Raw genomic sequence first — 44,846 nt, forward strand, 5'->3', positions numbered from 1 at the left:
GCCAACCAGGTCCGTAAGCAGCGGCATAGGTAAGCGGCGCATAGAAAAGTACAAATCCGACAAAGCTCCATGTAAGCCATTGCAGGGGGGCCTGCTTCATTTCAGAAAACACTTGTAGGAGATTTCTTCTACCGAGTACAATAAAGAATAAGAACGGAATCATGAACAGGAATCGGAGGGAAGCACTCCACATCCAGCTGCCCCCGTCCAGTTCCATCGAACGGTTCAAAATGAACGTGACAGCGAAAAACATCGAGGAAATGATGCCAAGTAACAGCTCTTTCATAACAATAGGACTCCCTTTTGGTATATTATAGTTTTGTTTAGGTTTATTATAATATACTTAATGCGTGGTGTTTCGGCAACATAAAAATAGGAGAAGAATGCTATGGACTATAATCAACATTGGGAAAACCCGGAAACATTCGCCAAACATGTCGGAAAGAAACTGCGGAATATCCGCAAAGAGAAGGAAATGTCGTTGAACGACCTGGCGGAAAAGACGCAGGTCAGCAAACTGACCCTCGGCAAGATCGAACGCGGGGAGGCGAACCCTTCTCTCACGATCATTTGGAAAATCGCAAACGGACTCGCCATCCCGATCACGGCGCTGGTCGCTGACAGTAAAGAGGTCGTCATTTCGAGAAGGCAGGAGGGCCGTAAAGTATTGAGCGCAGATGAATCGCTGACGCTCGAACCCATGTTTACGAACTCCGGCTACGGTTCGTTGGAGACGCATCGTGCTTTTCTGAAACCGGACAGCTTTTACACTGCGGAAGCCCATCAACCTGGTGTGATCGAGTTCGTGACGGTCATGGAAGGGGTGGCGGAAGTCGTGGTAGGAGAGGAAGTCTATCCGCTTAACGTCCACGACTCGATCAAGTTTCACGCTGACCAGCCGCACGGATATCGGAACAGGGGAAAAGAAGAAGCGGTGCTTCATTTTGTCATGATTTATACGAAAGCATGAAGGGAGATGGCTCCAGTCGAACTTTGGGATATCTATGATCAAAAGCGCCGGAAGACAGGGCAAACGGTGGAACGCGGCCGGCCGATGGCTGCCGGGGAGTATCACATAGTTGTGCATGTCTGGATTAAAAACAGCAGGGGAGAAGTGTTCGTGACGAAGCGTGCCCCGGAGAAGCATTTCGGCGGGTACTGGGAAGGAACGGGTGGATCGGTGACTGCAGGGGAAGACAGTTATACAGGAGCGCTTCGGGAAGTAAAGGAAGAAATCGGTATCGATCTGCAGGATGCATCCGGTTCGTTGGAGAAATCTGTATGCAGACCGGAGTTTCAAGATTTCATGGATGTCTGGGTTTTTCAGCACGATTTTAAGGAAGAAGCGGTTGTCTTGCAGCAAGGCGAAGTTAGGGAGGGCAGGTGGGTGACACGGCAGGAGCTGGAAGCGATGGTCGGGGAGAACAGGCTTGTGCCCACGCTTTCTTACGTACAGGAATTATTTTAGGTGGAAGGAGGAGAAGGTATGAAGAAGCTTTATCGTTCGACGAAAGATTCCCAAGTATCAGGAGTGCTCGGAGGGGTCAGTGAGATGTACGGCATTGATGTCAGTCTCTTGCGGATCCTGCTCGTTGTCTCCGGTTTTTTCACCGGGGGGATGACGTGGCTGATCTACATCATCGCAGCGATCGTCATGCCGACAGACAAACAAATATGACCGCCGGAGATAGACTCCAGGCGGTCTTTATTTATGTTTGGCTTCTTTGCGTTGGAGATGATTGGTTCCCCATGAATGCATGGCATCAAGAATAGGGTGAAGCGTACGGCCGTACTCCGTTATCGAATACTCGACTTTCGGTGGCACGACAGGGTAGACGACCCGTTCGATGATGTCCTCCTCTTCCAGATCCCGGAGCTGATTGGTCAACATCTTCTGTGTAATACCTGGAATGAGGCGTTTCAATTCACTGAAACGGAGGGTATCTTCTTCAAGTAAGTGCAGCAGGATAATCGGCTTCCATTTCCCGACAAGGATTTGGAGCGCGTCATCCACGCGGCATAATTGTGGATTCAAAAGGGTTCCTCCTTCCACAGTTTCTTTAAGTATACTATACCACTTTGAAGTGCGTTCTTCACACGTTCCACATCGAGGCGCATAATGAAAGGGAACGATCATTCAACCAGGAGGTATGACGATGCAGTCCTATCGAATTAATCCGGAGCAGGGATTGGAGTTCGGGCTATACACGCTCGGCGATCACCTTCCGGACCCGAATACAGGCGAACGTATTTCAGCAAAACAAAGGATACAGGAAATTATAGAGGTGGCTGAACTGGCAGATGAAGCCGGCATCGACTTTTTCAGTGTCGGAGAAAGCCATCAGGATTATTTTGCGACCCAGGCCCATGCCGTGGTTCTTTCTGCTGTTGCTCAGGCGACGAAGAACATTAAAATTGGAAGCTCCTCGACCATCATCAGCACCTCGGACCCGGTCCGGGTGTATGAAGATTTTGCGACCATCGATCTTATATCGGACGGCCGGGCGGAAATCATTGCCGGCCGTGCATCGAGAGTCGGACTGTTTGAACTGCTCGGTTATGATGTACGGGATTATGAGGCATTATACGAAGAGAAGTTCGACCTTCTTCTTCAATTGAACAGGGAAGAAGTAGTCAACTGGAGCGGGGAATTCCGCAAGCCGCTCAGAAACGCAGAAGTGCTGCCGCGGCCGAAGAACGGCTCTCTTCCGATTTGGCGGGCGGTCGGAGGAACGCCTGCAAGCGCCCGGAAAGCGGGAGAAGCGGGCGTTCCGATGATGCTTGCCGCCCTTGGAGGTCCGGCAGGTGTGTTTCAAAGCAGGGTGGAGGCGTACCGTCGATCCGCGGAGGAGCATGGATTTGATCCTGCCCAACTGCCTGTGGGAACGACCGGATTCTTCTTTGCCGCAGATACGACACAGGAGGCACTGCGTACGATGTATCCGTATATAAACGAAGGGATAAAGAAGACGAACGGACAGGGTTTTCCGAAGCAGGTCTTTGCTCAGGCGAGAGACAAGCGGAACGTCATCAATGTCGGCAGTCCGCAGGAGATCATCGAGAAGATTCTCTATCAGAAGGAAGTGTTCGGACATCAGCGTTACCTGGCTCAAATCGACTTCGGCGGCATGCCCTTGAAGCACTTGAAGCGGAACATCGATCTGATTGGAACAGAAATCCTGCCCGCTGTCCGTAAATACACCAAAGGAAAATAAAGAAGAAACAAGGAGGAATACAGGGATGAAAACGGTAGCGATCTCCGGTTCCGTCGTCGGTTCGAAAACAAGAACCGCGCTGGGACAGGTAGAGCAAGAGTGGAAACAAAAATATCCGGATACCAGCTTTGAGCTGCTTGATCTGGCTGAGTATGACATTCCATACAGCGATGGACGCAACTACTTGGAATACGAAGGGGATGCCGGATACGTGACAAAAACGATCATGGAAGCCGATGCTGTGATCATCGGCACGCCGATATTCCAAGCATCCATTCCCGGTGCGCTGAAGAACGTCTTCGACATGCTTCCGGTCAATGCTTTCCTTGATAAAGTCGTAAGCATTGTCGTCACGGCAGGCTCATCCAAGCACTATTTGATTGCAGAGCAGCAGCTGAAACCGATCCTGTCCTATATGAAAGCACAGATCGTCCAGACGTTCGTTTTTCTCGTCGAAGAGGACTTCCGAGGGAAAGAGATCGTGAATGATGACGTTCTATTTCGGATCGAGCGTCTCGTCGAAGATACGAAACTGCTTGCCGATACGTACAAGCAGATGCTGGAGAAGAGGGAAGAGGACTATGACTTCTAAAAGGCCGGAGCTTTAATGAAGAGGGGATGGGGGCAAGAGCGGACTCCGGGAAATGGCACGACTCACGGAAAGTGCTCTATTCTCCGGATCCCGATCTCTTCCGTGCACTTCTTCTTGTTTCCCGCCGTGCTGGATAGGAAGCAGTTATTTTTCGATTTTTGTTGACGGGTTTCGACATCCTTCGTATAATAAAATTACAGAATAATCAGAAAACTTTTTTTTACATCCTATGCTCTTATTATGGAAGAAGGAGTGGTCGAAATGGCTCCAGGGCCGAAGGAAATGAGTCCGCGGCGGTCATCCACAGGGTTGCAGGAGAATGTCGGCAGTCTGTTAGCTTATCTGCTTGGTTTTATCACAGGCACTGTCCTATTGCTCATCGAGAAAGAGAACGAGACGATCCGCTTCCACGCTGTCCAGTCGATTTTCGTCTTCGGAGGGATTTTCCTTCTGACCATCGTGCTGAATTTCGTTCCCGTCCTCGGCCTGCTTGTAAGCATCCTGATCGCGCCGGTTTCCTTCATCCTTTGGCTGTTTCTTATGTACAAGGCTTATCAGGGAGGGCGCTATCATCTGCCCGTCCTCGGCAGGATGGCGGAAGACCAGCTCCGAAAAGTGCATAAATAAACAAAAAAGAACTTCCATTTGGAAGTTCTTTTTTGTTTTTACTGCCTATGTTGCGCCGATTGGTTTTAGTGGGGAGAGCCGGTGTCGAAGTTGGACCCGCGTACGTCTGTCGTGTTTTCAATGGCGACGAGGGCGTTCGGATCGATTTCATCGACGACCGAGCGGACAGTGGACAGTTCGATCCGCGATACGATCGTGTAGATAATTTTCTTCGGCTGTTTAGAGAAGACCCCTTCCCCTTGAATATACGTCATTCCACGGCCGAGCTGGTCGAGAAGGGAGTCGGCGATCTCTTCCGGTTTCTCGGAAATGATGGTGACCGATTTCCATTCTTCCAGCCCTTCCACGACAATGTCGATCATCTTATAAGCAATATAATACGTAATGATCGAGTACATGGCGGTTTCCCAGCTGAATACGAGCAGCGCGGCCAGTATGAAGATGAATACGTTGACGACCATGATGAACTGGCCGACGGAAACCGGCCGTTTTTTACTGACGAGGATGGCGATGATTTCTGTACCATCGAGTGCTCCTCCTGTTCGGATGACGAGCCCGACCCCTGTGCCGAGAATGACGGCCCCGATCACCGTTGCCAGGAACAGGTCATCTGTCACCGGTTCAAAATGGTGAAGGTAAGCAGTGCTTAACGAGAGTACGACGACTCCGTAGAGGGTATGCATCGTGAACTTCATCCCGATTTTCCTGTAGCCTATGTATAGGAATGGCAGGTTCAAGAGAATGAGGAAGATACTCATCGTCCAGCCGGTAAGTTCCGAAGCGATGATGGAAAGGCCGATGACCCCTCCGTCGAGAATGTCGTTCGGGACGAGGAAGAATTCAAGACCCGCGGCTGCGATCATCGCACCGATCGTGATCATAACGAGGAATCTTACTTCTCGAAGTATTCTTTTTTTCTTTATAGTAGCCAACAACGATCAACCTTTCTTTCCAGTACCATGACTTTTGTTTATCCTAAACTCGGATACTTCTTTTCTATTATACCATTTTTATGAAAGAAAACATTGACCTAACGACCTAATTTAATTATCATCTAATTAGATACACATTAAATTAGTTGAGGAGGAAAAGGGATGCAGCTGGATAAAATGGTTCATTTCCACAAGGCGGTCGGTGACCCGACAAGGCTCAGGATTATCGCTATGCTAAGGCAGGGGCCGCTGCACGGGCAGGCGATCGCAGGAAAGCTCGGTTTAAAGCCGCCGACGATCACCCATCATTTGAAGAAGCTGAAGGATACGGGGATGGTGTATGCCAGGCGCGATAAAAATACGGTGTACTTCCATTTGGATGAGGAGCGGCTGAAGATGATGTCGACAGCGATTCTTCGGATTGGGGACGACAGCGGATGGAAGGCGCAGGAACTTCATGTCGATGACTCCGACCAAAGAAAGATTATCCGCAGTTTCATCACGATAGATGGAAAGCTGAAGCACCTGCCTAGTCAGTTGAAGAAGAAAAATGTCGTTCTCAGCTATTTCGTAAAGGGATTAAAACAAGGCGAAGTGTATGAGGAGAAGGACATCAATGCGTATATCCGCACCTTCTTCGATGATCCCGCAACGCTGAGAAGAGAATGGGTCATGCAGCAGTTCGTGTACAGGGAAAACGGGAAGTATGAACGCAACCCGGAAGCTATGTGGCCGGTGGTCGTTCCCGATCATATTGGCTGAGACCGGATGCAGCCGCTCCTGGAAGGGCGGTTTTCTTTTGAATATCTAATTAGATATTCGTCTAATAAGGGGGAGGGAAATGAAAAATCATCCATATCGATATTTATTTTACGCTGGAATTGTAAACGGCGTCGGGGATCGTTTCAGCCAGGTGGCTGTACTGACGCTTCTCTTGCAGCTGACGGGATCGGGAATGGCGGTGGGGGCAGCCTTGGGGCTTCGCGTCCTCCCTTATCTGCTTCTTTCGCCGTTTGCGGGACGGCTGGCGGATAGATGGAGCAAGAAGCGTCTGTTGATTCTTACCGATTTGTGCCGTCTCCCGTTTGCTCTATCCTTTCTGTTTGTCCGATCAGAAGCGGACGTATGGATCCTGTTTGTCGGAATGGTCGTCCTGGCAAGCGGAGAGGCGTTTTATCAGCCGGTGCGAAAAAGTATGATTGCACAAATCGTGGAGAAGAAGGATATCCTTGATGTCAACGGTCGGGAGCAGGCGCTTCTTGGTATCGTTTTGATCGGCGGTTCGATCACCGGTGGGATCGTCAGCTACTTATTCGGCGGCTCGCTCGCCTTCCTTCTTAATGCGGCATCGTTTCTTGGCGCTGCATTATTCCTGCTGCCGCTGAAGGATAAGCGCAAGGTCTCTGTCACAAAAGCTTCTCCTCCGAAGTTCCGTTGGAAAGGCGGAATCGGTTTCGCGGTGGCGTTCCTTTTGATAGGAGCAGCGATGGACGGTGTGTTCAATCTTATGATTACCGTTTATGGCGAGCGGCTATTCAGCCTTGGAGAACTGGGGGTCGGTCTGCTGTACGGCTCACTCGGAGCCGGGATGATGATCAGCTTTTATGTGACCAGGAGGTTGAAGGGAGAGCATTTATTGACCTATGCGTTCTTGCTGCTTTTTATGGAAGGAGCCGGACAGTCAGCCGCCAGTCAAATGACATCATTCCCGCTGCTCGCAGCTGCATTTTTCTTTGTTTCCTTTATTGGTGGAGCAGCCGGTGCGGTGGTGGACAGTTACATTATGAAATCGACACCTGCCGGAGAAGAAGGCCGGGTGTTCGGCCGCATTGAATCCTGGACGAATGTCCAAATCGGCCTCGTCATGTTCATTTCGGGTGTGCTTATCGATCATTTCCATGAGAGGCTGGTTGGCTTCAGCGGCGGTTTGATCGGTATGATTGGAGCAGTCGTGCTTTATTTGCTTTTCCAGTATAAAAAAAAGAGTGCCGGCGAAGCAGGAAATGGGAAGGGAATCAGCGAAGTAACGGGATAGTAGAATGCAGTCAGCACGCCTGTCACCAGAACGGTGGCGGGCGTTTGTTTTGTCGAAATAATGGGAATATATAGAGGTAGACTTTGGTAATTGGAGGAATCCGAATGGAGACGACACCGTGGACGATCGACCGTTATGAAGGAGAAGAAGCAGATAGAAAGTCAGATATCGTGGCGGTGGAATATCCATTGACCATCTTTATTAACGGCAACGAATTTGCGACGATGGTGTGTACACCGATCGATTTGGAAGTCCTTGTCACCGGTTTTCTCGCATCGGAAGGGCTCATCCGGAAAGCAGACGAGATCAAAAAGCTTACGATCGACATGGACCGCGGTATCGCCTACGCAGAAACACATCGACCGATTGCCGTCAGCGGGGAAGGCCAGAAAAGGTGGATCGGTTCCTGCTGCGGCAAGAGCCGGGCGTTCTATTTCAAGAATGATGCTGCTACGGCGAGGACGGCGGTCGATGATACCGCTTATACGCCGGACACCTGTTTTCGCATGATGGATGCTTTCCATAGGGAAGCAGAGACGTTCCGCGAGACCGGCGGCGTGCATCAGGCAGCCATTGCGAAAGACGGGAAGCTCGTGAAGGCGTACACGGACATCGGACGGCATAACGCCCTCGACAAACTTTACGGGTACCTCCTGATGGAGCGAATGGAACACAGGGGACTCGCCGTCCTGTTCAGCGGGCGGATATCTTCGGAAGTGTTATTGAAGGTGTCGAAGATGAGGATTGGTTTCCTTTTGTCCAAATCGGCACCGACGGACCTCGCTCTCCAGCTGGCCGAGGACCTCCATATAACGGCCGTCGGCTTCGTCCGTGGAAGGCGGATGAACGTTTATACACACCCGAGTCGAATCAAGGAATCATCGAAAGGAGGCGTTTCGGTTGAATGAGCACACAGTGGTGACCATCAACGGAACAGAATATTTAGCAGACCCGGAACAAAATTTACTGGATTTGATCAATACGACAGGGGAACAGGTGCCGCAGATCTGCTACAACGAATCCCTCGGACCTATCCAGACGTGTGATACGTGTATCGTCCAGGTGAACGGCGAGCTTACGCGTGCCTGCGGTACAGAAGTCAAGGCAGGTATGAAAGTCCAGACGAAACTACCTCACGTACATAAAGCCCAGAAGGAATCGCTGGACCGGATTCTTGAGAAGCATGAGCTTTACTGCACGGTGTGTGACTATAATAACGGCTCTTGTGAGATTCACAACACGATGGCGGATTTCGGACTGGAGCACCAGTCGCGGCCGTTTCAGCCGACGAGCTATGAGAAGGATGAATCTGGTTCCTTTTACCGGTATGATCCGGATCAGTGTATCTTGTGCGGACGATGTGTAGAAGTCTGCCAGGATGTCCAGGTCAATGAAACCCTTACCATCGATTGGGACAGGAAAGAACCACGCGTCATCTGGGATAATGATGTTCCGATCGATCAGTCTTCCTGCGTCAACTGTGGACAGTGTTCGACTGTTTGTCCTTGTAACGCAATGATGGAGAAGGGCATGGAGGGCGAAGCCGGTTTTCTTACGGATACCGAGCCCGGCATACTGAAGTCGATGATCCAGCTTACGAAGAAAGTGGAGACGGGGTATGGTCCGCTCTTTGCCGTATCCGATTCGGAAGCAGCGATGCGTGAGGACCGGATCGACAAGACGAAGACCGTCTGTACGTACTGCGGGGTAGGCTGCTCGTTTGACGTATGGACGAAGGGCCGCCAGATTCTTAAAGTGGAACCGAACGCCCAGTCTCCGGCAAACGGAATTTCCTCCTGTGTCAAAGGGAAGTTCGGCTGGGACTATGTCAACAGTGATGAGCGTCTGACCAAGCCGCTGGTCCGTCGCGGCGATCAATTCGAGGAAGTGGAATGGGAAGAAGCGATCGACTTCATCGGGGACCGGATGGAGAAGATCAAAGCGGAAAGAGGAGCCGATCACCTCGCATTCATTTCCTCGTCCAAAGCGACCAATGAAGAATCGTACTTGATGCAGAAACTGGCACGCCAGGTCATCGGGACGAATAACGTCGATAACTGTTCCCGCTACTGTCAGGCACCGGCGACGAAAGGCTTGTTCCGTACGGTCGGCTACGGCGGCGATTCAGGATCCATCGATGATATAGCGAAGAGTAAGCTCGTCATTACTATCGGTTCGAACACGGCAGAATCCCACCCGGTGCTCGCTTCCCGTATCAAGCGTTCCCAGAAGCTTTTTGACCAGAAGCTTTTCGTCTTCGATCTCCGTAAGCATGAAATGGCGAAGCGGGCGGACCGCTTTTACCGTCCGAAAGCAGGAACGGATCTTGTCTGGCTTTCCGCCGTGACGAAGTATATTCTCGATCAGGGCTGGCAGGACGAAAAGTTTCTGGATCAGTGGGTGAACGGGTTTGAGGAGTATCGGGAGAGCCTGGAGCCGTTTACGCTTGCATATGCCAGTGACTTGACCGGTATTCCAGTATCCGAGCTTAAAGATGTCGCTAAGGAGATCGCTGAATCAGAATCTGTCGTCATATGCTGGGCAATGGGTGTGACGCAGCATATGCTCGGAAGTGACACGAGTACGGCAATCAGTAACCTGCTTCTTATTACAGGGAACTATGGACGTCCCGGCGTTGGCGCTTATCCGCTGCGCGGGCATAACAATGTCCAAGGATGCAGTGATTTCGGCAGTATGCCTGACTTCTTCCCGGGGTATGAGAAGACAACAGACGACGAAGCACGTGCCAGATATGAGAAAGCATGGGGCGTCTCTATTCCGAAGGACCCGGGGATGGACAACCATGAAATGATCGAGTCGATCCATGCAGGGGACTTATCTGCCATGTATGTCATGGGAGAAGATACCGGCGTCGTTGATGCGAACATCAATTATGTCACAAGCGCCTTTGAGAAGCTTGACCTCTTCATCGTACAGGACCTATTCCTGACGAAGACGGCAGAATATGCCGATGTTGTTCTTCCTGCTTCCCCGAGTCTGGAGAAGGAAGGGACGTTTACGAATACCGAACGGAGAATCCAGAGGCTCTACAACAGCTTTGATCCGCTGGAAGGAACGAAGCCGGACTGGCAGATCATCCAGCTGATTGCCAAGCGGCTCGGCTATGACTGGAATTATAGTCACCCGGGAGAAATCATGGCAGAAGCGGCAGGACTTGCCCCGTTGTTTGCGGGCGTAAGCTATGATCGCCTCGAAGGGTATCAGTCGCTGCAGTGGCCGGTAGCCGAAGACGGAAGTGATCAGCCTGTCTTGTTCCTCGACGGTTTTCCATTCGACGATAAGAAGGCGAAGCTGTATCCTCTCTCGTATGAATTGATGTACGACACGGATGAGGAGTACGACCTTCACGTCAACAACGGCCGCCTGCTGGAACATTTCCACGAAGGGAATATGACCTATAAGTCAGAGGGTATCCGGCGCAAGACGCCGAACGCCTTCATCGAAATCTCGCCGGAACTTGCAAAAGAGCGTGGTATCGAAGAAGGAGCGGAAGTGAAGCTGATATCGGAGGCGGGGGAAGCGACCGGGGTCGTCACCGTTACCGACCGCGTCCGCGGCAAGGAAATCTTCCTGCCTTTGAATGATAACGGAAAATCAGCGGTCAATTATTTGACAGACAACCGTGTTGACAAGGACAGCAATACCCCGGCATATAAGGAGATAGCGGTCAAAATGAAAGTGCTGAAGAAGAAAGGGAAATCACCGATTCCTTCCAACAACCACCGAAGAGGCGATCCAGTACCACAGATCAGTGTACAGGTGAAGAAAAAATGGCAGCGGGAAGATTATGTATTCCCGGGCAGTCAGGGGGAACGATGAATGGCGAAGGCGATCACGAATATTAAGCGGATGGAAATATCCCGGGATACGCAGATCGAAAAAGATGTTCAGGAAGTCAGGGAAGCGGTCGCTGACAATAAGGATGCCATCCTGAAAGGCATCCGCCTGCTCCGGACGCTTGATGAGGAAGGGACACTGGATACAGCGACGGCCTTCTTGAAGGCGAAAGACGAGGCGCTTGCCAATGTGGTGAAGGAAATTGATAAAGACCAGTATGAACCCTTACTGAACAACATCCCAGAGCTCATCTTTCTGCTTGGAGATTTGAACGTATCCGGCCTGCGCGACCTTTCTTCCCGATTAAATAACGGGATTGAACAGATGGAGGGGGAAGGATACAAAGAAAAAACGTCGATCCTCGACCTTGCCAAAGTGCTGAAAGATCCGGAAATCAACCGCAGCATCACGATGCTCCTAGCCTTCCTGAAAGGGATGGGGAAATAAATAAGAAGAATTAGAAAAGAAACGGGTCTGCGCAGACCCGTTTCTTTTATGGTTATATTTAAATGGAAGCCCGGCCTTAATTAAATTTCCAGGAAGAACCATACAATCATGATGACTTGAATTACGATTTTCGCCACGGTGCCGCCTAGGAACCCGAATAGAGAGCCGACGGCCGCCTTGAATGCCTCCTCTGCAGCTCTTTTCTGGATGAGCTCTACGACAATGACGGCCAGGAACGGCACAATCAGGATGCCGAACGGGGGGATGATGAAAGAACCGACAATGACACCGACAGCTGCCGCCCGTTCTCCCCATTTGCTGCCTCCGTATTTCTTGACGAAGTAGCTGTTGGCAATGATATCAGAAACAATTAACAGAACGGTCAAGATGACCATGCCGATCCAGAAGAAGATCGATAAGGCTCCTCCGTTCAAAAAGAAATAGTAAGCGAGAAATCCGATCCACAAGACGAGCGGTCCGGGAATGATCGGAAAAATAATGCTTGCAAAGCTCGCGATGAAACACGCGATGATAATTACCCAAATCAATACATCCATCGTTCATTTCCTCCTAAATTTTCTTTCGTACATCTACTTTACGATAAACAAACGGTTCGGTTTCAGCAACGGTTCATTTAAAAAAGCCGGGTCTCAGAGGAGCCCGACTTTCTGTCCTTTATTTCATACCAAGTTCCTGACGATCAGGTGGGGCCATAAACTCCGGTCCGACGGGGTCTTTGACATGTTTCAGCAGAATCTCATCGATGTCCTGCAGCGTCTCCTGATCGATTTCAAAATGGCTCACTTCCTGAACAGGGTCCAGTTGGTCCGGTCTCCGTCCTCCCATGAGGGCGATGCCGGATCCAGGCTGATCGAGTACCCAGCGGAGAGCGAGATGAAGGACGTTCTTGCCGAAACGATCCTTCGCCAATTGATCCAGTTCGTGCACGGCATCCAGATATTGTTTGAAGCGCGGCTGCTGGAATTTCGGATCGTTGTTACGAAGGTCATCGCCTTTGAACTCCCTGTCAGCGGTCATTTTACCGGAGAGAAGTCCGCGGCACAGTGATCCGTAGGTTATGGATGTCAGGTCATGTTCCTGAACGTAAGGGAGCGTTTTTGATTCAATGTCCCTCTCGAACAGGTTGTACGGCGGCTGCAGGGTATGCAGAGGAGCCGCTTCCCGGAACGTATCCATCTGCTCTGGAGAAAAGTTGCTTACCCCGATGGCGCGGATTTTCCCTTGTTTATATAAATAATTAAGCGCTTCGGCCGTCTCGTGGATCGGTGTCATAGGATCCGGCCAGTGCACTTGGTAAACATCGATATAATCGGTTTGCAGACGGCGGAGGGAATCCTCCACTTCCTGATGGATCCGTTCTTTGCTGGCGTTACGGAACGCCTGGTCCTCTTTCCATTCGATGCCGACTTTCGTAGCGAGGAGAATATCCTCCCTGTTTCCATATTCTTTGACGGCTTTTCCTACGAGTTCCTCGGAATGACCGAAGCCGTATGCAGGAGCTGTATCAATGAAGTTAATCCCATGATCCAGCGCTTTATGGATGGTATCAATAGACTGCTTCTCGTCGGTACCACCCCACATCCAGCCGCCGATCGCCCATGTTCCAAGACCGATTCGGCTTGCTTCCATAGAAGTATTGCTGATATTTATTTTTTCCATAATCATAAGCACCTCCAAGTCGAGCATATGGGTGTAGTTTACCCGAATGGTCAATCTAGTAATCATAAGTTCTCGCATTCTTCCGGAACAAGTAAGGTATAATAGGAGAAAAGGGGGATGAGTGCAGTGGAGACGGTAAGGAAATGGGACGACCATCAACCACGCAGGAAAAGATGGAAGAAGGTGACGCTGTGGACCGCGGGGGTTATCGTTTTATTAGTCGTTTCGGCGCTTATTTTTGTAAACGTTTACATAAACCGCAGCCTGCCGCAGGTCAGCGGGGAAAAGCAGCTGGACGGTTTGGAGGGACAAGTGACTATCACAAGGGATGCGGACGGGGTTCCTCATATAAAAGCGGAGAATACAGCGGATCTATTCCGGGCCCAAGGGTACGTGCAGGCTCAGGACCGCCTGTTTCAAATGGAGCTTGCTCGCAGGCAGGCATCGGGAAGGTTGAGCGAAATCGTCGGGGAAGCGACGGTGGATCAGGATCGTTATTTCCGGACACTGGGTCTGCGCCGGGCGGCAGAAAAGTCGCTGGAGGTCTATTCAGAGGAGACGATCCGTGATCTGCAGGCTTTTGCAGATGGGGTCAATACGTTTATGGAAGAAGAGCCGCTCCCGCCGGAATTTGCAATGATGGGCATAGAACCGGAGCCTTGGACACCGCTTGATTCCATCACGATCGGCAAGTATATGGCCTTTGACTTAGGCGGGCACTGGGAGCGGCAGGCGTTCCATGCGTACCTTCTGCAGAACTTCGATGAAGAAGAGGCGTACGAGCTGTTTTCATCATACCCGGAAGATGCGCCGACCGTCCTGTCAGCAGTGGATATGGAAGAGAGCTTTGCACAGGCAGTCATTCCGGAGCCGTTCAATGGCAGCAACAACTGGGTCGTGAGCGGGGAGCGGACAGAATCGGGCGCACCGATGCTTGCGGACGATCCGCATCTTGGAATCGCCACACCATCGATTTGGTACCAGATGCAGCTGGAGGCTCCTGATTACCAGGTTTCGGGCGTTATTTTCGCGGGAGTGCCGGGGGTCATCCTCGGTCATAATGCAGATATCGCATGGGGGGTAACCAACGTCGGTCCGGACGTGCAGCAGCTTTACGCAGAAAAGCGTAATCCGGACGATCCTACGCAGTTCGAATTCGAAGGGGAGTGGGAGCAGGCGGAGGTGATCGCCGAACCGATTGAGGTCAAAGATGGAGACACGGTCGAATTAGAGGTGCTGGAAACGCGTCACGGACCGGTCATCAGCGAATTTGCCGAAGAGACGGGCAAGGATGAGGTGCTTTCCCTAAGGTGGACGGCGCTCGATCCGACAACGGAGCTGGAAGCGGTCATGGAGATCAACCGGGCGGATGATTGGTCTTCTTTTGAAAAAGGGTTGGAGAAGTTCCTCGCTCCTGCTCAAAATTTCGTGTTTGCCGATAAAGATGGAACGATCGCCTATAAAGCGAACGGCCGCATTCCCATCTATGAAAATCCGGATGACGCGCTGCTGCCGCTCCCGGGTTGGAAGAAGGAAACGGAGTGGAAAGGATTCATTCCTTTCGACGAGCTGCCGACGTCTGTCAATCCGGAAGAGGGCTTTATCGCGACAGCCAATAACAAAATTACAAACGACGATTATCCCTATCATATCAGTCACAACTGGGCACAGCCTTATCGATATGAGCGGATCGCTGAAATGATTCAGGCGGAGGATGACATGACGCCGGAGGACTTTCAGGCGATGCAGATGGATGTGAAGAACCTGCAGGCGGAAGAATTCCTCGGCTATATGACGGAAACGATGAATGGGGATTGGAACGACATCGAACAAGAGAGCCTCGCCCTCATGAAGGACTGGAATTTGGAAGACGATGCCGGACTTGCTCAGCCGCTCATTTTCCACCATTGGATGTTGACGATGCAGGACGTGTTGTATAAGGATATTTCAAAAGACATGCGCGGTCTGTTCGGCGGATCTGCGCAGACAACGGACGAACTGCTTCGCATGGTCCAGGATGGGGAAGAGTCCCGCTGGATGGAAAAGGCCGGCGGGGTGGAAGAAGTATTGGAGTCGTCGTTCCGAAAGACGATCACGGAACTGACGGAAATGTATGGGGAGGATCCTTCCGCCTGGACGTGGGGGGACGGGCACGCGGTTGAATTCACGCATCCGCTTTCCAGCATCGGCTTTCTCGAACGCTTCCTGAACCCCGGCGACCCGGAGCCTGTCAGCGGCAGCCGTGTGACGGTCAGGGCAGCAGGGTTCAACGATGACGGGATCGTCAATCATGGTGCCTCGTGGCGGTTTGTCATCGATATGGAAGATCCAACAGAAGCCTACCACATCGTTGGTCCCGGCCAGTCGGGTCACTTTCGGAGCGACTGGTACCACGACCAGATGATGGATTGGGTGGAAGGCGGATACCATAAGACGAGTATGACCGATTACGAAGGGGAAACGTTGACTCTGACTCCATAAACAAATCTTTTGATTTCCTGTGGGCAGGAGGCGTATAGTTTTCTATAAATCCTTCCTTCGTGGAGGAGTCTTGATAGTTGTGAAAAGGAGGAGATCCCATGTACATCATTCATGCAACCCTTGAGGTGGATCCACAGAAAAAGCCGGAATTCCTGGAGGCGACAAGAGCGCTTATGGAAGGTTCCCGTGAAGAAGAAGGCAACGTGTTCTATAATCTCATGAAAGACACAGAAAAAGAAAACGTCTATCAGATGATTGAAATTTGGAAAGATGCCGCCGCTATGGAGGAGCACAATAAATCCTCCCATCTGCAGAACTTCGTCAAAAAAGCGAAGGAACTGCTGACTGCACCGATGGATTTGAATATTTATGAAGGAAACAAGGTAGAGAAATAAACCGGATCCCCTGTGCGGCTCGCTGCATGGGGGTTTTTCTATGAAACCTTGACGAGACTTCCTGTTCTTCCTCTATAATGAAGGAAGGGAGGATCGTTTTTTATGAGTTTTGCACGAACATTCAGTTACTTATTCTGTTTCCTTGTCTTGTGGAGTCTGCTTTCTATTTATCATTACATAGCTGGAGATTCGATTCTATGGGAGGAGAACGTGAAAGCTTCCATCGTCGTCATAGTTTTTTATTCGCTGCTTTATCACTTGCTGCAGACGTTGAAGCGTTCCAAAACAGGAGGAGAGCGCTTATGAACATAGGACCGGTCAATCATTATTTGTTTTCTGTCGCCGATTTGGACCGCTCGATCACTTTTTACCGGGAGGTTTTCCAAGCGAAGTTACTCGTGAAGGGGAGGACGACGGCTTATTTGGATTTGAACGGAATGTGGCTTGCTTTGAATGAGGAAAAGAATATTCCGCGGGAAGAGATTCATCAGTCCTATACCCATATCGCGTTTACGATTGCAGAAGAGGAAGTGGAGTCCGCATATGAGGAGCTTCTTGAACTCGGTGTCCCCATACTAAGCGGCAGGCCGAGGGACACACGGGACGGCAGCTCGATCTATTTCACAGATCCCGACGGGCATAAGTTCGAACTCCACACCGGTACGCTCGAAAAGCGGCTCGCGTATTATAAAGAGGCGATGCCCCATATGAAATTTTATACATAAGATAAAAAGAAGAAGGTGGGACCAGCAATCTGGTTCCACCTTCTTTTTATCTTCTTTGGGAGGAAGAGAGGTCGGCTGCTTCTTCCTACAGCTCTACTTCTGCTGCATTTTCCGCAGAGGCTCCCTGCGGTGCGTCGTACGTCACATACGTGCCGGCGATGAAATCATGGACAGCTCGCTTATCGTCCCTCATCCCGACCATGAAAGCACTGACGATCAGGGCGATGCCCAAGGTCACGACATACACGAGTCCTGCTACCACTTCCCTCAACAGCATGGTGCCGAGCGAGACTTCGCTCCCATCTGCTTTCACTACCCGCATGCCGCCTGTGATTCGCTTTCCAATCGTGTATCCCGACCATATTGTCGGAACCAGAACCCAATAAAGCAGACCGATGACGTTGGTCGGACGATACTCATCCGTGGAGGTGAAGCTGCCATAGATGAGCCAGGAGACCAGACTGATGACAAGGAAAAGAATCAATCCATCCAGAAGTCTCGCCCCGACCCTCACCCAAAAACCAGCAGGATTACTCATGGACTACCACTCCTTTATTATATTCCTTGGTGCTATTTACCTTTTATGTGAAAAGTTAAAACTTCCTAAGTTTTAGAAAAAAATGATATAGGCAAAAGCCTTGTATTACAGGCTCATCCACTTATCCTAAGTATTTGTACTCTTGCAAATATGTGGAATTATTGTTAAATTAATTGAAAATTATAAAAATTGACAAAAAAGGGGGAGTCGGGATGAAGTTATACCTTTCCGTTGATATGGAAGGGATCACGGGTATTCCAGATCACACGTTCGTCGATTCGTCGAAGCACAATTACGAACGGGCAAGAAAAATAATGACGGAAGAAGTCAATTACGTCCTACATACGGCCTATGAAAACGGAGCCACGGAAATTCTCGTCAATGACAGCCATTCCAAAATGAATAATCTGCTTATCGATGACCTGCATCCGGACGTTCTCTTGATTACGGGAGGAGCGAAACCTTATTCGATGGTCGAAGGGCTCGATGAGAGCTTCGACGGAGCGATGTTCATCGGCTACCATGCACGCGCAGCCATGAAAGGGGTACTGTCCCACTCCATGACCTTCGGGGTCCGTAACTTTTACGTGGACGAGAGGGCGGTGGGGGAACTCGGCTTCAATGCCTACATGGCAGGTCACTACGGTGTGCCTGTCCTGATGGTCGCAGGGGATGATCAGGCTGCGATGGAAGCGGAAGACCTCCTGCCGAACGTGACGACGGCAGCTGTCAAAGAAACGATCACACGGGCAGCCGTCAAGAGCCTTACTCCGAGAAAAGCGGGAGAACTGCTGCAGCAGAAAACGAAAGAAGCGATACATAACCGATCCAACGTTCCACCTTTACGAGCGTCGGAAAGTCCGGCGCTCGCCATTGAATTCATGAATTATGGACAAGCCGAGTGGGCGGCCATGATGCCGGGGGCCGTTCTGGCATCCGATTCGACGACCGTCCACTTTCAAGCCCGGGATATCAAGGAAGCCTATCAGGCGATGCTCGTCATGACAGACCTCGCTATGCGGGCCACATCAAGCTAGGAGGGGACAGCTGTGTTTACCTATATTTTGAAACGCTTCGCCTATATGGTCGTGACGGTGTTCATCATCGCCACGCTCACGTTTTTCCTGATGAATGCCATTCCGGGGTCTCCACTTAACGAAGAGCGGACGACGAATGCAGCCGTCCAGCAGAACCTGGAGGAGTTCTACCACCTCGATGAACCACTTGCCGTCCAGTATGTTCTCTATTTGAAATCGATTGTGACGCTTGATTTCGGTCCATCGATCAAGCAGCCGAATGATTCGGTGAACTCGCTGCTGAGCAGAGGTTTTCCGATTTCTGCAGAGCTCGGGATATGGACGATATTGATTGCCGTCGTATCCGGAATCGTCCTCGGTGTGCTGGCCGCGCTTAAACATAACGGCGTCATTGATTACTTGGCGATGACACTCGCCGTTCTTGGGATCTCCATTCCAAACTTCGTACTTGCGACCTTCCTGATCCAGCAGCTGGCGGTCAATGCAGGACTTCTGCCTGCGGCGACGTGGAGTTCGCCCCAGCACATGATTCTTCCGATCATTGCACTTGCGACCGGTCCGATGGCAATTATCGCCCGTTTGACCAGATCGAGCATGCTGGAGACGCTGACGCAGGATTATATTAAGACGGCCAGGGCAAAAGGATTGTCGCCTTTCAAAGTCGTCGTGAAGCATGCGTTAAGGAATGCGCTCATGCCCGTTGTAACCATACTCGGGACGCTGCTTGCCGGTATCTTAACCGGGACGTTCGTCATCGAGAAGATCTTTGCCATCCCGGGGATGGGCAAATATTTCGTCGAAGGAATCAACCAGCGGGATTATCCAGTCATCATGGGAACGACGGTCTTCTACAGCGCATTTCTCGTTTTCATGCTGTTCCTTGTAGACATCGCCTACGGAATACTCGATCCTCGAATCAAATTACATAAAGAAGGGGGCCGATGACGGAATGCCGGCTTTAGAGAAAGAACACACAAACAACCACCACTCATCGATCCCCGATGAATGGTTCCGTCCGAAGGAGAAGGACTTGGAAGAGGCAGAATCGGTCGTCCGGCCGTCTCTGTCCTACTGGGCCGATGCCTGGCGGAGACTCAGACAGAACAAGCTTGCCATGTTCGGACTCGTTTTCCTTGTGCTGCTCGGCATCATGGCGGTGATCGGTCCATGGATTTCCCCGCACAGCGTGTCGGAGACGCAGCTGGCCAACCAAAACCAGGCGCCTTCTGCGAGCCACTGGTTCGGCACGGATGAACTCGGCCGGGACGTCTTCACTCGTACATGGTACGGGGCGAGAATTTCCTTATTCGTCGGTCTCATGGCGGCCCTGATCGATTTCTTCATCGGCGTCGCCTACGGAGGGATTTCCGGGTATAAGGGCGGCCGCACGGATAACGTGATGATGCGGATCATTGAAATCCTCTACGGTCTTCCTTATCTGCTTGTCGTTATCCTGCTGCTCGTCGTGATGGGTCCAAGTCTTTTGACCATCATCATCGCACTCACCGTCACCGGCTGGGTAGGGATGGCGAGGATTGTCCGCGGACAGGTCCTGCAGTTGAAACACAATGAATTTGTTATGGCATCCCAGTCGTTCGGAGCGAAGACGAAGCGGATCATCCGGAAGAACCTGCTTCCGAACACGATGGGCCCGATCATCGTACAGATGACGCTGACAGTTCCATCCGCGATCTTCGCGGAAGCCTTTCTCAGCTTCCTCGGACTCGGCATTCAGTCGCCGTACGCGAGCTGGGGAATGATGGCGAACGACGCGCTTGGAGTCATTCTTTCCGGAGACTGGTGGCGCCTGTTCTTCCCGGCGTTCTTCATATCTGCAACGATGTTCGCGTTTAACGTACTCGGAGACGGGCTGCAGGACGCCCTCGATCCAAGACTTAGGAGGTAGAAGATGGAGAAGATATTGGACATCCGCGACCTCCACGTCTCCTTCACCACATTCGGTGGTGAAGTGCAGGCGGTTCGAGGCGTGAATTTAGAATTGTATCAGGGGGAGACGCTCGCGATCGTCGGCGAATCCGGCTGCGGCAAGAGTGTCACGGCAAACAGCATTATGCGGCTCATTCCGGAACCTCCGGGACGGATCAAACAGGGGTCGATTTTGTTCAAGGGACAGGACATGACGAAGCTGTCCCAGAAGCAGATCCGCAGCATCCGCGGGGTCGACATATCGATGATCTTCCAGGATCCGATGACAGCGCTGAACCCCACGCTCACGGTTGGAGATCAATTGACGGAAGGATTGAAGCAGCACAGAAAGATATCGAATAAAGAAGCGAAGGCACAGGCCGTTTCCATGCTCAACCTTGTCGGTATTCCGAACCCGGATGAGCGGATGAAGCAGTATCCCCACCAATTCAGCGGTGGGATGAGACAGCGTATCGTCATTGCCATGGCACTGATCTGTGAACCGGAGCTGTTGATTGCGGATGAGCCGACGACGGCACTCGATGTGACGATCCAGGCCCAGATTCTTCAGCTGTTCCGCAAGATTCAGAAGGAGACGGGAGTGTCGATCATTTTGATCACCCATGATCTCGGTGTCGTTGCGAAAATCGCCGACAGGATCGCGGTCATGTATGCCGGGAAGGTCGTTGAGACGGGGACGAGGCGGGAAATATTCTATACACCGAATCATCCTTATACGAAAGGCTTGCTGCACTCGGTCCCGCGTCTCGATCAAAAAGGAGAGAAATTGATTCCGATCGAAGGCACTCCGCCGGATCTTTTCGCTCCACCGGAAGGGTGCCCGTTCACGGCCCGCTGTCCGGCAGCGATGGAAGTATGCGGCAGAGTCCAGCCGGTTCACACCGAGCTTAGTACCACCCACGCAGTCGAATGCTGGCTGCAGGATGAACGGGCTCGCACTTATATGGCAACAATAAAAGGATCATAAAAAAGAGGGGGAGCACGTATGAAAAAGTGGTTGACGTTAATCATGGGGATTGTACTTGTCGCGATGCTGGCGGCTTGTACGGCAAATGAGAGTTCTAGTGAAGGATCAGATGAAGGGGACGGCTCGGAGGAGAGCGGTACGAAGACGCTTCTCATCAATAACGGGGAAGAGCCGACGTCGTTCGACCCGCCGATGGGCTTTGATAACTTGTCCTGGAATGCCTTGAACAACTTGATGGAAGGTATGACCCGTCTGGGTAAAGATCATTCTCCACAGCCTGCAACGGCAGAGGAATGGGAAGTGTCGGAAGACGGAAAAGTGTACACGTTTAAAATCCGTGATGATGCGGCATGGTCCAACGGCGATGACGTGACGGCAGGGGATTTTGAGTACGCCTGGAAGCGTCTGCTGGATCCCGAAACGGCTTCACCAGCTGCGTTCCTCGGTTACTTCATTGAAGGTGGAGAAGCATTCAACACAGGGGATGGAACAGCGGATGACGTCATGGTGGAAGCGGTCAGCGATAAAGAGTTGAAAGTGACGCTGAAAGCACCGACCGGCTACTTCCTTCACGTCATCTCCAATCCGGCATTCTTCCCGATCAATCAGTCGGTGGCAGAAGAGAATCCGGAATGGTACACCGAAGCGGACAGCTTCGTCGGTAACGGACCATTCACGCTTGATCAATGGAAGCATGACAGCGAAATGGTCTTTAAGAAGAGTGAAAACTACTGGGATAACGAAACCGTTCAATTGGATGAAGTCAAATGGTCCATGGTTCCTGATGAGAATACGGAATATCAGATGTATAAGAGCGGCGAGCTCGACACGTCCTACATCCCGGCAGAGCTTGCTGATGAGTTGATGGATAGTGAAGAAGTCAACATCACGGATCAGGCGGGAACGTATTTCTACCGTTTCAACGTCAATGAAGAGCCGTTCCAGAATAAAAAGATCAGACAGGCGTTCGCCATGGCTGTGAACCAGCAGGACATCGTCGATTATGTTACGAAGAACGGCGAAGAGCCGGCATACGGCTTCGTGTCCTACGGATTTGAAGGGCCGTCCGGGGATGATTTCCGTGAGCATAACGGCGACCTGATCGAATTCAATGCAGAGGAAGCGAAGAAATTACTGGAAGAGGGAATGGAAGAAGAAGGTTATGATGAACTTCCTGCTGTCACCCTTTCCTACAACACAAGTGAAGATCATAAGAAAGTAGCGGAAACCATCCAACAAATGTTCAAGGAAAATCTGGATGTCGATGTGACCCTTGAAAATGCGGAATGGAACGTGTTCCTGGAAGCGCAGAAGAACTTGGAGCACCAGCTTTCCAGAAGTTCCTTCCTTGCTGACTATGCAGACCCGATCAACTTCCTGGAGAGCTTCATCTCCGACTCCTCCATGAACCGGACCGGCTGGTCAAATGAAGAGTACGATCAGTTGATTGCCGATGCGAAAGCGGAGACGGATGAAGCGAAGCGCTGGGAGCTGATGTATGAAGCAGAGAAAGTGTTGTTCGAAGAAATGCCGATCTTCCCGATTCACTTCTACAACCAAGTGCTGCTGGAGAAAGATTCCGTTTCAGATATCGTCCGTCACCCGGTCGGATATCTTGAATTGAAATGGGCAGATAAGAAGTAAGGATCAACGAAAAGAGGCAGCCGTTTTCCGTCACGGAAAGACTGCCTCTTTTTCTTTTACATAACCGGTATGTTTATAGAAAGGAAGGGTGAGAGATTTGAAGATAGCCTCCATAGACACCTACCCGATAGCTGTTCCGCTTCATAAACCGTTCAAGACGGCGCTCCGGACCGTGACGGTTGCACAATCCATCTATGTGAAGGTGACGTGCGACAACGGGATCACCGGCTGGGGCGAAGCGCCGCCGACCCACGTCATAACAGGAGAAAGTCTCGTAAGTATCGAGCACACCATCCGCACGATCCTGGCCCCTGTTCTCCTTGGAGAATCCGTGCTTAACAGAGACTCTTTATTTGGAGCTCTTCATGCAAGCTGTGTCGGTAATACAAGTGCCAAGGCAGCGGTCGATATCGCGATCCATGACTGTCTCGCCCGCTTCTGCCGGCTTCCCCTTTATCAGTTTCTCGGAGGGGCGAAGCGGATGCTTGAGACCGACTATACGGTCAGCGTCAATGAGCCGGAGGAGATGGCGGACGATGCCGAACAATATATAAAAGACGGTTTCCGTACGCTCAAGGTGAAGGTCGGGAAAGACTCGATCGACAAGGACATAGAAAGGATCCGGGCAATTCGCAGCCGGATCGGGGACGATGCTGCAATCCGCCTTGATGCCAATCAGGGATGGAGTGCGAAAGACGCCATCCGCGCCATCCGGCGGATGGAAGAACTGAATCTGCCGATCGAACTCGTCGAGCAGCCGGTGAAGGCAGGAGATATAGAAGGACTGAAGCAGGTGACGGACGCAACCCATACGATCGTCATGGCTGATGAAAGCGTCTTTTCACCGGCGGACGCAAAGCGGGTCCTTGAAACAAGAAGTGCCGATATGATCAATATTAAGCTGATGAAATCAGGCGGCATCCATCAAGCATGTAAAATCAACTCCATGGCAGAAAGCTGCGGCATCCCGTGCATGGTCGGTTCAATGATTGAAACGAAGCTCGGGATCACGGCTGCCGCCCATTTTGCTGCTGGATTGAATAATGTAACCAAGGTCGATTTCGATGCACCGCTCATGCTGACGGGAGATCCAATCGTCGGTGGTGTCGTGTACAACCGTGCCGTTATGACTATGCCCGATGAACCAGGGCTTGGAATCGATGAGGTGCGGTTCCAGGAACACGTCCTATCATAGAGAAGAAAAGGGGGAAGACACGATGAATCAACAGAAGAGAATCTGGATCGTCTCGGCACCGGTCGCAACGGTATGGACATCACCGGAGTCCCCGCGACCGATCGACGAACAGGGATTAGAGCGCACGTTTTCTGTGAAGAAGTGGCTGGAGGAGTTGGATGACCCGGCGAAGCATGCCATGTGTGACGATAACCTCGTCCAATCCCAGCTGCTTTACGGTGAACGTGTCCTTGTCGATGAGGTGGAGGGTGACTGGGCGAAGGTCATCATTCCGAGTCAGCCCTCGAGCAAGGATGCGCGTGGATATCCAGGCTACGTGCCGTGCCGCCAATTGACAGAGGTGCCGGAAGCGGACTGGAAAGGCGTCGATCTGGTCGTCGTCCATACAAAAGCAACTATCCTTTACGACGAGAAAAAACAGCCGCTGTTTGAAATCAGCTTTTTGACCGAGCTTCCTTTCCTGTATGAGGAAGACTCGTTCATCCGGGTCCGACTGGCGGATGGGGAAGGCTATGTAAGCAGAGAAGATGCACGAAGCAAACCGAAGGATATCCGGGAGGGAAGCGGGGCGTCCATCATAAAGACGGCAGAGGCTTTTAAGGGTCTTCCGTATTTCTGGGGCGGAATGAGCGCGTTCGGTTATGACTGCTCCGGTTTCGCCTACAACATGCACAAAGCGCAGGGTCACGTTATTCCGCGTGATGCGTCCGACCAGGCCGTCCATGGCATAGACATCCCGTTGGATCGCGTCGAACCGGGGGATCTATTATTCTTTGCTTATGAAGAAGGAAAAGGCAGGATCCACCACGTCGGTTTCTATTACGGACATGGAAAGATGCTGCATTCCCCGAATATCGGCAAGGCGATTGAAATCATAGATTTGCAGGGTTCTGATTACGAGAAGGAATGGTGCATCGCAAGAAGGTATGGGACAGAAGAGGGGGCATCTTGATGGACAGAGAAAAAGTGTTGGAAGTTAAACAGTTGAAGAAGCACTTCCATTTAGGAAAAGGGCGGACGTTGAAAGCGGTGGACGGCGTCAGCTTCGATATATACAAAGGCGAAACGTTCGGTCTTGTCGGGGAATCCGGGTGTGGGAAATCGACGACAGGAAGGACGATTATGAATCTCTATGACCGTACGGATGGAGAAGTGCTCTATCAAGGGAAAAGCGTCCACGGTAGAAATCCGAAAGAACAATTCCACCTGAAACGGAACATGCAGATGATCTTTCAGGACCCATATGCTTCCTTGAATCCACGATCGACAGTTGCGGAGATCATAGCCGAACCGATGGAAATCCACGGTCTGTTTTCCACTGGGCGAGAACGGACGGAGCGGGTCTATGAGCTGTTGGAAGAGGTCGGACTGAACCGGGATCATGCCAACCGCTATCCGCACGAATTCAGCGGCGGCCAGCGTCAGAGGATTGGAATCGCACGGGCGCTTGCGCTGGATCCGGATATCGTCATCGCAGATGAACCGATATCGGCATTGGATGTGTCTGTTCAAGCCCAGGTCGTCAACCTGCTCGAAAGGCTGCAGGAAGAGAAGGGGCTTACCTATTTATTCATCGCCCACGACCTATCGATGGTCCAGCACATCTCGGACCGGATCGGTGTCATGTATCTTGGTCATCTAGTGGAGCTGACGAGCAGCGATCGTCTGTACGCGAACCCGCTGCACCCCTATACAAAAGGGCTCTTATCTGCGATTCCCATTCCCGATCCGGACCTTGAGGATGCCCGGGAGCAGGTGCTGATCGAGGGGGAAATCCCAAGTCCGATCGATCCACCGAGCGGCTGCGTCTTCCGGACCCGGTGTCCTGTCGCCATGGACATCTGCGCACAGAAGGTACCCGTGTGGCAGGAGGCCGAAGAAGGGCACCATGTCGCCTGTCATTTGTACGATGAGGAGCACAAGGAAGCCGTTCAGGAACAGAGATCGGACCGGAAAGCGTCGACGCTGTCATAGTTCACTTTTTTTCTTTTTTGAAAGGACGGTATAGAGGATGTAAAAGGCGACAGCGATGACACCGATCAGACGGAAGGTCCGATAACCAAAGTCTCCAACCACCAGATCATACATGAGAAATCCGACTAAAACGGCACTACAGATTGCAAACAGCGTGATTTTGGTTGTTCTGCTCACAGTCTACCTCCTTTACTCTTCCTATTTTCACTATAACCTTTGACAGGAAATGTAAAACGCCCGTGGAGCATCGAGCTCCCGGGCGTTTTTTTTACTATCGTTTCTCCCATTCATTCGTATCAAAATCGAGCGGCTTCTTGTTGATTTTTGCTCCCTCTACGTACCAGCCCCGGTTGTTGACGGCGGTATCTGTTTCATACGTGAAGCGGATAAATTTGGTGTCTTTCGGCAGAGAGAAGTCCTTATGAACCCAATCATCGCTTTCCCCGGTAAATACCTCCAACTCTTCCCAATTCTCGCCGTCCGTCGATCGTTCCAGGCGGCCATTGTCATAGGTGTTTTCGATGCGGTACCACGTATCGAAGGAAAGAGTGGCAGCTTTCTTCAAATCGACTTCTGCCGTCATCGATCTGGCCAGCTTGTCGCCATAACCGGCAAACCATCGTTCGGCCTTCTTCGTGGAAGACGCTACCGGTATGGCATCAGCGACCTGTCTGGCGAACGCACGTCTCGTCGGGGAGGTTGATACCGTTTCCCGTGTCGGGTGCACCCGGTTCGTCAACAGGATCGCAACGGTCTGGTTCGCCGGATTGACGACGATCGACGTTCCTGTATAGCCGGTGTGACCGAACGTAGACGGGGAAGAGAGAGCATCCATGAACCAGCCCTGCTGAAGCTCCCATCCGAGCCCGTGGTCATCGCCGGGAAACTGTGGGATCCGGTTTTCCGTGAGCAGCTCGACCGTTTCCGGTTCAAGGATTCTGGTGCCGCCGTATTTTCCTTCCATCAAAAACATATGAGCGAATTTGCCGAGGTCGGAAGCAGTCGAGAAGACGCCTGCATGGCCGGCGACACCGTCCAGGGACCAGGCACTCTCATCATGCACTTCTCCCCAGACGGGTCCGCGCTCGGTCCACGGCTGGTATTCCGTTGCGGCTATGCGGGCCTTGAGCTGTGCTGGTGGATTGTACATCGTGTCGTTCATTTGAAGCGGTCCGGTTATTTCCTGTTTGACGAAGGTGTCGAGACGCATGCCGGACAGACGTTCAATTAGTGCGCCGAGCGTGATCATGTTGAGGTCGCTGTACGTGTATGTAGATCCCGGGGCATTTTCAAGCGGGTATTGGAGCACGTGCTGGATCCGGTCGTCCCGGTCTCCGTCGACTTGGTAGAGGGGAATCCATGGTGTGAATCCGGAGGTGTGGGTCATCAACTGCTCAATCGTCACGTCTTCTTTGCCGTTGGCAGCGAAACCCGGCAGATACTTGGCGACGGGGTCGTCCAATTTGAACTTCCCGTCTTCATACAGCTTCATGGCGGCGGTCGTCGTGAAGATTTTGCTGATGGAGGCGAGGTCGAAAATGGTATGCTCCGTCATTTTGATCGGACTTTTTACTTCTGCGAAGGCATCATCCTTATACCGGACAGCGTAGCCGTAGGCTTCCTGCTGAACAATGTGGCCCCGGCGGGCGACGAAGGTTACAGCACCCGGCATCACCTGATCGGCTATCGCCTGCTCGATCAACGGATCGATTGCTTTCAGCGGTCCGCTTCTCATACCTGCTCCGCGGATAGAACCGGGATGCAGGACGGGAGAGGAAGGAAGCGGATGGTCCCACGAAGATGCCGGGAAAGACGGGCGGTGGACAGAGGCATGCGGGTTTTCTTTTTTCTCCATCTCGATCGACGGACCTTCGACCGCTTCAAGCGTGGAGCCGGGCATCATAGCTGCGCCCATGGCAGTGACGAGGACGAGTGACATCGTTCTTTTTTTCATACGATCCCTCCTGTATTTTCCATCTTCTTCTTAATCATAGGGGCAGGAGTCGACAAAGTCCATGACGCGTACGTCACGAAAACGACAAATTAATGTTTGGAAATATAACCATTTTCTCCTTTAAGTAACAGGTCTTTTTTCCTAATTGTCAGAAAAAAAGCAGTACTTGCAAAAGGATAGAGAATGCGGTCGTAACAGGGATTGTAGAGGATATTTCTTCTTCTCAACAACTGATAATAGTTCTCAACTACCGTTGACATTGAAAATCATTATCAATTACGATATCGATAGGTTAACGAACAGAAGAGACAAGGAGCTGAATGAAATGAGTATCCAAACAAAAAAATCCAATAAACAATTATTAGATCAGCAGGAACGAAGAGAATCCAATGCGCGCTCTTATCCGCGCCGTATTCCATTAGCCATCCGGGAAGCGGAAGGCATCTACATAACCGACGTCGAAGGGAAGCGCTACATCGACTGTCTTGCCGGTGCCGGTACGCTAGCCCTCGGTCACAACCATCCTGTCGTCATCGAAGCGATGGAGAAGGTCCTTCGTGACCGCCTGCCGCTTCACACGCTTGATATTACGACAGAAGTAAAAGAAAGCTTCGTCGACGAACTGTTCGAAAGCCTCCCGGACGACTTCCGGGAGCGGGCGAAGGTACAGTTCTGCGGACCTACAGGAGGAGATGCCATCGAAGCAGCGCTGAAGCTTGCAAAGACGGCGACAGGAAGACAGAGCATCCTGACCTTCCAGGGCGGCTATCACGGAGCGACGCATGGAACGATGTCCATAAGCGGCAACCTTGCTCCGAAGCGGCATGTACAGGGATTGATGCCGGATACCCACTTCCTGCCGTATCCATACGAGTACCGCTGCCCGTTCGGTAAAGGCGGGGACGAGGGACAGGCGCTGAGCGCCACCTATATCGAACAGCTGCTGGACGATCCGGAGAGCGGCATTCTTCCCCCGGCAGCGATGATCTTCGAAACGGTCCAGGGCGAAGGGGGAGCTATCCCTGCTCCGATTGAATGGCTAAAGGAAATGCGCCGGATTACGAAGGAGCGGGGGATTCCATTGATCATCGACGAAGTCCAGACAGGGATCGGCCGCACAGGGCGACTGTTCTCCTTCGAGCATGCCGGCATCGTACCGGACGCCTTCGTTCTATCGAAAGCGATCGGCGGCAGCCTGCCGTTATCCGTCGTCGTGTACGACAGGGAGCTGGACGCATGGGAACCGGGCGCCCATATCGGGACGTTCCGAGGCAACCAGATGGCGATGGCCGCCGGAACAGCGACATTGCAATACGTGAAAGAGCAGCGTTTATCGGAACATGCGGAAAAGATGGGTACGAAGCTGATGAAAGCATTGAAAGACATGCAGCGTGATTTCCCGGCGATCGGCGACGTCCGCGGGAGAGGATTGATGATCGGAATGGAAATGGTCGACCCGGAAGGAAAAGCATCGATCCAGGGCAGCCTGCCGGCAGACGCGGCAGTCGCAAGCCGTATTCAAAAGGAATGCTTCGACCGCGGGTTAATCCTTGAAGTAGGTGGAAGGCACGGCGCCGTCGTCCGGTTCCTGCCGCCGCTGATCATTACCGAAGCACAAATCGATGACGTGGTGGCGATTCTCCGAGAAGCGACTGCTGCTGCGACGGCGGGGTGAAACGATGACAACGGCATGCAAACAGACGAACACGGCGTTCGATCACCTTTTCCTCCACGGAGAAGCAGGACTTACCGCTTTTCGTAAGCAGATGGAGCTTGTTACAGAAGCGGTGCTGGACGTATATGAAGAGGTCGATCAGCCCTTTATTGGAAAGTCCCATCAGCAGGTCAGAGCGGAGATACAAGCGATGGACACGGACTCTGTGAATGGCCGGGCGCTTGAGGACGTATGGAATGAACTTAAGGACCCTGTTTTGAAGAACAGCCTGCACGTCTCCCACCCACAGAGCATGGCCCATCTCCACTGCCCGCCGCTTGTCGCAGGTATAGCGGCAGAGGTGATGATCGGAGCATGGAATCAATCGATGGATTCGTGGGATCAAAGTCCGGCGGCAACGTATGTCGAAGAAATGCTCGTCAAGTACTGGGCGGATCTAGTCCGGTTTCCGGAAGAGGCGGACGGCGTGTTCACAAGCGGCGGGACCCAGTCCAACTATATGGGCATGCTGCTTGCAAGAGACGCATACTGCCTCAAACGGTTCGGACACGACGTCCAGAAAAAGGGGCTCCCGGAGAACTTCCGGAAGCTGCGTGTGCTCTGTTCTGAAGAAGCCCACTTCTCCGTCCGGAAAAGTCTTGCCCAGCTCGGTCTCGGAGAGGATGCCGTCATTCCGGTCGCCGTCAATGAGCATCACCGGATGGACCCGGCCGCTCTGAAGGATACGCTCGATGAAATGGAACAAACAGGACTCCATCCCTTTGCCGTCGCGGCCACGTGCGGGACGACGGATTTCGGCAGCATCGATCCGCTGGAGGAGATTGCGGATATATGCCAAGAGCGAGGCATCTGGTTTCACGTGGACGCTGCCTACGGCGGGGGGCTTCTCTTCAGCCGGGCACACAAAGGGAAGCTTGCGGGACTGGAGCGAGCGGATTCCGTCACGCTTGATTTTCATAAATGGCTGTATCAGCCGATCAGCTGCGGACTGTTCCTGCTGAAGGACGGCGGCCACATGAGGCTCTTGTCCCACCATGCCGACTATTTGAATCCGAAAGCGGACGAAGAGGACGGCATTTTGAATCTCGTCAACAAAAGCGTGCAGACGACGCGGCGCTTTGATGCGCTCAAAGTGCTCGTCACCCTGAAAACGGTCGGGACAGAGCTACTGGGCGACATGGTCGACCAGACGATGGCGACGGCGCGTTTTGCTGCCGATCGCTTAGCCGGCCATCCTGATTTTCTTGTGGAAAATGCCGAACCGGAAATGTCCGCCGTCGTTTTCCAGTACAAAGGGAGCGGAGACGTAGACCGCGGCGTTCTGAACCGGCAGATCCAGCAGGACCTCTTCACCTCAGGGAAGCCGATCATCGCCAAAACGGTGGTTCGGGGAGAAACGTATTTGAAATGCACGATTTTGAATCCGCGGACGACAGAAGCGGATGTGAAGGCAGTCATCGAGGCAGTTCTTGACGCTGCGGACAAACGGACGACAGGAGGAGATTCCCATTGATGAAAGCGAAGGAAACAGCCGAACAGGCGACGATGCAGAGTTTCCTCAATTGCTATGTGAGAGAAACCGAAAATTATGAACGCATCAGCGGAGGAGAAGAAAGGATCCGAATCCCGCTCACGAGACAGAAGATGGTGATCGACGTACCGCTGCAGTATTGGTCACTGACGGGGAGGCACCTCTTCCGGTTCCCGGCCGTCTACTACACCGAGGGCATGGAAGATGCCCACACCCTCGACTACGTGACGATGACGACGCTCCTCGTCAAAGAGTGGCTGATCGGGAACGGGCAGGAATGGGCGGAAGATGAGCTCATCCTGCGGGTGCTCCTCAGCTGCAGGAAAATGAAGGAGTACATCGAAGCGCGGTGGGAAGACCGCCATCAGCTCTCCAGAGAAGACTTCGACTATATCGAAGCGGAGCAGTCGCTGCTGTTCGGTCATCTGCTCCACCCGACACCGAAGAGCAAACAGGGACTGACGGATGCCGAAGACCGAACGTACGCACCCGAGCATAAGGGGATATTCCAACTCGATTATTTCAGTGCGGACCCGGACATCGTCGCGCAGGATTCCAGTCTCGACCGGCCTGCCTCCGTCCTCATTCAGGAGGAAGCGCAGCGGGAAGGGGCGGCAGAGTTTTTGAAAAAAGAGATCGGCGGAGGACGCGTGCTGCTTCCGATGCATCCGCTCCAGTCCGCGAGCCTGCTTAAGCGAAAGGATGTACAACGTCTTCTCGAGTCCGGGGCTTTGACTTACCTCGGGCCGGCAGGAGCTTTTTATACGGCGACATCCTCCTTCCGCACCGTTTACAACAGCTCATCCCCGTGGATGTTCAAGTTCTCCGTCCCGGTGAAAATCACCAACTCCCTTCGCTGTAATCAGCCGAAGGAGCTGGACCGCGGGGTAGAGGTATCCCGACTGCTCGCGACCGATCTCGGTACCCGTCTGCAACAAGCGTATCCGGATTTCGATATCATCAAGGACCCGGCATCGATCCGCTTGAAGGACGTCCCCGGCTTCGATGTCATCTTACGTGAGAATCCGTTCGTGGAAAAGCAGGCATCCGGAGTGAGTCCCGTGGCAGCCCTCGTCCAGGATCACGCGTACGGAGACAGATCGCGGATAGCGGGCATCATCCACAGCCTTGCCGAGAAGGAAGGGCGGTCGACGGAAGCGGTCAGCCTCGACTGGTTTGAAAAGTATTTGTCGATCAGCTTCGATCCTATGATGTGGCTGTATTCGACCTACGGAATTGCGCTTGAGGCCCATCAGCAGAATGCCGTCGTCCGCCTGGAAAACGGCTATCCGTCCCGTTTTTATTACCGGGACAACCAGGGGTACTATTTCAGCGAGTCGAAAGCGGACCTCCTGAAAGCACTGCTTCCTTCCTTGAACGAAACGAGCGACACGATCTGCGCAGATGATGTGGCGGAAGAACGGATGCGCTATTATTTCTTCTTCAATCATTTATTCGGTCTTATCAACGGCTTCGGAACAGGCGGGCTGATCGAGGAAGAGGTGTTGATGGAAATGCTGAGAGAGCGCCTTCAGCTCCACCCGGACTCTCCTGTCGCCAAAAGCCTGCTTACGGAAGGTAAACTGCCGTGTAAAGCCAATCTTTTGACGAGGCTGTATGACATGGACGAGCTGGAAGGGCCGATGGAAGCGCAGTCCGTGTACACCAACATCGATAACCCGATCGCAGTGAAGGAAGGGACGATCCATGGTGTGTGAGTATGAACGCTATGCAGAAGACATCGGCCGGACGATCGGATTCCGCCGCGCCGGAATCGATGATCTCGCGCTTGTCCATCGCTGGATGCAGGAGGAACACGTCCATCCGTTCTGGAACTTGAATATTCCGCTCGACCGTTTCCGTACTCACTATGAAAAAGCGCTCGCAGACAGCCACCAGACGCTGTATATCGGAACGATTGATGGAGAACCGGTCAGTTATTGGGAGGCCTATTGGGTACAGGGGGACGTTCTCGAAGGCTCGTATCCCGCCGCCCCATTCGATCAGGGCCTCCACCTGCTGATCGGGGAGAAAGCATACCTTGGTAAAGGCTGTGCCCTGCCTTTCCTCCGCGAAATGGTGCGGTTCCAATTCCAGGAGCCTAAGACGGCAAAAGTCGCAGCAGAACCGGATATCCGCAATGAGAAGATGATCCATGTGTTTGAAAGGTGCGGCTTCCGGAGGATAAAGCCGATCCCCCTCCCTGATAAGCAGGCGCAGCTGATGTTTTGTGAACGAGAAGAATTTGAAAAGAGGTGGAACGATGTATACGACACAACCTGTCTATGATGTCATCGGAATCGGGCTCGGGCCGTTCAATTTGGGAATGGCCGCCCTGCTGGACGGGGTAGAGGATGTCCGTGCTGTATTCTTCGAAAGGGAAACGGACTTCCAATGGCACCCTCATATGCTGATCGAAGGTACGACGCTGCAGGTCCCGTTTTTCGCAGACCTTGTCAGCATGGCAGATGTGAAGAGCGAGCACAGCTATTTGAACTACCTGCAGGAACATAACCGTCTCTATCACTTCTACTTCCTGGAGAAATTCCATATTCCGAGGAAGGAATACGACCATTACTGCCGCTGGGTGAGTAAGCGCCTTGATTCCTGCCGGTTCGGCAAAGAGGTGACGGAGGTCCGGATGATGGAACGGGACGGCCGGAACCTTTATCAAGTGCGGATCCGCGACCTGAGCCGTGGAGAGGAAGAGACCTATATCACCCGTCATATCGTAATGGGGATCGGGACCGAACCGGGTGTGCCGGAAGCTTTCCGGGAAGCACTCGGACCGAACGTCTTCCATACATCGGAATATTTGAAGAGGAAGGAGGAAGCGGAGCTCGACGGGGCTGTGACCGTCATCGGCTCCGGTCAGAGTGCAGCCGAGGTGTTCCTTGATATAGCGAAGCATCAGGAGAACTGTGGCGGCTCGCTTCAATGGTACACGCGGTCGAAGGGCTTCTTCCCGATGGAATATTCCAAGCTCGGGCTGGAGTACTTTTCACCGGACTATATCGACTTCTTCCACGCCCTCCCGCAATGGAAGAAGGACCAGCTGCTGGAGGATCAGAGCCTCTTGTACAAAGGAATAAGCGCTGAGACGATCGCAGACATTTATGATCACCTGTATGAACGGACCGTCGGAGGCGAAAAAACGGAAATCGAGCTCCAGGCGATGACGGAAATGACGGAGCTTGCAGGACGGGGCGGCCGCCTGACCCTGCGCGGATATCAGCGGGTGAGCGGGGAAGCGGTGGAAACCGAAGCGGATGTTGTCATCCTCGGTACCGGCTATCGACAGCGGATTCCGGCCTTTTTCCGAAGCATCGAAGAAGCACTCGTCAAAGATGACCGGGGAAGGCTCGTCATCAACCGGGAGTATGACATCGAAACGACGTTTGAAGCCGAAGGGGACATTTTTGTACAGAACGGGGAGCTCCATACCCACGGCGTCGGTGCACCGGACCTCGGTCTCGGCGCCTACCGGAATGCCGTGATCATCAACCGGATCGCAGGGAGGGACGTGTACCCGGTCGAAGACTCCCACGTATTCCAGACGTTCGGGTCGAAGAAGCAGCCCGCACTTACCCATCCATAATCGAAAGAAAAGAGGGATTGACGTGTTATTTCAAGATATTCAAGAACAGCTGAAGGAAGACGATTGGAAGAAAGTGAACCAGCGACTGATGGCGAAGATGCTTGCGGAATATATGTATGAGGATATGATCCATCCGACGGAGGAACGTACCAACACGTACCGGCTCGAAGCAAAGGAAGGGACGGTGTACACCTTCCGGGCAGAGCCGCGCCTGTTTGACAGCTTCGACGTCGACTCCCGGTCCATCCGCCTGATCACAGAGGACGGGGAGCAGGAAGCAGACAGCGCGGTCGATCTGCTTATCGATCTTCAGGAGACGATCGGAATGTCCCCTGAAACGACGGGACATTTGATCAAGGAATTGAATGCCACGCTGATCGCGGACGTCCACCTGTTAAACAAAAAGGACCTTACCTCCCGGGAGCTGTTGGATATTGATTATGCCGAGCTCGAAGGCTACATGACCGGCCACCCGTGGATCACCTATAACAAAGGGAGAATCGGCTTCAGCTACGGCGACTACCTGCGGTTTGCACCGGAGCAGCATCAGGAAGTGAAGCTGTCATGGATCGCTGTACATAAGACGCTCGCCACGTTCCAGGCGGTCGACGGCTTGAACTGGGACGACCTGTTGGAGAAGGAGCTGAGCGAAAAAGACCGGACTCGTTTCAAGGAGGTCGTCCGACAATCCGGCGGCCGGGCGGAGGACTACTACTTCTTCCCTGTCCATGAGTGGCAGTGGGAAAACACGATTGTCCAGAACTTCCCCCAGGAGCTTGCAGAAAAAAGGATCATCCCGGTCGGCGACGGTGCGGACAGCTACCTGCCGCAGCAATCGATCCGCACCTTCGTAAACAGAAGCTCTCAGGAGAAGCACCACGTCAAACTGCCGATGAGTATTTTGAACACGCTCGTTTATCGCGGTCTGCCGTCCGAGCGCACGAAAATAGCGCCGAAAGTGACCGAACTCATCAAAGGGATGTACGAACAGGATGACTTCCTGAAAAACGAATGCCGGGTCATCCTGCCGGGAGAGAATGCCAGCATCAACGTCGATCATCCCCATTACTCGAACGTCGCTGATGCGCCGTATCAGTATTTGGAGATGCTCGGGACGATCTGGCGCGAAAGCATCTACACGTATTTAGAGGAAGGGGAGCAGGCGATCACGCTGGCCGCGCTTCTTCATGAAGACCATGAAGGAACGCCGTACATTAAAGAAGCGATCGCCGCATCCGGTCTTGATCCTGATACGTGGATGCAGAAGTTCTACAAGGTCGTCATGGACCCGCTGCTTCATTACTTGTACCAATACGGCACGGTCTTCTCCCCGCACGGGCAGAATACGATCCTCGTTTTGAAAGATTACCAGCCCCATCGACTTGCGATCAAGGACTTCGTCGATGACGTCAACATTACCGATCAGCCGTTTGAAGAATTGAGCGGCTTGTCCGACGAAATGAAGGAAGTGCTCCGCAGCGAGCCGCCGGAAGGGCTCACGCAGTTCATATTCACCGGCCTGTTCATCTGTCACCTCCGTTACTTGAGCCAGTTGATGGAGCGGCACGGCATGCTTGGCGAACGGCGCTTTTTCGAACTGCTCGCAGCGTCCATCCATGACTACCAGGACAGGTTCCCGCAGCTGAAGGAGCGGTTTGAACTATTCGACTTCTTCCAGCCGACATTGACGAAGCTGTGCCTGAACCGCAACCGGATGGTCGATTACGGGTATGCCGACGGCGAAGATCGCCCGCACGCCTCTGAATTCGGCCTGGTCACCAATGCCCTTGCCGAGTTCCAACGAATCGAGAAAAGCCACTGACGAATGGGAGGAAAAAACGATGGCCATCATCGTGCAGAAGTTCGGAGGTACATCCCTCCAGTCCACCGAGCGAATCGCAGCCATCCGGGACCGGATCCTGCTGGAAAGAGAGAAAGGCAGCCAGCTGGTCGTCGTCGTATCAGCGATGGGGGATTCCACCAACCGCCTGCTTTCGCTTGCCAAAGAACTGACGAACCGTCCTGATCCGCGGGACATGGATCTTCTGCTTGCGACAGGAGAGCAGGTTTCCTGTTCGCTCCTCTCGCTCGCCCTGAAGGAAAAAGGGGCCGATGCCGTTGCCCTGACCGGCCCTCAAGCCGGCATCCAGACAGAACACGCCTACGGGAAGGCACGGATCACGAAGATTGCTACGCGTCCGATCCAAGAGCAGCTGGATGCCGGGAAGATCGTCGTCGTCGCCGGCTTCCAGGGCACCGCCGGTGAAGGAGAAATCTGCACCCTCGGCCGAGGAGGGTCCGATACGACAGCCGCTGCGCTGGCTGCGGAATTAGGGGCCGAACGCTGCGACATTTTCACAGACGTCGACGGCGTCTATTCCGCCGATCCGCGCTCAGTCCGAGGAGCGATCAAATACAGCTGCATGGACTACGACTGCCTGCTTGCGATGGCAGCGGCAGGAGCGTCCGTCATCCATCCACGGGCGGTCCTCCATGCCAGAAGCCACGACGTTCCACTGCACGTCCGGTCCAGCTTCCATACAGACCAAGGAACCCGCATCGAAAGGCTGGCTCCCGGCCTGACAGCGCCCGGCGTTACCGGTATCACCGGACAGAAGGGGCTGACGCTTCTCCGCATGACCGGCGATATCGACCTGAGGAAGCTGCGGGAAACCCTTGCTGAAGCACACGTCACCTGGAGCGGCATAGCAGCCGCCAAGCCGGATGCGTATGCCATTATAATGAAAGAAGAAGAAATCTATGAAACGATGAACCGGATCAACCGGAAAAAAGAGACACTAGGAATCCATACCGTCACACAGGAGCCCGGCAAAGCACTCGTGCATCTCGTGTGCGGATCAGAAGACCAAAAAAAGAAGCAAGCGAATCTGATCCGGACAAGCCCTCTTTTCCAAGCGAAGGAGGCCGAGACGGCCGACTGCCACCCCGAAGCGTGGAGCGCCGTCCTGCCTGAAAAGAACCTCGATGCATGGATGCAGCAGCTTCACGATCGATTCCTATTAAAACAAGACAACCAGCATCCCGTCGCCTACGGATAGGATGACAAAGGCCTGATCGATGATTCGATCAGGCCTTTGCTTATGTAAAACGATAAGCATCTTCCATAGGGGAGGGGAATTTTGATATAATTGGCAGCAATTGTTAGATTTCTTGATTCCACAGGAAACGGCAATAGAAATCAACGAAGGAGGGTAACAATGAACGTCGAGGTGTTAGATGCTTGGATTCCCTTCGCCATCATGTGGGGATCGATGGGCAGCGCCGTCGGGATGACGTACGTCAAGATGGAGCCGGAGGAGCGAAAGGAAGCGAGAGAGGAGATAACTTCGCCGTCCTTTATCGTTACCATCGGCTTTCTCGTCGTCGGAGGATTCCTTGCGTCGCTCGGACAGACAGGTTCCGTTCCACTTATCAACCGGATCGGCATCGCCCTGCTCGCTATAAGCGGGATCACGACGGCTGTCGGTGCGTGGCGAAACAATAAAGGGAAAAGCGTACGAGCCGTCATCCTGACATCGATTACTATTTATTTTTTTACATAAGAAGGAGGAATTAGGTTGCATCGTGTCATTCCGGTAGATAAAGAAAGTCGCTGGCAGCTGCTGTCGATTCTTTGTGCATGTTTAGGCGCCGCCTTATGGCTGCCGAACTTTCTATTAAACTATGGTTACGGATTCTGGATGGGAACGTTCATCATCAATCCGATCGGTGTCGTATTCGGAATACTTGGCGGCAGCCGGATTGGAATCGTCTTGAACAGTATCATGACCTTCCGTTTCCTTATCTTTATGTTCGTGGGCTACGCCCTGGCAGCTTTTTAAGGCAGCGGAAGGATAAGGAATCTATTTCTACATACATAGTATAAAAAGGAAACTTCAGGAAGATTTGATGCCATAAAAAAGGAGGTTCACTATGACTATGTCTTTTCTGTCCCTCGTTCTCTTTCCGGCATTGGTCACAGCTTTCGTCGGATATTATCTTTCCACTCATAAACAGAGATGGGGCATTTATGCGGTTGTATTGATGCCCGTATTGTTCATGTATGTGTTAGGGAGTTATCAAGTATTGTGGAGCATTCCTTTATCCCTTGTCGTTGTGTTACTTCGTATATTTTGGACGTATAAGAGATCGTAGATGGCATAGATATCTTGGGTTCAAGTCTTAAAGAAACGGGCAGGTTAGCGGAAGACTTGAATTCGAGATATTAACTATAATTTAACTTAAAAAGTAGTTTGTTTAATTTTGTTAATTTTGAAATAATGCATATATCTTTAAAGGTGTAATGGGGTGGGGAAGGAATTTACATCAATAAAGTTTATAAATGTAAATTCGTTTGGTTTGATTTGTTGAGGTTTAAGATTTTTTCACTATAACTAATCATACTGGGGGCTCACAATTGAGAATATTAGTGGTAAGTTTCACATTTCTTATCTTTATTGTATCTGGATGTCACCCGGGGGCTGGTGAAGGCGGTTTGTTATCAAGAAGCCAAGTGTTAAAAATGAATCCTGATTCTGACCTTGTTGAACTAAAAGATGGAGCAGTATATGAATACCAGAATGGCGCAGATTGGATAGAAGAAAAAGATTATGAAAAAGGAGAAAAAATAGGAGAAGTTAAAAAAGGAATGTCAACGAAAGCGCCTATCGGTACTGAAATCTATAAAACAAAAGAGAAATCTCCTGTACTCATCTTAGAATATAACAGCGGAATTTCTAAAAAATATTTGCGACAACTGGGAGAATAATCTTTGTTTCGAATCTTCCTTTATAGGGGGCGATTGTTCATTACGGGCAATCGCTTTTTTCCTACGGGAAGCATTGTATAAGAAATATTGGATTAACTATACGTGATCGGGAAAAAACTTCTCATCGCTCTATAGAAGGGGAAATTTTCCAGTTTGAAATAAAAATTGGGAATGTTTATAACGAAATTATGTTCTAAAGAGCTAATTTAGATTAACATTTCCCAAGTTATGTACCTTTTTATGTAATAATACTAGTGCTAAAGTATACAATAACAAGTTACTAGAATTTAAGAGCGATAAAAAATCTAAGGAGGTTAAAGGAGTTTACCTTCAGTAACTTGAATAATTTATTTGGAGGAATAAATTATTATGAAAAAGTTGATTTTTACATTTCTTTTGCTTTTATTGGCTTTAACACCTCTTTTGCTCGGTGCTAAAAACGTAAGTGCAATGTGTTATGGTGGGTGGAGTATTGGTGAACCTTCACCTATGGGTGACACGACTAGGGATAGTAATATCGTCACAGATGAGCACTCATCTATAAAGGGAGGAGCTACTATTGAATGTGGGGGAGGTTCTCCCAGAGGTTGGGGTTCTGTAAGATCAGGCAGTACATATAGCCATACAACAAGTAAAGGAACAAAAATTTATAATAGGTCAGGTGGATCATCACGAGCAAACAGCGATTTTTGGAATACTGTTTCTCCGGGTGCTAGTTATAAAAAATATGTGAAGTATGATGGTTCTACTACATTTGTTAAATTCCCAAAAGAAGGTAATGTTAGGTATTACAAGAGTCACAGTGGACAGGAACCTTCATTATGGTTTGGGAAAGAAAAGATTAGATACAAATAGAGAGGGATGTTAATGATTACAAACGTAGATATGAAAGTTTGGAACCCTAAGAACTATATTCATGGTGCTTATCTAGAAAAAGTGGAATTTGGGGAAACAAACGACGGCCTAGTTATTGTGGTTGAAAACGAAAATTTTATGATGCATTTTAATTATGACAAGTATGAGTTTGGTAACTTTGTCTTAGCCTTTCGTTTTACTGATGAGATGAAAAGTAGTTCATTATTAGAATTAGCTTCTAAAGCACGTACTAATTATTTCGGGAAAGATGATAAGAGTTGGTATTTATATAAGATGGCCAATTCTGAATTTCTGGACTGGTATGATGATCAGCCAGGACCAGGTAGAGATCTTTATGGTATTCAACATCATGTTATTTCAACCTCAGAAACTACCTTTGAAATTTTATGTGAATATGAGCCAAGGATCAATATTGTAGAAAAGAATACTTAATCAATTTGTTATTGGGCCTCACCTTTATTACATAGGGTGAGGTTTTATTCTTTCGAGATCTAAGAGTAAAATAAAGGAGATGTGTAAGAAGTCTCGAAATCAAGTCTTTCGCTAATGGGGGCGTTTGCTTAATAAAAGCAATCGTCCTATATTCTTAGGATTAATTGACTTAGTATAAACATTACAAGTAATACACCAATTCCTAACACGCTATATCCAATATGTTTACGTTCTGACAAGTACTCACCTTTAATAGCTTTCCAATCTGGATAGAAAAAGCTAATCACTCGGACAGCTATTATACCAAACATAACTAATACGGCAGCCATAATTTCCATTAGTAAAACTCCTTTTACATATCTAGTATCCTTTTCCTTTCTGGGTAAAACTAAAAGGAGTAAGTTTGTTGTCGTTTATAAATTTATCTTGAAACTGAGTTTTATAAAAACGGGGGCAATAGTTTAATTAAGAAGTAATAGTTACTCTCTGCTAAAACTTATCGATTAGGAAAGGAAGTGTTACAATTGGAAGCTAAAATAGAGCCATTAAAGGGATTTACTCCACAAATCGGTCACCTAGTATCGCAAATGAATTATGTGAGAAAAACAACGTTTGAAGCTGTATCAGGACTAACAACCTCTGAATTGGATTTTTTACCAAGTAACGATGGGAATAGTATTGGAGCCCTCTTATTACATATAGCTGCTGTAGAGAAAGGATTTAAAATAGAAATCTTTGAGGGTCGAAGACCAAACAATCAGGAAATGTTGGAATGGGGGTCTCCTTATAATCTTGGCGAAAAAGGAAGAAGAGACATTAAAGGATATCCATTAAAATTTTATATCACAAAACTTGAAGAAGTAAGACATAAAACACTTCAGAAATTGGCAACGTTGACTGATGATTGGTTATATGAAAACAGACTATGGGACAATTACTCCTCTAACAACTACTTCATTTGGTTTCACGTTTTTGAAGATGAAATCAATCATAGAGGGCAAATAAGAATGATTAGAAAAATGTTGCCACAAGAATAGTGATATATTTCATCGTAGATTATGCGAGTTTTTTAGATTATCTTGAATTCAAATCTTAAACAAAAGGGGGCAATAGCTGAAGAATGAAGTTAGGTAGGGGGGCTGTATTTGAACATAGATACTGATTCATTGGTTACTTTCCTTATTACGTGGGGAATACCAACTTTTATGGTTGTTAGAACTTATTTAAAAATGGATTCAGATGATAGGAACTCTGCAAAGAAGGATTTTAAATCGGCACATTTTGTTTTCACAATCGGGTTACTTGTAATAGGTTATTTTTTCGCTTCTATTGGAAATCTAATGACACTAAATATCATAAAGTTACCTGGGATTTTCTTAATGATCATAGCAGGTATTACAATTACGGTGGATATGTGGAGAAAAAATAAAGCTAAAAGTATGTTAACACCAATACTTATTGCAGTTGCAATCTTCTTCTTGATTAATCCATAGTGACACAGTATTCATTTTTGTGCTAACGGAAGCGTTCGTTGAAATTTTGCTTAATATATCTTGAATTAAAGTCTTAATGAAACGGGGCTTTAATTAAATAATGTCTATCGCAAATTATGTCTTAAATGGTAGTGAAAGGAGGATTTTATGAGCTTTTGGACCTGGATAGCAATTGCTATCGCCTTGATCAGTGGAATACTTTTTTCTAACTCTTCTAAGAAAAAGACTGAAAGAAAACATATAGTTGCACTTACTTGGTTTATCATCGCAGTAATCTTATTTTTTGTATGGTGGTTTACACGTTGACTTAATACAGTTAATTAGTTCATAGCTCTATTTGAAGACATCTCGACACTGAGTCTTCAAGTAACGGGGGCGATACTGAAAAATGAGCGATTATTTGAAGGAGGTTAAATCTTGAAAGAGATAATCAAATTAATTGAAGATAAAGAATTTAAAACAGCTCGTGAAAAACTTCTCCCATTAGTTAGAGAAAGTACGAAAAATGCGGAACTAAACTATTACAGTGCAGTTTCACATGATGCTTTAGGTATGGAGCGAGAAGCTATACCTTTCTACGAAGCAGCTCTTTCTTATGGGATAAATGGAGAGTTGCGTGAGCGTACATATGTACAATTGGGTAGTAGTTTGAGGTGTATTGGTGAATACCAAAAAAGTAAGGCTATATTAGAAGAAGGAGAAATCGAATATCCAGATAATCTAGCGATAAAAGCCTTCTTGGCCATTGTTATGTACAATTTAAACGAAGAAGAAAATTCAGTTAGAAGTTTGTTGGAAACATTAGTTAAAACATCGTCCGATCCCTGGATTAATAGCTACAGAAAAGCTATAGATTTCTATTCCGGCAAACTAAATCAAACATGGTGAAATATTCTGTTTTAAAGCAAATATCTTGATTTGAAGTTTTCCAGTATTGGGGGCTATCTTAAACAAGGTATCCCCCTCTATACTGATAATATTTATTGAGATATTACGCTTTATTTGAAATAATTGGGATGAGATGAACAGTGTCTATTAATTTTTATTTTGAGGTGGATTGAATGGAATACGCAGTTTCAGTAACAGATACGTCTTATACAGAAGAAATTGAAAAAAACGGACGACTCCTTTTAGAAAAACTTACCCATTTCTCACGTTCGCTAGAATCCATAACTACTTTTGGAACCCCGAGGGGAATCATTTTTCATGATTTGAAATCGGCTACGGAGCTTTATTCAACAATCCCTCTCCCAGCATATACATCAAGAGACTTAATACATATTAACCCGCTGATAGATACATGGAAGGACATTTTTTTATCAACGACTAGAGGGCTTGTAAAGGCTAAACAGTATTATAATGATCTTTCAATGGATGATATTGCTGTTATTGCAGCACATGAGTTAACTCACCATTCTGATTTTTTTAATTCTGAATTTGAAGATTGGGATGAAGAAGAGAATATGTGGTTTGAAGAAGGGATGTGTTTTTACATCCCACGTAAAATAATTTTATCAACGGAAAAATTCAATTCGATTATGGAGGTTGAGCGTAGTTTAATTGAGTTATATAAGGCAGACTATGGAGAATATACGATTGACCTTTTTGGTGAGTCTGGATATCGAGGTGGACATGACCTTGGTTATTCATCTGCTTTTTATGATTACTGGAGAAGCACTCATATCGTTCACGTATTGATTGATAAATATTGTGGTGGAGACATAGATAAGTTAATTAAATACTATAAGGATTGGGCAAATAATTCTTCTGAGATCAACCTCCAGAAGTTCTTTATTGAGAAGTTTAAACTATCTAAGCATGAAGCAAAGGAATTATGGTTGGGTGCGTAACCCTTTGAAATACTTTGAATTCAAGTCTTCAATAAACGGGGGCTTATATTTAATAAGAATAGCCATTAGATAACTTCGTGAAAGGAAGATTAAATGTACTTAGCAATAACTATAATATCTCTTGTTCTTTTGATACTTCTAGTGATTCTGAACCGTAAACAGCTATTTTCTGATGCAAACAATGCTAAGCTCCTCATAGTGATTTTCGTATTTCTTCCTTTGATGGTTATTGGAATAGTGGTAGCAGCATTTATATGATTACAATATAGGTGTTTTAATGTCTCGATATCAAGTTTTCCGTTAACGGAGGCGTCTATATAATGGTCTTAATGTAGCTGAAATACTCTTGTCTGGTCTATTTGAAGGAATTAGGGGGGGGG

The 44,846-nt window shown here is 50.1% G+C and carries 49 protein-coding genes (1 of these 49 cut by a window edge); 40 read left to right on the forward strand and 9 right to left on the reverse strand.

Annotation, left to right across the window (positions count from 1 at the left end; all coding sequences use genetic code 11):
• Positions 1-286: the 5' end (the start) of a multidrug resistance efflux transporter family protein gene (locus AXG56_RS02670; RefSeq protein WP_026578507.1), read on the reverse strand. 665 nt of this gene lie to the left of the window's left edge; only the first 286 of its 951 coding nucleotides appear in the window; its start codon is at positions 284-286; the stop codon falls past the left edge of the window.
• 102 nt (positions 287-388) lie between these two features.
• Between AXG56_RS02670 and AXG56_RS02675 the strand changes: the two genes are divergently transcribed.
• Genes AXG56_RS02675 through AXG56_RS02685 form a run of 3 tightly spaced genes read left to right on the forward strand, consistent with a single transcriptional unit; the run spans position 389 to position 1,678 of the window.
• Positions 389-970, forward strand: a complete 582-nt coding sequence (locus tag AXG56_RS02675; protein ID WP_062513134.1) for an XRE family transcriptional regulator — start codon at positions 389-391, stop codon at positions 968-970.
• A 6-nt stretch (positions 971-976) separates the two neighbouring features.
• A complete protein-coding gene (locus AXG56_RS02680; RefSeq protein WP_062513135.1) occupies positions 977-1,468 on the forward strand; it encodes an NUDIX domain-containing protein in 492 nt (163 codons plus the stop codon).
• 18 nt (positions 1,469-1,486) lie between these two features.
• Complete coding sequence (locus AXG56_RS02685; RefSeq protein WP_026578509.1) at positions 1,487-1,678, forward strand: PspC domain-containing protein; 192 nt, start codon at positions 1,487-1,489, stop codon at positions 1,676-1,678.
• Between the two features lie 27 nt (positions 1,679-1,705).
• Here the strand turns inward: AXG56_RS02685 and AXG56_RS02690 are convergent, their stop codons facing one another.
• The gene (locus AXG56_RS02690; RefSeq protein WP_062513136.1) at positions 1,706-2,035 is read right to left on the reverse strand and encodes a helix-turn-helix domain-containing protein; all 330 of its coding nucleotides are present in this window, start codon (positions 2,033-2,035) and stop codon (positions 1,706-1,708) included.
• Positions 2,036-2,156: 121 nt separating this feature from the next.
• On the opposite strand from AXG56_RS02690, the gene AXG56_RS02695 reads away from it, so the two are divergent.
• The 3 genes from AXG56_RS02695 to AXG56_RS02705 all read left to right on the forward strand — a co-directional run bounded on the left by AXG56_RS02695 (position 2,157) and on the right by AXG56_RS02705 (position 4,434).
• Positions 2,157-3,215, forward strand: a complete 1,059-nt coding sequence (locus tag AXG56_RS02695; RefSeq protein ID WP_062513138.1) for an LLM class flavin-dependent oxidoreductase — start codon at positions 2,157-2,159, stop codon at positions 3,213-3,215.
• A 25-nt stretch (positions 3,216-3,240) separates the two neighbouring features.
• Positions 3,241-3,807: an NADPH-dependent FMN reductase gene (locus AXG56_RS02700; RefSeq protein WP_062513140.1), complete on the forward strand. Its 567-nt coding sequence runs from the start codon at positions 3,241-3,243 to the stop codon at positions 3,805-3,807.
• 261 nt (positions 3,808-4,068) lie between these two features.
• A complete protein-coding gene (locus AXG56_RS02705; RefSeq protein WP_008637454.1) occupies positions 4,069-4,434 on the forward strand; it encodes a DUF4870 domain-containing protein in 366 nt (121 codons plus the stop codon).
• 65 nt (positions 4,435-4,499) lie between these two features.
• Here the strand turns inward: AXG56_RS02705 and AXG56_RS02710 are convergent, their stop codons facing one another.
• Positions 4,500-5,366 (reverse strand): YitT family protein, encoded by an 867-nt coding sequence (locus AXG56_RS02710; RefSeq protein WP_062513142.1) that lies wholly within the window; start codon positions 5,364-5,366, stop codon positions 4,500-4,502.
• Between the two features lie 162 nt (positions 5,367-5,528).
• Between AXG56_RS02710 and AXG56_RS02715 the strand changes: the two genes are divergently transcribed.
• From AXG56_RS02715 to AXG56_RS02735, 5 genes are all read left to right on the forward strand, one after another.
• Positions 5,529-6,128 carry a metalloregulator ArsR/SmtB family transcription factor gene (locus tag AXG56_RS02715; RefSeq protein WP_008637459.1) on the forward strand — a complete coding sequence of 200 codons (600 nt, stop codon included), beginning with the start codon at positions 5,529-5,531 and terminating at the stop codon, positions 6,126-6,128.
• Between the two features lie 79 nt (positions 6,129-6,207).
• Positions 6,208-7,401: an MFS transporter gene (locus tag AXG56_RS02720; RefSeq protein ID WP_062513144.1), complete on the forward strand. Its 1,194-nt coding sequence runs from the start codon at positions 6,208-6,210 to the stop codon at positions 7,399-7,401.
• 104 nt (positions 7,402-7,505) lie between these two features.
• The gene (gene fdhD / locus AXG56_RS02725; protein WP_062513146.1) at positions 7,506-8,309 is read left to right on the forward strand and encodes a formate dehydrogenase accessory sulfurtransferase FdhD; all 804 of its coding nucleotides are present in this window, start codon (positions 7,506-7,508) and stop codon (positions 8,307-8,309) included.
• The gene (gene fdhF, locus AXG56_RS02730; RefSeq protein WP_062513148.1) at positions 8,302-11,241 is read left to right on the forward strand and encodes a formate dehydrogenase subunit alpha; all 2,940 of its coding nucleotides are present in this window, start codon (positions 8,302-8,304) and stop codon (positions 11,239-11,241) included. The genes fdhD and fdhF overlap by 8 nt, the downstream gene beginning before the upstream one ends.
• Positions 11,242-11,706 carry a DUF1641 domain-containing protein gene (locus AXG56_RS02735; protein WP_008637472.1) on the forward strand — a complete coding sequence of 155 codons (465 nt, stop codon included), beginning with the start codon at positions 11,242-11,244 and terminating at the stop codon, positions 11,704-11,706.
• An 80-nt stretch (positions 11,707-11,786) separates the two neighbouring features.
• On the opposite strand, the gene AXG56_RS02740 is transcribed toward AXG56_RS02735, so the two are convergent.
• On the reverse strand, positions 11,787-12,263 hold the full coding sequence (locus AXG56_RS02740) for a DUF456 domain-containing protein (protein WP_008637477.1): 477 nt from the start codon (positions 12,261-12,263) through the stop codon (positions 11,787-11,789).
• A 118-nt stretch (positions 12,264-12,381) separates the two neighbouring features.
• A complete protein-coding gene (locus tag AXG56_RS02745) occupies positions 12,382-13,386 on the reverse strand; it encodes an aldo/keto reductase (RefSeq protein WP_008637481.1) in 1,005 nt (334 codons plus the stop codon).
• Between the two features lie 117 nt (positions 13,387-13,503).
• On the opposite strand from AXG56_RS02745, the gene AXG56_RS02750 reads away from it, so the two are divergent.
• From AXG56_RS02750 to fosB, 4 genes are all read left to right on the forward strand, one after another.
• Positions 13,504-15,867, forward strand: a complete 2,364-nt coding sequence (locus AXG56_RS02750; protein WP_062513151.1) for a penicillin acylase family protein — start codon at positions 13,504-13,506, stop codon at positions 15,865-15,867.
• A 98-nt stretch (positions 15,868-15,965) separates the two neighbouring features.
• On the forward strand, positions 15,966-16,262 hold the full coding sequence (locus AXG56_RS02755; protein ID WP_062513153.1) for a putative quinol monooxygenase: 297 nt from the start codon (positions 15,966-15,968) through the stop codon (positions 16,260-16,262).
• 102 nt (positions 16,263-16,364) lie between these two features.
• Positions 16,365-16,568 (forward strand): hypothetical protein, encoded by a 204-nt coding sequence (locus AXG56_RS02760; RefSeq protein WP_062513155.1) that lies wholly within the window; start codon positions 16,365-16,367, stop codon positions 16,566-16,568.
• Positions 16,565-16,987, forward strand: a complete 423-nt coding sequence (fosB, locus tag AXG56_RS02765; protein WP_026578518.1) for a metallothiol transferase FosB — start codon at positions 16,565-16,567, stop codon at positions 16,985-16,987. Before AXG56_RS02760 ends, fosB begins: the two co-directional genes overlap by 4 nt.
• 85 nt (positions 16,988-17,072) lie before the next feature.
• Here fosB and AXG56_RS02770 read toward each other — a convergent pair whose 3' ends face one another.
• Positions 17,073-17,525, reverse strand: coding sequence for an RDD family protein (locus AXG56_RS02770; RefSeq protein WP_026578519.1), 453 nt, complete (start codon positions 17,523-17,525; stop codon positions 17,073-17,075).
• A 212-nt stretch (positions 17,526-17,737) separates the two neighbouring features.
• Between AXG56_RS02770 and AXG56_RS02775 the strand changes: the two genes are divergently transcribed.
• The 8 genes from AXG56_RS02775 (at position 17,738) to AXG56_RS02810 (ending at position 26,289) form a co-directional block, all read left to right on the forward strand.
• The gene (locus AXG56_RS02775) at positions 17,738-18,562 is read left to right on the forward strand and encodes a M55 family metallopeptidase (protein WP_008637499.1); all 825 of its coding nucleotides are present in this window, start codon (positions 17,738-17,740) and stop codon (positions 18,560-18,562) included.
• A 12-nt stretch (positions 18,563-18,574) separates the two neighbouring features.
• Positions 18,575-19,507 (forward strand): ABC transporter permease, encoded by a 933-nt coding sequence (locus AXG56_RS02780; protein WP_008637501.1) that lies wholly within the window; start codon positions 18,575-18,577, stop codon positions 19,505-19,507.
• A 4-nt stretch (positions 19,508-19,511) separates the two neighbouring features.
• On the forward strand, positions 19,512-20,468 hold the full coding sequence (locus AXG56_RS02785; protein WP_008637502.1) for an ABC transporter permease: 957 nt from the start codon (positions 19,512-19,514) through the stop codon (positions 20,466-20,468).
• 3 nt (positions 20,469-20,471) lie between these two features.
• Positions 20,472-21,476, forward strand: a complete 1,005-nt coding sequence (locus AXG56_RS02790) for an ABC transporter ATP-binding protein (protein ID WP_026578520.1) — start codon at positions 20,472-20,474, stop codon at positions 21,474-21,476.
• Positions 21,477-21,494: 18 nt separating this feature from the next.
• Complete coding sequence (locus AXG56_RS02795) at positions 21,495-23,120, forward strand: ABC transporter substrate-binding protein (protein ID WP_026578521.1); 1,626 nt, start codon at positions 21,495-21,497, stop codon at positions 23,118-23,120.
• 97 nt (positions 23,121-23,217) lie between these two features.
• Positions 23,218-24,315: a mandelate racemase/muconate lactonizing enzyme family protein gene (locus tag AXG56_RS02800; RefSeq protein ID WP_026578522.1), complete on the forward strand. Its 1,098-nt coding sequence runs from the start codon at positions 23,218-23,220 to the stop codon at positions 24,313-24,315.
• A gap of 22 nt (positions 24,316-24,337) precedes the next feature.
• Positions 24,338-25,267, forward strand: a complete 930-nt coding sequence (locus tag AXG56_RS02805) for a C40 family peptidase (RefSeq protein WP_026578523.1) — start codon at positions 24,338-24,340, stop codon at positions 25,265-25,267.
• Positions 25,267-26,289 carry an ABC transporter ATP-binding protein gene (locus AXG56_RS02810; RefSeq protein WP_026578524.1) on the forward strand — a complete coding sequence of 341 codons (1,023 nt, stop codon included), beginning with the start codon at positions 25,267-25,269 and terminating at the stop codon, positions 26,287-26,289. Before AXG56_RS02805 ends, AXG56_RS02810 begins: the two co-directional genes overlap by 1 nt.
• On the opposite strand, the gene AXG56_RS02815 is transcribed toward AXG56_RS02810, so the two are convergent.
• Positions 26,284-26,466 (reverse strand): hypothetical protein, encoded by a 183-nt coding sequence (locus AXG56_RS02815; protein ID WP_008637508.1) that lies wholly within the window; start codon positions 26,464-26,466, stop codon positions 26,284-26,286. The two genes, AXG56_RS02810 and AXG56_RS02815, sit on opposite strands and share 6 nt — an antisense overlap.
• 94 nt (positions 26,467-26,560) lie before the next feature.
• Entirely contained in the window at positions 26,561-28,243 is a 1,683-nt protein-coding gene (locus AXG56_RS02820) for a serine hydrolase (RefSeq protein ID WP_062513158.1), read from the reverse strand.
• Positions 28,244-28,568: 325 nt separating this feature from the next.
• On the opposite strand from AXG56_RS02820, the gene AXG56_RS02825 reads away from it, so the two are divergent.
• The 13 genes from AXG56_RS02825 to AXG56_RS02885 all read left to right on the forward strand — a co-directional run bounded on the left by AXG56_RS02825 (position 28,569) and on the right by AXG56_RS02885 (position 41,123).
• Entirely contained in the window at positions 28,569-29,918 is a 1,350-nt protein-coding gene (locus tag AXG56_RS02825; RefSeq protein WP_026578526.1) for an aspartate aminotransferase family protein, read from the forward strand.
• Positions 29,866-31,431, forward strand: coding sequence for an aspartate aminotransferase family protein (locus tag AXG56_RS02830; RefSeq protein WP_082794435.1), 1,566 nt, complete (start codon positions 29,866-29,868; stop codon positions 31,429-31,431). Before AXG56_RS02825 ends, AXG56_RS02830 begins: the two co-directional genes overlap by 53 nt.
• Positions 31,428-33,167, forward strand: coding sequence for an IucA/IucC family siderophore biosynthesis protein (locus tag AXG56_RS02835; protein WP_062513162.1), 1,740 nt, complete (start codon positions 31,428-31,430; stop codon positions 33,165-33,167). Before AXG56_RS02830 ends, AXG56_RS02835 begins: the two co-directional genes overlap by 4 nt.
• Before the next feature lie 22 nt (positions 33,168-33,189).
• Entirely contained in the window at positions 33,190-33,738 is a 549-nt protein-coding gene (locus AXG56_RS02840) for a GNAT family N-acetyltransferase (RefSeq protein WP_153017412.1), read from the forward strand.
• Positions 33,713-35,047: a lysine N(6)-hydroxylase/L-ornithine N(5)-oxygenase family protein gene (locus AXG56_RS02845; protein WP_062513166.1), complete on the forward strand. Its 1,335-nt coding sequence runs from the start codon at positions 33,713-33,715 to the stop codon at positions 35,045-35,047. Before AXG56_RS02840 ends, AXG56_RS02845 begins: the two co-directional genes overlap by 26 nt.
• A gap of 22 nt (positions 35,048-35,069) precedes the next feature.
• Positions 35,070-36,869: an IucA/IucC family siderophore biosynthesis protein gene (locus tag AXG56_RS02850; RefSeq protein ID WP_026578531.1), complete on the forward strand. Its 1,800-nt coding sequence runs from the start codon at positions 35,070-35,072 to the stop codon at positions 36,867-36,869.
• A gap of 19 nt (positions 36,870-36,888) precedes the next feature.
• Positions 36,889-38,106 (forward strand): aspartate kinase, encoded by a 1,218-nt coding sequence (locus AXG56_RS02855; RefSeq protein WP_062513168.1) that lies wholly within the window; start codon positions 36,889-36,891, stop codon positions 38,104-38,106.
• A 159-nt stretch (positions 38,107-38,265) separates the two neighbouring features.
• A complete protein-coding gene (locus tag AXG56_RS02860; protein ID WP_062513170.1) occupies positions 38,266-38,610 on the forward strand; it encodes a hypothetical protein in 345 nt (114 codons plus the stop codon).
• A gap of 15 nt (positions 38,611-38,625) precedes the next feature.
• Entirely contained in the window at positions 38,626-38,889 is a 264-nt protein-coding gene (locus AXG56_RS02865) for a hypothetical protein (RefSeq protein ID WP_062513172.1), read from the forward strand.
• Between the two features lie 91 nt (positions 38,890-38,980).
• Entirely contained in the window at positions 38,981-39,202 is a 222-nt protein-coding gene (locus AXG56_RS02870; RefSeq protein ID WP_062513174.1) for a hypothetical protein, read from the forward strand.
• A gap of 262 nt (positions 39,203-39,464) precedes the next feature.
• Positions 39,465-39,815 (forward strand): hypothetical protein, encoded by a 351-nt coding sequence (locus AXG56_RS02875; RefSeq protein ID WP_026578533.1) that lies wholly within the window; start codon positions 39,465-39,467, stop codon positions 39,813-39,815.
• A 369-nt stretch (positions 39,816-40,184) separates the two neighbouring features.
• Complete coding sequence (locus tag AXG56_RS02880) at positions 40,185-40,670, forward strand: hypothetical protein (RefSeq protein ID WP_008640518.1); 486 nt, start codon at positions 40,185-40,187, stop codon at positions 40,668-40,670.
• Positions 40,671-40,682: 12 nt separating this feature from the next.
• Positions 40,683-41,123, forward strand: coding sequence for a hypothetical protein (locus AXG56_RS02885; protein ID WP_008640519.1), 441 nt, complete (start codon positions 40,683-40,685; stop codon positions 41,121-41,123).
• Between the two features lie 146 nt (positions 41,124-41,269).
• On the opposite strand, the gene AXG56_RS02890 is transcribed toward AXG56_RS02885, so the two are convergent.
• A complete protein-coding gene (locus AXG56_RS02890) occupies positions 41,270-41,461 on the reverse strand; it encodes a hypothetical protein (protein ID WP_062513176.1) in 192 nt (63 codons plus the stop codon).
• A 186-nt stretch (positions 41,462-41,647) separates the two neighbouring features.
• Between AXG56_RS02890 and AXG56_RS02895 the strand changes: the two genes are divergently transcribed.
• From AXG56_RS02895 to AXG56_RS02910, 4 genes are all read left to right on the forward strand, one after another.
• Positions 41,648-42,160 carry a DinB family protein gene (locus AXG56_RS02895; protein ID WP_062513178.1) on the forward strand — a complete coding sequence of 171 codons (513 nt, stop codon included), beginning with the start codon at positions 41,648-41,650 and terminating at the stop codon, positions 42,158-42,160.
• Between the two features lie 108 nt (positions 42,161-42,268).
• On the forward strand, positions 42,269-42,616 hold the full coding sequence (locus AXG56_RS02900; RefSeq protein WP_062513180.1) for a hypothetical protein: 348 nt from the start codon (positions 42,269-42,271) through the stop codon (positions 42,614-42,616).
• A gap of 417 nt (positions 42,617-43,033) precedes the next feature.
• Positions 43,034-43,504 (forward strand): tetratricopeptide repeat protein, encoded by a 471-nt coding sequence (locus tag AXG56_RS02905; RefSeq protein WP_051348971.1) that lies wholly within the window; start codon positions 43,034-43,036, stop codon positions 43,502-43,504.
• Between the two features lie 173 nt (positions 43,505-43,677).
• On the forward strand, positions 43,678-44,466 hold the full coding sequence (locus AXG56_RS02910) for a hypothetical protein (RefSeq protein WP_026578573.1): 789 nt from the start codon (positions 43,678-43,680) through the stop codon (positions 44,464-44,466).
• Positions 44,467-44,846 lie beyond the last annotated feature (380 nt).

The organism is Halobacillus sp. KGW1 (assembly GCF_001592845.1).
Taxonomy (GTDB): domain Bacteria; phylum Bacillota; class Bacilli; order Bacillales; family Halobacillaceae; genus Halobacillus.

Bases quoted from the DNA above. Each gene is read 5' to 3' on its own strand.
- AXG56_RS02675 (WP_062513134.1), top strand. From the start codon at position 389: ATGGACTATAATCAACATTGGGAAAACCCGGAAACATTCGCCAAACAT.
- AXG56_RS02680 (WP_062513135.1), top strand. From the start codon at position 977: ATGGCTCCAGTCGAACTTTGGGATATCTATGATCAAAAGCGCCGGAAG.
- AXG56_RS02685 (WP_026578509.1), top strand. From the start codon at position 1,487: ATGAAGAAGCTTTATCGTTCGACGAAAGATTCCCAAGTATCAGGAGTG.
- AXG56_RS02695 (WP_062513138.1), top strand. From the start codon at position 2,157: ATGCAGTCCTATCGAATTAATCCGGAGCAGGGATTGGAGTTCGGGCTA.
- AXG56_RS02700 (WP_062513140.1), top strand. From the start codon at position 3,241: ATGAAAACGGTAGCGATCTCCGGTTCCGTCGTCGGTTCGAAAACAAGA.
- AXG56_RS02705 (WP_008637454.1), top strand. From the start codon at position 4,069: ATGGCTCCAGGGCCGAAGGAAATGAGTCCGCGGCGGTCATCCACAGGG.
- AXG56_RS02715 (WP_008637459.1), top strand. From the start codon at position 5,529: ATGCAGCTGGATAAAATGGTTCATTTCCACAAGGCGGTCGGTGACCCG.
- AXG56_RS02720 (WP_062513144.1), top strand. From the start codon at position 6,208: ATGAAAAATCATCCATATCGATATTTATTTTACGCTGGAATTGTAAAC.
- fdhD (WP_062513146.1), top strand. From the start codon at position 7,506: ATGGAGACGACACCGTGGACGATCGACCGTTATGAAGGAGAAGAAGCA.
- AXG56_RS02735 (WP_008637472.1), top strand. From the start codon at position 11,242: ATGGCGAAGGCGATCACGAATATTAAGCGGATGGAAATATCCCGGGAT.
- AXG56_RS02740 (WP_008637477.1), bottom strand. From the start codon at position 12,263: ATGGATGTATTGATTTGGGTAATTATCATCGCGTGTTTCATCGCGAGC.
- AXG56_RS02745 (WP_008637481.1), bottom strand. From the start codon at position 13,386: ATGGAAAAAATAAATATCAGCAATACTTCTATGGAAGCAAGCCGAATC.
- AXG56_RS02750 (WP_062513151.1), top strand. From the start codon at position 13,504: ATGAGTGCAGTGGAGACGGTAAGGAAATGGGACGACCATCAACCACGC.
- AXG56_RS02755 (WP_062513153.1), top strand. From the start codon at position 15,966: ATGTACATCATTCATGCAACCCTTGAGGTGGATCCACAGAAAAAGCCG.
- AXG56_RS02760 (WP_062513155.1), top strand. From the start codon at position 16,365: ATGAGTTTTGCACGAACATTCAGTTACTTATTCTGTTTCCTTGTCTTG.
- fosB (WP_026578518.1), top strand. From the start codon at position 16,565: ATGAACATAGGACCGGTCAATCATTATTTGTTTTCTGTCGCCGATTTG.
- AXG56_RS02770 (WP_026578519.1), bottom strand. From the start codon at position 17,525: ATGAGTAATCCTGCTGGTTTTTGGGTGAGGGTCGGGGCGAGACTTCTG.
- AXG56_RS02775 (WP_008637499.1), top strand. From the start codon at position 17,738: ATGAAGTTATACCTTTCCGTTGATATGGAAGGGATCACGGGTATTCCA.
- AXG56_RS02785 (WP_008637502.1), top strand. From the start codon at position 19,512: ATGCCGGCTTTAGAGAAAGAACACACAAACAACCACCACTCATCGATC.
- AXG56_RS02790 (WP_026578520.1), top strand. From the start codon at position 20,472: ATGGAGAAGATATTGGACATCCGCGACCTCCACGTCTCCTTCACCACA.
- AXG56_RS02795 (WP_026578521.1), top strand. From the start codon at position 21,495: ATGAAAAAGTGGTTGACGTTAATCATGGGGATTGTACTTGTCGCGATG.
- AXG56_RS02805 (WP_026578523.1), top strand. From the start codon at position 24,338: ATGAATCAACAGAAGAGAATCTGGATCGTCTCGGCACCGGTCGCAACG.
- AXG56_RS02810 (WP_026578524.1), top strand. From the start codon at position 25,267: ATGGACAGAGAAAAAGTGTTGGAAGTTAAACAGTTGAAGAAGCACTTC.
- AXG56_RS02820 (WP_062513158.1), bottom strand. From the start codon at position 28,243: ATGAAAAAAAGAACGATGTCACTCGTCCTCGTCACTGCCATGGGCGCA.
- AXG56_RS02825 (WP_026578526.1), top strand. From the start codon at position 28,569: ATGAGTATCCAAACAAAAAAATCCAATAAACAATTATTAGATCAGCAG.
- AXG56_RS02830 (WP_082794435.1), top strand. From the start codon at position 29,866: ATGACGTGGTGGCGATTCTCCGAGAAGCGACTGCTGCTGCGACGGCGG.
- AXG56_RS02845 (WP_062513166.1), top strand. From the start codon at position 33,713: ATGTATACGACACAACCTGTCTATGATGTCATCGGAATCGGGCTCGGG.
- AXG56_RS02855 (WP_062513168.1), top strand. From the start codon at position 36,889: ATGGCCATCATCGTGCAGAAGTTCGGAGGTACATCCCTCCAGTCCACC.
- AXG56_RS02860 (WP_062513170.1), top strand. From the start codon at position 38,266: ATGAACGTCGAGGTGTTAGATGCTTGGATTCCCTTCGCCATCATGTGG.
- AXG56_RS02870 (WP_062513174.1), top strand. From the start codon at position 38,981: ATGACTATGTCTTTTCTGTCCCTCGTTCTCTTTCCGGCATTGGTCACA.
- AXG56_RS02880 (WP_008640518.1), top strand. From the start codon at position 40,185: ATGAAAAAGTTGATTTTTACATTTCTTTTGCTTTTATTGGCTTTAACA.
- AXG56_RS02885 (WP_008640519.1), top strand. From the start codon at position 40,683: ATGATTACAAACGTAGATATGAAAGTTTGGAACCCTAAGAACTATATT.
- AXG56_RS02890 (WP_062513176.1), bottom strand. From the start codon at position 41,461: ATGGAAATTATGGCTGCCGTATTAGTTATGTTTGGTATAATAGCTGTC.
- AXG56_RS02910 (WP_026578573.1), top strand. From the start codon at position 43,678: ATGGAATACGCAGTTTCAGTAACAGATACGTCTTATACAGAAGAAATT.